This is a genomic window from Hymenobacter sp. 102 (genome assembly GCF_049949205.1).
Taxonomy (GTDB): Bacteria; Bacteroidota; Bacteroidia; order Cytophagales; family Hymenobacteraceae; genus Hymenobacter.
In genome coordinates this window covers 57,672-115,342 of sequence record NZ_CP188173.1, presented here as the reverse complement: position 1 = coordinate 115,342, position 57,671 = coordinate 57,672, and the positions used below count along the sequence as shown (strand labels likewise).

Annotated in this window: 36 protein-coding genes and 3 pseudogenes (1 of these 39 only partly in view); 17 read left to right on the top strand and 22 right to left on the bottom strand. The window is 57.3% G+C overall.

Annotation, left to right across the window (positions count from 1 at the left end; translation table 11 throughout):
- The 3 genes in view from ACN19L_RS23160 to ACN19L_RS23150 are tightly spaced (at most 14 nt apart) and all read left to right on the top strand, a layout consistent with a single transcriptional unit that may run on beyond the window.
- Positions 1-67: the 3' portion of a transposase gene (locus tag ACN19L_RS23160; protein ID WP_223831499.1), read on the top strand. 236 nt of this gene lie to the left of the window's left edge; 67 of the gene's 303 nt are visible here — the last part of the coding sequence; its start codon lies beyond the left edge, outside the window; it ends in the stop codon at positions 65-67.
- Entirely contained in the window at positions 64-945 is an 882-nt protein-coding gene (locus ACN19L_RS23155) for an IS3 family transposase (protein WP_426491298.1), read from the top strand. The genes ACN19L_RS23160 and ACN19L_RS23155 overlap by 4 nt, the downstream gene beginning before the upstream one ends.
- Positions 946-959: 14 nt before the next feature.
- Positions 960-6,146 (top strand): beta strand repeat-containing protein, encoded by a 5,187-nt coding sequence (locus tag ACN19L_RS23150; RefSeq protein ID WP_426491297.1) that lies wholly within the window; start codon positions 960-962, stop codon positions 6,144-6,146.
- A gap of 709 nt (positions 6,147-6,855) precedes the next feature.
- Here the strand turns inward: ACN19L_RS23150 and ACN19L_RS23145 are convergent.
- The 3 genes from ACN19L_RS23145 to ACN19L_RS23135 form a co-directional block, all read right to left on the bottom strand.
- Positions 6,856-7,383, bottom strand: coding sequence for a hypothetical protein (locus ACN19L_RS23145; RefSeq protein ID WP_426491296.1), 528 nt, complete (start codon positions 7,381-7,383; stop codon positions 6,856-6,858).
- 375 nt (positions 7,384-7,758) lie between these two features.
- On the bottom strand, positions 7,759-8,364 hold the full coding sequence (locus ACN19L_RS23140; RefSeq protein WP_426491295.1) for a GrpB family protein: 606 nt from the start codon (positions 8,362-8,364) through the stop codon (positions 7,759-7,761).
- 45 nt (positions 8,365-8,409) lie between these two features.
- Positions 8,410-8,661 (bottom strand): hypothetical protein, encoded by a 252-nt coding sequence (locus tag ACN19L_RS23135; RefSeq protein WP_426491294.1) that lies wholly within the window; start codon positions 8,659-8,661, stop codon positions 8,410-8,412.
- Positions 8,662-8,886: 225 nt separating this feature from the next.
- Here ACN19L_RS23135 and ACN19L_RS23130 point away from each other — a divergent pair, with 225 nt between their 5' ends.
- From ACN19L_RS23130 to ACN19L_RS23100, 7 genes are all read left to right on the top strand, one after another.
- The gene (locus ACN19L_RS23130; protein ID WP_426491293.1) at positions 8,887-11,751 is read left to right on the top strand and encodes a T9SS type A sorting domain-containing protein; all 2,865 of its coding nucleotides are present in this window, start codon (positions 8,887-8,889) and stop codon (positions 11,749-11,751) included.
- Positions 11,752-12,114: 363 nt separating this feature from the next.
- Positions 12,115-12,507 carry a (deoxy)nucleoside triphosphate pyrophosphohydrolase gene (locus ACN19L_RS23125; protein ID WP_426491292.1) on the top strand — a complete coding sequence of 131 codons (393 nt, stop codon included), beginning with the start codon at positions 12,115-12,117 and terminating at the stop codon, positions 12,505-12,507.
- Between the two features lies 1 nt (position 12,508).
- Entirely contained in the window at positions 12,509-15,415 is a 2,907-nt protein-coding gene (locus tag ACN19L_RS23120; protein ID WP_426491291.1) for a DUF3427 domain-containing protein, read from the top strand.
- 88 nt (positions 15,416-15,503) lie between these two features.
- Positions 15,504-16,670: an HNH endonuclease domain-containing protein gene (locus ACN19L_RS23115; protein WP_426491290.1), complete on the top strand. Its 1,167-nt coding sequence runs from the start codon at positions 15,504-15,506 to the stop codon at positions 16,668-16,670.
- 3 nt (positions 16,671-16,673) lie between these two features.
- On the top strand, positions 16,674-17,012 hold the full coding sequence (locus ACN19L_RS23110; protein ID WP_426491289.1) for a nucleoside triphosphate pyrophosphohydrolase: 339 nt from the start codon (positions 16,674-16,676) through the stop codon (positions 17,010-17,012).
- Between the two features lie 127 nt (positions 17,013-17,139).
- On the top strand, positions 17,140-17,952 hold the full coding sequence (locus ACN19L_RS23105; protein ID WP_426491288.1) for an endonuclease NucS domain-containing protein: 813 nt from the start codon (positions 17,140-17,142) through the stop codon (positions 17,950-17,952).
- A gap of 46 nt (positions 17,953-17,998) precedes the next feature.
- Positions 17,999-20,059, top strand: coding sequence for a hypothetical protein (locus tag ACN19L_RS23100; RefSeq protein ID WP_426491287.1), 2,061 nt, complete (start codon positions 17,999-18,001; stop codon positions 20,057-20,059).
- 262 nt (positions 20,060-20,321) lie between these two features.
- On the opposite strand, the gene ACN19L_RS23095 is transcribed toward ACN19L_RS23100, so the two are convergent.
- Positions 20,322-21,941 (bottom strand): hypothetical protein, encoded by a 1,620-nt coding sequence (locus tag ACN19L_RS23095; RefSeq protein ID WP_426491286.1) that lies wholly within the window; start codon positions 21,939-21,941, stop codon positions 20,322-20,324.
- 103 nt (positions 21,942-22,044) lie between these two features.
- Positions 22,045-22,758 (bottom strand): hypothetical protein, encoded by a 714-nt coding sequence (locus ACN19L_RS23090; RefSeq protein ID WP_426491285.1) that lies wholly within the window; start codon positions 22,756-22,758, stop codon positions 22,045-22,047.
- Positions 22,759-23,295: 537 nt separating this feature from the next.
- On the opposite strand from ACN19L_RS23090, the pseudogene ACN19L_RS23085 reads away from it, so the two are divergent.
- Both ACN19L_RS23085 and ACN19L_RS23080 read left to right on the top strand, forming a co-directional pair.
- A pseudogene (locus ACN19L_RS23085) lies at positions 23,296-23,868 on the top strand (DNA translocase FtsK); the annotation flags it as partial.
- A gap of 762 nt (positions 23,869-24,630) precedes the next feature.
- Positions 24,631-25,008: a hypothetical protein gene (locus ACN19L_RS23080; RefSeq protein WP_426493622.1), complete on the top strand. Its 378-nt coding sequence runs from the start codon at positions 24,631-24,633 to the stop codon at positions 25,006-25,008.
- A gap of 12 nt (positions 25,009-25,020) precedes the next feature.
- On the opposite strand, the gene ACN19L_RS23075 is transcribed toward ACN19L_RS23080, so the two are convergent.
- From ACN19L_RS23075 to ACN19L_RS23020, 12 genes and pseudogenes are all read right to left on the bottom strand, one after another.
- Positions 25,021-25,275 carry an SH3 domain-containing protein gene (locus ACN19L_RS23075; protein WP_426493609.1) on the bottom strand — a complete coding sequence of 85 codons (255 nt, stop codon included), beginning with the start codon at positions 25,273-25,275 and terminating at the stop codon, positions 25,021-25,023.
- 408 nt (positions 25,276-25,683) lie between these two features.
- A pseudogene (locus ACN19L_RS23070) lies at positions 25,684-25,848 on the bottom strand (DnaJ domain-containing protein); the annotation flags it as partial.
- 37 nt (positions 25,849-25,885) lie between these two features.
- A complete protein-coding gene (locus ACN19L_RS23065; RefSeq protein ID WP_426491284.1) occupies positions 25,886-29,581 on the bottom strand; it encodes a hypothetical protein in 3,696 nt (1,231 codons plus the stop codon).
- A 69-nt stretch (positions 29,582-29,650) separates the two neighbouring features.
- Complete coding sequence (locus ACN19L_RS23060) at positions 29,651-31,201, bottom strand: hypothetical protein (protein WP_426491283.1); 1,551 nt, start codon at positions 31,199-31,201, stop codon at positions 29,651-29,653.
- A gap of 85 nt (positions 31,202-31,286) precedes the next feature.
- Positions 31,287-31,745 carry a hypothetical protein gene (locus ACN19L_RS23055; protein ID WP_426491282.1) on the bottom strand — a complete coding sequence of 153 codons (459 nt, stop codon included), beginning with the start codon at positions 31,743-31,745 and terminating at the stop codon, positions 31,287-31,289.
- A 50-nt stretch (positions 31,746-31,795) separates the two neighbouring features.
- Positions 31,796-33,076: a hypothetical protein gene (locus ACN19L_RS23050; protein ID WP_426491281.1), complete on the bottom strand. Its 1,281-nt coding sequence runs from the start codon at positions 33,074-33,076 to the stop codon at positions 31,796-31,798.
- A 344-nt stretch (positions 33,077-33,420) separates the two neighbouring features.
- Positions 33,421-34,551 carry a hypothetical protein gene (locus ACN19L_RS23045; RefSeq protein ID WP_426491280.1) on the bottom strand — a complete coding sequence of 377 codons (1,131 nt, stop codon included), beginning with the start codon at positions 34,549-34,551 and terminating at the stop codon, positions 33,421-33,423.
- A 225-nt stretch (positions 34,552-34,776) separates the two neighbouring features.
- On the bottom strand, positions 34,777-35,322 hold the full coding sequence (locus ACN19L_RS23040; protein ID WP_426491279.1) for a PsbP-related protein: 546 nt from the start codon (positions 35,320-35,322) through the stop codon (positions 34,777-34,779).
- 402 nt (positions 35,323-35,724) lie between these two features.
- On the bottom strand, positions 35,725-36,438 hold the full coding sequence (locus ACN19L_RS23035) for a hypothetical protein (RefSeq protein ID WP_426491278.1): 714 nt from the start codon (positions 36,436-36,438) through the stop codon (positions 35,725-35,727).
- A 58-nt stretch (positions 36,439-36,496) separates the two neighbouring features.
- Positions 36,497-40,369 (bottom strand): UvrD-helicase domain-containing protein, encoded by a 3,873-nt coding sequence (locus ACN19L_RS23030; protein WP_426491277.1) that lies wholly within the window; start codon positions 40,367-40,369, stop codon positions 36,497-36,499.
- Positions 40,366-44,541: a DEAD/DEAH box helicase gene (locus tag ACN19L_RS23025; protein WP_426491276.1), complete on the bottom strand. Its 4,176-nt coding sequence runs from the start codon at positions 44,539-44,541 to the stop codon at positions 40,366-40,368. The genes ACN19L_RS23030 and ACN19L_RS23025 overlap by 4 nt, the downstream gene beginning before the upstream one ends.
- A 191-nt stretch (positions 44,542-44,732) precedes the next feature.
- Positions 44,733-45,413: a hypothetical protein gene (locus ACN19L_RS23020; protein WP_426491275.1), complete on the bottom strand. Its 681-nt coding sequence runs from the start codon at positions 45,411-45,413 to the stop codon at positions 44,733-44,735.
- Positions 45,414-45,459: 46 nt separating this feature from the next.
- Here ACN19L_RS23020 and ACN19L_RS23015 point away from each other — a divergent pair, with 46 nt between their 5' ends.
- Positions 45,460-45,690, top strand: coding sequence for a hypothetical protein (locus ACN19L_RS23015; RefSeq protein ID WP_426491274.1), 231 nt, complete (start codon positions 45,460-45,462; stop codon positions 45,688-45,690).
- Positions 45,691-46,307: 617 nt separating this feature from the next.
- On the opposite strand, the gene ACN19L_RS23010 is transcribed toward ACN19L_RS23015, so the two are convergent.
- The 5 genes from ACN19L_RS23010 to ACN19L_RS22990 form a co-directional block, all read right to left on the bottom strand.
- The gene (locus tag ACN19L_RS23010; RefSeq protein WP_426491273.1) at positions 46,308-46,856 is read right to left on the bottom strand and encodes a hypothetical protein; all 549 of its coding nucleotides are present in this window, start codon (positions 46,854-46,856) and stop codon (positions 46,308-46,310) included.
- Between the two features lie 3 nt (positions 46,857-46,859).
- Positions 46,860-48,314, bottom strand: a complete 1,455-nt coding sequence (locus ACN19L_RS23005) for a tetratricopeptide repeat protein (protein ID WP_426491272.1) — start codon at positions 48,312-48,314, stop codon at positions 46,860-46,862.
- Between the two features lie 965 nt (positions 48,315-49,279).
- The gene (locus ACN19L_RS23000) at positions 49,280-51,172 is read right to left on the bottom strand and encodes a DUF2075 domain-containing protein (RefSeq protein ID WP_426491271.1); all 1,893 of its coding nucleotides are present in this window, start codon (positions 51,170-51,172) and stop codon (positions 49,280-49,282) included.
- Positions 51,172-52,947: a DEAD/DEAH box helicase gene (locus ACN19L_RS22995; RefSeq protein ID WP_426491270.1), complete on the bottom strand. Its 1,776-nt coding sequence runs from the start codon at positions 52,945-52,947 to the stop codon at positions 51,172-51,174. Before ACN19L_RS22995 ends, ACN19L_RS23000 begins: the two co-directional genes overlap by 1 nt.
- The gene (locus ACN19L_RS22990) at positions 52,934-55,045 is read right to left on the bottom strand and encodes a DNA/RNA helicase domain-containing protein (RefSeq protein WP_426491269.1); all 2,112 of its coding nucleotides are present in this window, start codon (positions 55,043-55,045) and stop codon (positions 52,934-52,936) included. The genes ACN19L_RS22995 and ACN19L_RS22990 overlap by 14 nt, the downstream gene beginning before the upstream one ends.
- 224 nt (positions 55,046-55,269) lie before the next feature.
- Between ACN19L_RS22990 and ACN19L_RS22985 the strand changes: the two genes are divergently transcribed.
- The 4 genes and pseudogenes from ACN19L_RS22985 to ACN19L_RS22970 form a co-directional block, all read left to right on the top strand.
- Positions 55,270-55,794: a ComF family protein gene (locus tag ACN19L_RS22985; RefSeq protein WP_426491268.1), complete on the top strand. Its 525-nt coding sequence runs from the start codon at positions 55,270-55,272 to the stop codon at positions 55,792-55,794.
- A gap of 12 nt (positions 55,795-55,806) precedes the next feature.
- On the top strand, positions 55,807-56,862 hold the full coding sequence (locus ACN19L_RS22980; RefSeq protein ID WP_426491267.1) for a DNA-processing protein DprA: 1,056 nt from the start codon (positions 55,807-55,809) through the stop codon (positions 56,860-56,862).
- Between the two features lies 1 nt (position 56,863).
- Positions 56,864-57,373 (top strand): HAD family hydrolase, encoded by a 510-nt coding sequence (locus ACN19L_RS22975; protein WP_426491266.1) that lies wholly within the window; start codon positions 56,864-56,866, stop codon positions 57,371-57,373.
- 37 nt (positions 57,374-57,410) lie between these two features.
- Positions 57,411-57,608, top strand: a pseudogene (locus ACN19L_RS22970) (cold shock domain-containing protein); the annotation flags it as partial.
- Between the last annotated feature and the right edge of the window lie 63 nt (positions 57,609-57,671).

Sequence of the window (57,671 nt, the reverse complement as noted above, 5' to 3'; positions counted from 1 at the left end):
ACGGGCCGAGCAGGAGCTCGACATTTTAAAAAAAGCCTTGGTCATCTTCGGCCAGCCGACCCGGTGAGCACCTACCAGCACATCGCCCAACGCCGGGCCCACGTACCCGTGCGCCAGCTTTGCCAGGTGCTGCGCGTGGCCCCGGCCGCCTACTATGCGTGGCAGCGCCGCCGGCAGCAGCCGGTGGTCGAGCCGGCCTGGCAACTGGCCGTGCGCGAGGTATTTGCGCACCACAACCAACGCTACGGCACCCGCCGGCTGCGGGCGGAGGTACAGGCGCAAGGCCACGCGGTGGGCCGCTGGCGCATCCGCCGCGTGCTAAAGGCGCACGGCTTGTGGGCCCAGCAGCCGCGCTCGTTTGTGCCCCGCACCACCGACTCGGACCCGGCCGTGCGCGCGGCGCCTAACCGCTTGCTCGGCCAGCCGGCCCCCACCGCCCCGAACCGGGTCTGGGTGGGCGACATCACCTACCTGCCCCGCCAGGGCGGCGGCTGGCTCTACCTGGCCGTCTGGCTCGACCGCTGCTCGCGCAAAATCGTGGGCTGGGACGTACGCGACACCATGCCGGAGGACCTAGTCAGCGAGGCGCTCCGTCGCGCCCTGGTCGTGCGCCGCCCCCCGGCCGGGCTGGTCGTGCACTCCGACCAGGGCAGCCAGTACACGGCCACCCGCTTCAAGGACTTACTGGCCCGCCACGGGGCCGTGCAAAGCATGAGCCGGCGCGGCAATTGCTACGATAACGCCCACGCCGAGTCCTTTTGGAGCCGCTTCAAAGCCGAACTGCTCGACGGCGGCAGTTTCCCCGGCCTGGCCGAAGCCAAGCTCGAAATCAGCCACCACATCGCCTACTACAACGCCGAACGACGCCATTCCGCCCTCGGCTACCAAGCTCCCAACCATTTCGAACTCCACCTTCAAACAACGTCCCAACTCTGTCCAGCTTAGCTAGACCACCTCACGTGACCACTCCCTACGGGGTGAGTAACGGCTTGACATTTACGGGGGCACCCGTTATCACCTCGTTTTCGCCGGCATCGGGACCAGCGGGCACCCGGGTGACGGTGCAGGGCCTTAATTTGACGGGTACCAATCAGGTGACGTTCGGCACAGCTACCACCTCGGCAATTACCGGTAATTCAGCTACCCAGTTCTCGGTCACGGTGCCCAGCGGGGCAGGCAGCGGCCCCATTCGGGTTCGGACAACTGCCGGTACGGCCGTCAGTACCACACCCTACACTATCCCGTCCCCGGTACTCACGGCCCTGAGTCCCACCAGCGGCCCCGCAAACACCATCGTCACCATTACCGGGACAGACCTGAACGACGCGACAAGTGTAACGTTTAACGGCAAAGCCGCCAGCTACTTCTTCGCCAACTCAGCTACTTCCCTCTCGGTTTATTCGCCAACGGGAGTAACAACCGGCCCCGTAGTGGTGACCACGCCGGGTGGGCCCAGCAATGGACTGCTCTTTACGGCGGCTCCAGTGCTGAGCAGCTTTAGCCCACTTAGTGGCAGTCCCGGCACGGTAGTAACCCTGACCGGACAAAACTTGACTGGAGCTACGCAGGTTACCTTTAATGGGGTGGTGGCCATTAACTACACCGTCGTATCAGCCACCCAACTGACGGTTACCGTACCGGTTGGAGCCAGCACCGGCCTGGTCCGCGTGACTACGCCAGGAGGCACTGCCGCCAGCAGCACCTACTTCACCGTCCCGGCTCCGGTTCTGACCGCGATTGCCCCCGCTGCCGGACCGGCTGGCACTGTCGTAACGCTGACGGGCAGTAACCTGCTGGGCCTGACGGGCGTGACATTTAACGGGCTGGCAGCTCCTGATGGCATAGTTGACGCCACCGGAACCCAGATAACCGTAACGGCTCCCGTAGGAGTTACAAACGGACCGGTTGTGGCGAGCACGGGCTCAGGTCGCAGTAATGGGCTGCTCTTTAGCAGCGCCCCCAGCTTGACGGCAATTAGCCCGGCATTCGGGCCTGCCGGCACGGCGGTAACGCTCACGGGTACGGGCCTGACAGGTACCACCCAAGTAACATTTAATGGTGCGGTAGCGGCGGGCTTTGTCGTAAACGCGGCGGGTACGCAACTCACCGTAACCGCCCCAGCGGGCTTAACCACTGGCCCGGTAGTAGCTACGAACAGTTACGGGGCCGGCAATGGACTGGTCTTTACCCTGCCCCCGACTATTACCAGCGTAAACCCCAGCAGCAGCCCAGTTGGCAGCAGCGTTGTCGTAACGGGCACTGACCTTATGGGAGCTACCCGGGTAACGGTGAATGCCACAGCAGCGACCAACTACACGGTCAACTCCGCAACACAACTCACCTTTGTGGTACCTGCGGGTGCGACCAGCGGCTTGGTGCGAGTAACCACTCCTGCCGGCACAGCCAGCAGTTCCGCCAGCCTAACTATCCCGGGCCCGGTGCTTACGACGCTAAGCCCTGATGCCGGCCCCCTCGGTAGTTCGGTGGCTATTGCCGGCCGCAACCTGCACGATGCGCGTCAGGTAACATTCAATGGCGCTCCCGCTACCGGGTTTACGGTGAACGGTACCGGTACAGTGCTGACCGTGACAGTGCCCGCTGCCGCTACGACCGGCCCGGTAGTAGTAACGACTCCTAACGGGGTGAGCAACGGCCTGACGTTTACGGTTGGCCCTACGCTTACGAATGTGTCTCCGGCGTTCGGGGGGCCAGGTACCCTGGTTACGCTCACGGGCAGCAATTTTACCGGTACTACCCAGGTCAGTTTTAACGGGACAGCAGCTCCTGGCTTCACGGTGAATACGGCAGGCACCGCTTTGACGGTGGCAGCCCCAGCCGGGGTTACCACCGGGCCAGTAGTGGTAACGGCGGGCGGTACGGTCAGCAACGGGTTGCTCTACACGGCGGCTCCGATCATTGTTGCCTTTACGCCCACCAGTGGGCTGATTGGCTCAAGCGTAACCCTTACCGGCACCGACTTGCACCAACCTACTCAGGTGCTGTTTAACGGCGTGTCCGCCCCGTTTGTGGCAGGCTCAGCTACCCAGTTGACGGCAACCGTTCCCGTAGGCGCGAGCACGGGACCCGTGCAAGTTGTAACTGCGCATGGCAGTGGTAGCAGCGCTGTTAACTTCACCATACCGGCCCCGGTGCTAACGAGTGTAGCCCCCGCGGCCGCTCCGGTGGGCGCCACGATTACGCTGGCTGGGACGAATCTACAAGGAACTACCGGGCTTACGTTCGGCAACGTCACCGCTACCGGGTTCACGGTAAACGCGGCAGGCACACTTCTGACGGTGGGCGTACCTGCCGGCGCAACCGGTGGCCCGCTGGTTGTTACAGCCCCCCATGGCAGCAGCAATGACCTCGCCTTCGCGGTGCTCCCAGCTATCATAGCCGTGACACCCGCCACGGCGGTTGTGGGCACGCCCGTGACAATCACGGGTACCACATTTGCCGGTACTACCCAAGTGAGCTTTAATGGGGTAGCGGCCCCGTTTACCTTCGGGTCAGCCACCCAGCTAATGGCCGTCGTGCCGGCTGGAGCCAGCAGTGGGGCACTACGGGTAACTACGGCAGCTGGCTCAAGCGCCCCGTTCGCCTTTGCCGTATCGCCCACTGTGGTGCAGGTAACGCCAACTGGCAATAGCCTGAATGTGTTGCCCGGCACCAGCATTACCGCCAGTTTCTCCCGGGCGGTGAATGCGGCAACAGCCGGCCCGGCGGGATTGCGTCTGTTTGGCAGCCAGTCCTTCGGGGTATTGCCGGGCTCCTATAGTGGTGGCGGTACGAATACAATCTCCTTTACCCCCAGTAAGGCGCTGCGGGCCGGCGAAACCGTTCAGGTGATTGTTCGATCAGCCGCCGCTGCTGCCGATAATACGCCGGTGGACCGGCCCAATGTTACCCAGTTCACGATGGCTACTGGTCCGGCCCCCGGTACTTTTGCGGCCGGGCATCAGTATCTGCCCACCACGGGTAGCACTTTTGGGGTTGCAGTGGGGGACTTTAACCGCGATGGCTACCCCGATGTGGCTGCTTCCAGCGCCCGCACCAGTCCCACGGCCTTCCTGACGATCTACTACGGCGACGCGAATGCTAATTTTGCCAGCAGTTCCAGTACGATGCTGGGCGCAGCCACCTACCTGACCAGCGTCGACGTGGACAATGACGGTGACCTGGATTTGGTAGCCACACTGCCCTTGGGTAACCTGGAGGTGTGGCGCAACGACGGTTTGGCGGGGTTTCAGCTTCATAGTACTGTGGCCACGCCCAATGCGCGCATGACTGTAGCGACTGACCTGAATGGGGATGGTAACCAGGACCTGCTGATCAGCTGTAATTACGGTGGGGCCTACAGCTGTCTGGGTCGGGGGGATGGTACCTTCGGCGTAGCCACCTCGATCATTACCGGCCGGGTGATGGGACTCACCGCGGGGGATGTGGACAATGACGGTGATGTGGACGTAATCACCGTTAATGCGACGGGCAACAATGTCGCCGTGCGCCTTAACGATGGTGCTGGCAACTTGGCTACGCCCGTGCTGATACCAGTACTCAACACCCCGAGTGCCGTCGCTTTCGGCGACGTAACCGGTGACGGGGCTCCGGACCTGCTCGTGGCTCAGTACGACTATGGTCCGACTGCAGGGCAAAGCTCAGTAGTGCTGCTGACCAACAGCGGGACCGGCACATTTACGGTGGGCACGCCGGTGGCAGTCGGCGGTCATCCCCTCGATCTGAAACTGGGGGATGTGGATGGGGACGGGGACCTAGATGCGATAACCGTGAATGAATCCTCCGCCAGCGCATCCATTTGTCTTAACCAAGGCCAGGGTAGATTTGTCCTTACGACCACGGTGCCGGTTGGTAGTGGCCCCACCAGCTTGGTGTTGGCCGACCTTGATGGTAACCGCACGCTGGATTTAGTGACGGCCAACTCGACCAGCATGGCCCATGAGGGCGCGCTTATCGTGTATAATAAGCCGGCCCGTTACGTATGGACTGGAGCCGCCGGGAGTGATTGGAATACACCCGGAAACTGGCAGAGTGGCCTTGTACCGACGGCTGCCGTCGATGCAACTATCCCGGCCGGTTTAACTACGTACCCCATTCTCAGCCCTGGTCCACAGGCGGTTAGCACGCTCACTGTTGCGGCAGGAGCCACCTTGACGCTCCCGGCTACCGCTACCCTGCGCGTAAGCGGTGATTGGCAGCACAACGGTAGCAGCCAGCTGTCCGGTACCGTTGTGTTTACAGGCTCGGGCACCCAACTGCTAATGGGCTCAACTATGCCCAGCTTTACGTCACTCGAGGTGGACAAGCCAGTTGGAGTACTGGCTTTGCAACGGGCCGCTACTGTCACCGGCGCAGTTCGCCTGCGCTCTGGCCGGCTGCTGACCGGTGCAACTGAGCTGATCACCAGTGGAGCCACGCTTAGTGAAACGGAAACCAGTTATGTGGAAGGTACCGTAACAAGTACGGCAGACATACAGGCTACCGGCACCAACTACCCTTTTGGCAATCTGGGGCTAGTCCTTACGTCCAGTGGGTCTGGCTTGCCCGGCAGCACAACCGTACGAAGGATCACGGGTCAGTCCGTTCTCCTACCGGCTGGCACCAGCATCCAGCGCTACTTCAGCATCCAAGCGGCCAACTCTACGGGCCTTTATATGAAGCTAGAGACTACCTACTGGAATCATGAGCTGGCGGGGCTTCACAAATCCCGGTTGGGAGCATTTAGCGCTGAAACTACCACTGGTCCCTGGCGGCCCCTGGCCAGCATGAATGACTCAACGGTGAATAAAGTTATCAGTACCGGTCTCACCCAACTCAACGGGGTATGGACGCTAGGTAGGACAAGTACAATACTGGCTCTCCAGCCCAGCGGTAAGCACCAGCCGGCACCAGCATTCTTTGTGTACCCCACTGAGTTAACTGACAACGAGTTTCACTATCAATTCACGGGCAGGCTGACGGCTGATGCTACCCTTAGCATCTACAACGCCATGGGACAACTGGTCGTAAGCCCACTTCCCATACGGTCGACCATTGACCGCGTGATGCTGCCAACTCTGGCAACGGGATGGTACAGCGTCCGTTTGCTGACACAAGGCCACGTCTACATAGCTCGCTTTTACCGCTAGTAAGGGGAGCAGGGTGGGAGCACTCCATTGCAGGCTGACAAATTAGAAGCATTGTCGATTGCCAGCATTTTAAAGTCAGTTCTTCAGACACAGCTGCATCTGTTAAGCGACATAGCCCCGGCCGTCAGTCGGGGCTATGTCAACTATTCCTTGCCCCTTGCCTGGTGGATAACCCTGCAGCGACGCTCCCGTATGGTCGAGCTAACTACTCTGTGCGAACAGACTATTATAGCGACTACTTACGGTATGGCCTTGGCCGACCCATCCGTGCCCTGCGTCATTACGCGCTGGCTTGGGTTGGCCAATCAGACCGAATTCATTGCCTTGCAAGGAGCCGTCCTGCAGTATTACGAGCAGCATTCCACCCCGGCCGCGCCCTGGGGCTGGGTCGGTGATGTGCGCCGGACTGTGCTATGCCCTGATGCGTGGCTACCGCTTAGCATAGCAGTACGTCCCGGTACTATAAGACCCTGACCTCACATTGTTCCAAGACCTGCCCGGCCCCTGCACCGAAAGCTTGTACGCGGGGTGAGTTTCCGCCTGAAGCCGACTCTTGGCAGAGCGACCAGTCAAGCATGCACCGGTACTGCCGGTTAAAGCTCGGGACCTTACTCGGGTGGTGAGGACTTTTCAGCTGCAAGTGGTAATCATCACCGTGGCTTAGCCAAGCTGCCTGGTGGTTCTGGGGGCTGCGGGCTTGTAGTTTAGCTTATTGGAGTCCGGCCAGTAGCAAAACCCGTACCCCCGTGCCCGGAGCGTCGGTATAGCCCCAGCCCAGGGCTATGACTGACTCCTCTACCCCGCACTGGGCACCGATCATAGCCAGCAGCTGTTCCAGCTCCTGCAGTTGCACCAGCGCATCGGCCTGCTGGACAATGCCCACCAGCACCCGGCCCGGCCGCAGGCCCTGCGCTGCACCCAGCGTCCAGGTTCCCGACCAGAGCTGGGTGGCGGCTTGATGCTGCCAGTCGTCAGCCGTGGCCTGCACCTGCCCCCCGCGTAGCGCCCGCGCCCCGCCCAGCAGCTCCCGCACATGGTAGGCTTGCAGGTTGGTACTTATCGTCCGGCTGGTTAGATCCAGAAGCAGGGAAAGCAACCCGGACCCGGCGGCCGACAGCTGCTGCCGGACCAGCCCGGACGCCTCCTGCCCGGCCCACTGCGAAACAATGTGTTCCAGCTCAGCCCGCTCCCGGGCCAGGTAGGTAGTCGGGGGGGATGAGAGTAAAGCGTGCTCCATACGGTCTTAAAAAGAGGAGTGTAATTCTGAGATAAATCCACAACCCACTGCCGGCAAGGTAATTGGGCGAGTAAAGAGTAGTGGATTTCGACCGAGCACGCTAGCAATAATCGACTGACGGGGTCCTAGAGTATACCAACGAAAGGATAGGGCAGTGTACCAGATAGCGTTGCTGAGCTGAGTAGAATTGGCTGGCCCCTAGCGGACCCACCGCCATGGCAGTATTACTGGCTTTCTGGCGCGGATCTAAGCTACGGGCCCTCGCTACTCCGACAACCCGTATGGATATTATCCTGAATATGGTTACAGTCATAAGATCCGTAAGGCACTTAAGCCCCAGCTCTGGCAACACCTGTGTTTATCTGGAGGTCCGCCTTATCGGGCATCCCCCGGCAGCTCCCAGCCCGTCTGCTCCGCCCAGCGGGTCGCGGCCTGATAGAGCAGATAAAACCCGGGCTCCTTCAGGTAAAGATATCCCGCGATGCTGGCCGGAAACAGCGCGGCCGCCCGCTCTTTCAGCTGGGCGTAGACCCGACTTGCTGCGGGCTCGGCGCGCAGGTAGTCCCGCAGCAACAGGGCAAAGCGGGTGTTAAAACGCCCGGCCTCTCGCACGTGCAGGTGCAGGCGTCGCTGCCCGGCGGGCTCGCGCAGGTAGACCTTGCGCAAGTCCAGGGAGTCCGCGGGCAGGTCGGCAAACTCATCGTACTGAAACCCGGGCCGGAGCTGGTAGCCGGCCCCGGTCAAGGCCTGCAGCAGGGGGGGAATCTGCGTCAGGTCGGCGACCGTAAGCTGCACGTCCAGGACGTCCTTGGCGGCCAGGCCCGGCACAGCGGTCGAGCCGATGTGATCCAGGCGCTGAAACCAGGGTTCCGCCAGCGCGTGCAGCCGCCCGGCCAGGGCCGTAAACTCCTCGGCCCAGCGCGGCTGGTAGGGCAGCAGCACCACTGGCCGGGAGGAAGCAAACGCGGGACTTTGCAACATAGAACGGTGGGGGAAAGAACATGTAAGCTTAGGGGGTTACCCAGCTTACCCCTCCGGCAACGGCAGATAGGGTAGGTAGGCAGTCAGCTCCCCGGCACTGGTAAAGGGCCGGCCCGGGCTTAGTTCCAGCGTGTCCTGCTGCACCCGGAGCTCGCAGAAAAAGGAGTGCAGCCAGTACAGGTTGATGCCGTAGCCCGCCTGCCGCCGCGAGGTCAAATACTGTCCGTACTCCAGAATATATTCGCTCTGTTGCTGCGGGGGCAGGGCCATAAACTCCGGCAGGCTAAGCGTCATCATCGGACTAATAGAGTGGGAAACCGGGCAAATAACCGGGCGAATAAGCAGGTGGGCAGCGGTAACTACATGGCCAGGGGGCGGCCCTGAAGGTAGCTCCTGGCCCGGGCAAACGCAAGCGGGCCGCCGGAGCGCCGAATAGCCGGGGCCGACCAATAGCAAGCCCGACGCGCAGGCGCTATCTTTAGCAGTTGCCTTCCCCCACGTTTTCCCTTTTTGCCTCTCTGCATGCTGCTTTCTACCCGCTTCGGGCGCCTGAGCCTGGCGCTGCCCCTGAGCCTGCTCACCACCGCGGCCCTGGCCCAGACCCCGGCCCTGCTCGATGACTTCAACCGCCCGGACAACGCCACCGTCGGCAGCGGCTGGGTGGAAACCGAGACGGCCGCCCCCACCAGTGTCTCGGTCACCGGTAACCAGCTGCGGCTGAGCAGCCGCTTTCTGGGCCGCGACTTTGCCGTGCGCGACATGAGCGGGCGCTACACCACCACCCTGCAGAGCAACGCGGGCGCGCTGAGCTGGTCCTGGAACATGCAGCAGTCACGACCCAACCCTTCGGGCTTTTTGAACAACAACTACGCCGTGGGCTTTGTCATCGCCGGCAGCTCCCCGGACCTGCTCACGGGTACGGGCTACGCCGTCGTGTACGGCAACAGCGGGGCCAGCGACAGCCTGCGCCTGGTGCGCTTCCAGAACGGGCTCTCCGGCTCGACCGTGCTCAAAACCCTGGCCGCCGTGGCCGTGGCCCCGTTGCCCTCCACCGGGCCGTACTTCACGGTGCGGGTCACCTACTCCCCGGAGGAAAGCACCTGGACCCTGGAGCAGACCCAGAACAACCAGAGCTTTGATGACCCGGCCACCGCTTCCTTCGTGCGGGTGGGCACCCGCTCGGACTCCGTGTACACGAAGACGCCCTTGCCCTACCTGGGCGGGCTCTGGAACCACGTAACCACGGAAACCGAGTACGCCGTTTTCGACAACATCTACACCTCCACGCCCTGCGCGCCCGGTCCGGAACCGACCACCAACGCCGTGGTCACCGGGGTGACGACCACCAGCACGGGCGCCACGTTCACCATCACCCCCGGCAACGGCAGCGGCCATCTGCTAGTGCTGCGCCCGGCCAGCACGACGGGACCCTCACGCCCGGTCGACGGGACGGAGTATCCGGCCAACAGCGTCTACGGGACGGGGGCGGCGCTCAGCCCGGCCGGCTACAGCGTGTACGCTGGTCCCGCCGCGACGGCCACGGTGACCGGCTTGCAGCCCAATACCCGCTACCTCTACGAACTCTTCGAGTACCAGGGTAGGGGCTGCACCATCAACTACCTGCAGAGCGTGAGTATGGCCGGGGCCCTGCAAACCGACCCCTGCCAGCTGGCCACCGCGCCCGCCACCCCGGCAACGGCCGCGACGGCCACGCTTAGCGGCACCAACGGGGCCGTCCTGAGCTGGCAGCCGGGCAGCGGCACGGGCCGGCTGGTCGTCGTGCGCATGGGCCAGGCCCCGACCGCCCTGCCGGTCAGCGGCACGAGCTACGCCGCCAGCGCCTCCTTCGGCAGCGGAGCCGCCCTGGGCCCGGGCGAGTACGTGGTCTCGGCCGGCAGCGGCAATTCAGTTACCGTTACGGGCCTGCCCACCGGGCAGACCCTGTACGCGGCCGTGTACGAGTTTAACGGCACGGGCTGCGCGACGGCCTACCGCACCAGCGGCCCGGCCACGGCCAGCCTCGCAGTGCCCACGCCCCCGGCCGGGACCCGCAACTTCTACTTCGGCAACCTGCACGCCCACTCGGCCTACTCCGACGGCAACCAGGATGCCGGCTCCTCCGGGGCCTCCACGCCTTTGCAGGATTTCACCTTTGCCGATGCGAGTCTGCACTCGGATTTTCTGGGCATTTCCGAGCACAACCACGCCCAGGCGGGCATGAGCCTCGCCAACTACGCCCGGGGCCTGCAGCAGGCCGACCAGGCCACCAACAGCCAGTTCGTGGCCCTCTACGGGATGGAGTGGGGCGTGATTTCGGGCGGGGGCCACGTGCTCGTGTACGGGGTCAACCAGCTGCTGGGCTGGGAATCGGGCAACTACGACGTGTACGTGCCCAAAAGCGACTACCAGGCCCTGTTCCGGCAGATCAACAAGCGCCCCGGAGCCTTTGCCACCCTGGCCCACCCCCAGAGCGGGGACTACAACGGGCTGGCCTCGGGCAGCTTCAATACCCGGGCCGACTCGGCCGTGGTAGGCTCGGTGCTGCGTTCCGGTCCGGCCACGTCCACGAACGTGACCTACTCCAACCCCTCCACCGGCAGCTACGAGAGCACCTACACCACCCTGCTGAGCAAGGGCTACCACGTGGGCATCAGCTACGACCACGACAACCACAATACGACCTTTAACCGCACCACCCCCGGCCGCCTGGTCATCGTGGCCCCCAGCCTGACCAGGGCGGACCTGCTCACGGCTATGCGCCAGCGCAGCTTCTACGCCTCCGACGACTGGAACGCGGAAGTCACGTTTTCCCTGAACCAGCAGCCGATGGGCAGCATTTTGTCCGGGGCGAGCTCTCCGGCCGTGACGCTCGCGGTTACTGACTTGGACGGGGAGGCTATCCGCTCCGTCACCCTGCTGCGGGGCACGCCCGGCAGCGGGCAGCTGGCCCAGAGCGTGGCCACCGTTTCGGGCCCCACGGCCCTGAGCTTTACCGATGCCGGCCTGGCCGTGGGCAGTACGGCCTACTATTACGCCGTTATCCTGGAGCAGGATGGGGACCGGATCGTGACTTCCCCGATCTGGTACACCCGCACCACGGCGACGCCGACCCATGCGGCCCGGCCGGAGCTGGCCTTGGAGCTGTTCCCCAACCCGGCCTCGGGCTCGGCCACGCTTTCCTATTACCTGCCCACGGCCGCTTCGGTAACTGCCGAGGTACTGGATCTGGCCGGGCGCACGGTCACCGTGCTGACCTCCCGGCAGCGGCAGAGCGCCGGCCCGCAGACGCTGCCGGTGCCGACCAGCACGTTGCCGGCCGGGGTGTACCTGGTGCGGGTGCAGCACGAGGGCAATACCAGCGTGCTGCGCCTGCTTGTGCAGCCGTAAGGAGATCACCAGGAATAAAACGAAAGACGCCTGCTATGTAGGGGGGCTTATTACAAAGGGGCGGATTTACACGCTCAACCCGATTATCAGAACGGGTAACCGAAAAACAGCCCGAAAAAGATCGATTCCAAAGTGTACACTGGGTATGACCAGCCTATCAAAAAGGATTTCCTACTTGATAGATATTTTGCATAATCAGCGCTGGTACAGCCAAAATGAGGATTTTGCCCCTTTCCGTATAAATCCGCCCCGTTGCAATAAGAACCCAATAAGGGTATGTTGGTATGCATATCCGATACTTCTTTGCAAAAAGATTCGAACTGCCCACCCTTCTACCCCAGTGGCGCATTCATACCCGATTCCATGAAACATCACGAAGTTGTCGCCGCTATCATCATCAATGGTACGGAAATCCTCTGCCTGCAGCGCGGGCCCAGTAAGTATGATTACATCTCCCACAAGTACGAGTTCCCAGGGGGCAAAGTAGAAGCTGGGGAAACCCGCGAAGAGGCTTTGGTTCGTGAGATTAAGGAAGAGCTGGAACTCGATATTCAAGTGCAGGAGTTGTTTCTGACAGTCGAGCACGAGTACCCGGACTTTAAAATTACCATGCACGGTTTTTTGTGCCGCGCAGGGCAAACCCAGCTTACCCTGCACGAGCACGTTGCCTACCAATGGTTGCCCGCTCACCAACTGCCAAGCTTAGATTGGGCGGCGGCCGATATTCCCTTCGTGTCTAAACTCGTTGCCCAGTAGTATGCTCGCTGCGTCATCCGCTGATTTTTCGGCCTTCTCCACCGAATTACTAGCTAGTCTAACTAAGGGCTTCGTTGACGGGACAGCCACCGCACTTGATGACCATCTTCCCCAACTGCTGGTAAACGATAAAGCTCGGGGTAGGACGGTGCTGAGCACGGTGGACCAGCAGCTCAATCAATGTGATGAATTCTGGTTTTCGGTCGCCTTCGCCACGTCCAGCGGGGTCACCGTTATTTTAAACACCTTAGATGCTCTCCAGCAAAAAGGTGTTCGCGGTCGCGTTCTGGTTTCCCAGTACAACGATTTCACGCAACCCGAAGCCCTGCGGAAGCTGTTGCAGTTTGAAAATATTTGCCTAAGAATAGCGACTACTGGTAATTTTCACGCCAAAGGCTACCTATTCAAAAAACCGTTTGGCTATAATCTACTAATTGGCAGTAGTAACCTTACCTCCAGTGCTCTTCAGCTCAATAAGGAGTGGAATTTGAAGGTGTCGGCCACTGCTAGTAGCCATCTGATGGCGGACGTTCTCGAAACGTTTCAGCAGGCTTTCGATACGGCCACCGTTGTGGACGAAGCATTCATTACCAGCTATGAGCAGATTTACCGAGCGCAAGCAACACTACGGAAGAAGCTCACCAAAAAAATAGCCTTATTGGCTGGCCCGGCCGTGGTGCCCAATACCATGCAACAGGAAGCCCTGGCTAACCTGGCGGCCCTCCGTGACCAGGGTAAGGAAAAGGCCCTGCTGATTTCAGCTACTGGCACGGGCAAAACCTATCTCTCCGCTTTCGATGTACGGAAAGTAAATCCGGCCAAGTTCTTATTTGTCGTCCACCGGACCAACATCGCCAAGGCGGCCATGAAGACCTTTCAACAGGTATTTGGTAACGCTCGGACCATGGGCCTCTACTCGGGAGCTACCCGAGAACGGGAAGCGGATTTCCTGTTCTGCACCGTACAAACTATGGCGCAGGCGCAGGACTTGGCAGAATTCGCGTCGGATCATTTTGAGTACATCGTCATCGACGAAACGCATCGTTCCGGTGCGGCAAGCTACCAAACCATTCTGGACCACTTCAAGCCAAAGTTCCTCTTGGGCATGACGGCCACGCCCGAGCGAACGGATGGCTTTGATATTTTCCAGCAGTTTGACTACAACATTGCCTACGAAATCCGCTTGCAGCGCGCGCTAGAAGAACGCATGCTTTGTCCATTTCATTACTTTGGCGTCACGGATGTTTCGGTCGATAACCAACTAATTGAGGAGGATGCGGCCTTTTCGCTGCTCGTAGCAGATGAGCGGGTGAATCATATCGTGGACAGAGCGGCCCACTATGGTAGTGACTCCGGGTGCACACGGGGACTGGTCTTTTGCCGAACGGTCAACGAATGTGAATTTTTGTCCGAAGCATTCAACCAGCGAGGCTTACGCACTGTCTTTCTAAGCGGCGCCAGTAGCGAAGACGATCGCGCGGCGGCCATTACGCGGCTTGAAAGCGACGAGGAATCCACCCGGTTAGATTACATCTTCACCGTCGATATCTTCAATGAAGGAATTGACATTCCCCGGCTCAATCAGGTCATTATGCTGCGGCCCACGCAGTCGGCCATTGTATTCGTGCAGCAGCTGGGCCGTGGCCTGCGCAAAGCTGAAGGCAAGGAATATCTCACGGTCATTGACTTCATCGGCAATTACCGCAACAACTATCTAGTGCCCATCGCCCTATTCGGGGATACTTCTTATAACCGTGACACGCTTCGCAAACTCATGGCTGCCGGCAGCAGCATGGTGCCCGGCGAGTCCACCGTAAACTTCGACCCCATTGCCAGGCAGAAAATCTACGATGCCATCGACTCGGCGAGCATCAATGGCCGTCGGGATTTGCTCAAGGATTACGACCTGCTGAAGTTTCGGTTAGGTCGTCCACCCAGGATGATGGACTTCCTAGCTCAAGGGGCCCGTGATCCCTTCCAGTACGTCTCACGCTTTGGTTCCTTCTTTAACTGCGCGGCCTTACAGGAAGGTTCTTTGCAAGGGGCTATTCAGGCGGATGGCGTGCGGTTGTTGGAAATGATTTCCGAAAATCTGGCCAACGCCAAGCGGATTGAGGAGGTCGTGATTCTACACTTATTACTGGAGCAGCCGTCCGTAACTTACGACCAAGTGCGCCAATACGTAGCGCACCAGTTCAGTCCCACTACCAGCACGGCCACTTTAGCCTCGTGCCTGAGCAACCTGAATTTTAATTTCCGCCGCAAGCACGAGGACGTGGTATTTGAAAATGCGGGCCGCCTCCAGTTTACCCCGGCGTTTGAGGCGCTACTCGCTAATCCAGTTTTTAAAACATTCTTAGTCGATACGCTGCAGTTTGCCCAGACGCGATACGCCCAATACTGCGAGCAAAGCTTATTTGTGGAGGGGTTCTTCCTCTACCAGAAGTATTCACGGCGCGATGTCTGCCGCATCTTGAATTGGGAGAAAGACGAAAGTGCCACGGTGTATGGCTATAAGGTCAAGGATGGAACGTGCCCGCTTTTCGTCAACTATCACAAGGCCGATGGGATTGCGATGAGCACGAACTACGATGATAGTTTTCTCAGCAACCTAGAATTCAAGTGGATGTCGAAGTCTAATCGTCGCGCAACCAGCCCAGATGTCCAGGCTATTTTGCAATACCAGGCGGGCCTACGGCTCCCCTTATTCATTAAAAAGCACGACGGCGAAGGAGATGATCATTATTACATGGGGGAGGTAATTCCTCAGCTTGATTCGGTTGCTGAAACGGAAATGCGAAATGATGCCGGCGAGCTAAAACCGGTCGTCAAGATGCGCTTTACAATGGTGCAGCCAGTGGAGGAAAGTATCTACACCTACCTTACTGCTCCTCAGACCAGCGAATAGGCGTTGGTGCTACTGATTGCCAGCTTACTCACGTAATAGTCAACCTGTTGTCCAGGCGTGCTGCTTAATTCTTTTCAGCAATCGTTTTATGTCCGCTATTCCCGGTGAGCAAGCCATCGCCACTATTCTCAAGCACGATAAAAAAACCAACAGCTATAAAATAGCCCTGCTGCGGGCCATCAACGACCTTGCGCTCCTTTACCCGGATCTAGCCCGCGCCAACCAGCCGGTGGCCGTGCCCTTGTCGCGCTTAGCGGAACTCTGGACAGCTTATTACTGGCCTTTCGCTGACGATGCCCAGCCCATCTACCAAGGGGCCCGTGCGGTTGTTGACGGCCGGCTGCGCAACGACGTGTCCTTTCGGCCCGCCCTTACCCAGTTGCGGCAGCAGTGGCAGGCGACGGTGCAGCTGCCCGCGCAAGTCGCCGATGGTTTCTTCCTGCTCACGGAGATGCGCACCCCGCGCCGTCGCGCGGGGTATGATTCGGCCCTGCAGCAGGCGTACGCCCAAGCCGTAGCGGCGGCCGCCAAGGCCCTGCTAATGCCCATCCGCTACGCCGGCCCCGGAGAGTGGACGATGTTTGATAAGCCCGCCCGCCTCGACCAGCTGCCCCCGTCAACGCCGGCTCTACCCGGCACCCGTCCCCAGGATACTTGTCTTGTTGTTCCTGCCGGGTTGTGGGAGGCCTTCCACCGCCTCTCGCTCTACGTGGAGGCCCTTTGCCTGCACGAGTGGAGCCTGTTTACCGAAACTGTTACGCAGGATGCTGGTCAACTCGTCACCCGCGGTCAAGTATACACCCTGCTCACCGCTCGCCCCGACAACCGCCGCCCGCTCACCTGGGAGCGTAACCAAGTGGATATCCTCCTCCACGAAAAGGTCCACTTTGTCTGCCCTTGGACGCAAAAGCCCCTCACGCAGCCCGAGCAATACGACCTGGACCACTTGCTGCCCCTTACCGTTTACCCCGTCAACGAGCTCTGGAATTTGCTGCCCGTAGACCGCCACTTCAACCAGCACGTCAAGCGCGACCGGGTGCCGGACGCCCAGCGCCTAGCCGCGGCCGAACCTTTACTGGCGCAAGCGTACGCCCAGTATCAACAGTCGGCTACGCTCCACCGGGTCATGCACGAGGATGCCACTCTGCGCTTCACGGGACTGCTGCCCGGCCCCACGTTTGCTACTCAGCTAGCCACCCGTACCACCCGGTTTATCAACGACATAGCCGCCGCTCGCTATGTCCAGCGCTTTTAACCCATGTTCTACAACAAGCTCATCCGCGATCATATCCCGGCCATTATTACTCAGTCCGGCCGGCAATGCCGCACCGCAACGATGCCGGCAGATGAGTACAACCAAGCCCTGCGCGCTAAACTGGTAGAGGAAGCCCTGGAAGTGCAAGCGGCCCGCCCTGAGGAATTGCTGCAGGAACTAGCCGACGTGCTCGAAGTGGTGCAGGCCCTGGCAGCTACGCACGGTCTTGCGCTCACGACGGTAGAAGCAATGCGCCAGCAGCGGCACCAGGAACGCGGGGGATTTACTCAGCGCCTTAAGCTACTCGAGATATTGCCTGCCGATTCCCGGTCGGACGCTTGAGCCGAAGATTTGACGAAGATTTGGCTAATTCTAGCAGTAGGTTTTACCTTACAGACCCACTAACTCTTGCGCAACCACCCTGCACTGGTATTTGGTGGTGCCCTATTTACCCACAACTATTCATTTTATGGCCGATACGTCTACCCCGTCGCCTCCTGCTGCCCGTCCTGCTAAGCCCAAACGCTCCGTAAAAGTAACGCCCGCCGCCAAGCGGTCCGCCGTGCTTGATGAGCTAGCCAAGTCCGCTCACCAGAACGGGTACAAGGGATTGAAAGTAGCTAGCTTGCTGGGATATTTCGGCTACCAGAAACGCAGCGAGGCGAATCTGCGCCTCATCACCGAAACGCTGGCTGCTCGCAATCTGACGGTCTATCCGGCCTTGAGCATGTCGCTCAAACTCAGTCAGAGTGTCCGGCTCTACTGCTTTCCGGTGGAATGCCTAGGCGACTTGTTCGACGAGGGAGAAGCTGCCCCCACTTCTGCCCGTAAACAGTTGGAACGGGGACTGGAATCCTACATCGAGCAGCAGAATCTATTTGGGAAACTCGGGCTCAGCAAGCCGCAACGGCAGTTTAGCCCCGCCTTTACCCACGACCGGTTTGATTACCTATGTCAGGATGGGCAGGGTAATCCCGTAGTGCTGGAACTCAAGCACGCTGGCGGCGGAAAATCAGCAGTGGAGCAAGTACTGCGTTATATCGGCATGCTTAAGCAGGCCAACCGGGACTGCTGCGCCCGTGGTATTCTGGTTACTGGGATTCGGGACGTGGATACGGCCAAAGCGCTGCACGGGATGACCAAGGCCCAGCAGGCCGAGCTGCAATGGTACTTGTATCGATTTGATAAGAATACCGGCGCGTTGGATTTTGAGCTGGTCAGCTACGACTTTATTGAAGAACAGCTTTGTCAAGACCGGCAGCCCTCTATTGTCATTGGCTAAGGGACGTTATACCAGTAAAGCCTGCTTATCCCAAACCATCCATTCAGTGTCCGCATCATTCACTTCCCTGCGTATCTGCGCAAGCATAACGGGCTTGTGCCTATTGCTACAGCAACCTGTCTCAGCTCAAGGAGTAAAAACGTATCAAGGTGCCTTTAGAACCAAGCATCTAATGGGTACGGCAACCTACTCCTACGTCCCGGCGGCGGATGGGTCCCGCACGTTTCAGGGGCCTTTCCGCTTTACGGCGGCTGATAAGCAATCCACGATCACCGGAGGCTTCGCCAGCAATGTCAAGTCAGGCCCTTGGCGCATTCAACTCGTTAATCAACCGGTGGCGTCAATGGTCGTGGATTACCGGATTTCATGCGTTGCAACGGGCTCCTTTCTGAAGGGACAACTGACGGGTCCTTGGAGCATTACCCGAACCATAACCGCCAGTGCCGCCGATAATATCTATAGTCGTCAGGTGCAAGCGCAGGTAAACAATGCGTCCCTGCTTACTGGAAGCAAGCCGGTTTCACTCAGCGGAAAGCAGCGCACCTTCACGCACAATACTAAAGCCGAATTCACTCACAATCAGTTTACGGGCACGTTCTCGGACACTCGCCCGCAGGACCATACAACGCTAACGGGCCATTTCTCTACTCAGGGATATTGCCATGGCTCCTGGCTGTACGGGTATACGGAAAAGGGGATTGCTTTTCAGACTACGTACGTATTTGACCAGGGCATTCTCACGCGTGTCGTTACCAGAAATACATCCACTGGTGAGACCACGGTAGTGCAGGACGAGAGCAAGCTAGCGGCAGCGTTCTTGCAAAAGCTTCCGGCTGATTCGAGCGGTGTCCTGGTGGATGAGAAGTACTACCGAGTTGAAGAGCTAGATCCTCATCATACCGGTGGACCAGTAGCGAAAGCACTGCGGGGATGGTTTGGGGCCGGCAATGTGGTAGAGGCTTCCCTAGCCAATGAAGTTATGCAGGGCACGCTGCCTATCCGCCTGCCATTACGGCGCTTAGTTGTCGATGAGCAGCGTTCCAGCCAAGCAGCTTCGCTTCGCAGGGCCCAACCGACGCAGGCAACTCTAGACGCGGACCAGCAGCAAGAAGAACAGGCTAGCGGGCAACTAGCGGCGGAAAGTGCGTTGGAAAGTCGGCAGCAAGCGCGGAAGGACTCGGTAGATGCCCAAAATCGGCAACGTGAGCTACTATTAGCAACTGATTACGGTCAGCTCGGTTCCAGTATTCGGGATGCGTACAAGCAGTGGGCAGAGAAACAGGAATTCGAAACGAGTGATCAGGTGCGGGTGCGGGTGCAACAAAAGGGGGAAGCGGAGTTCGCCAATCTCGTGACCTCGCTCACGGCGGCGGCAAAAACGCGGTATCTAACCCGTTACCAGGGAACTACCGCCAACCTGAGCCGCTACGACGCGGATAAGCAACAGTTCATTGTGTTGCTGGAGCAATCTGACTACGCGCCGCGCAGTGGATTGAACGATACCATCCGTATTGATATGTCGGTAGAAACGGCAAAGAAGTTAAGAGGCGCGTTAGCTGGCACAAATCAGCCCGGGCAAATATTTCATTCTACCCCCATCTTTCAGCCAACTGAAGCGGCGATAGTCAATAATACCTGGACGGTCACAAAAGGTGTTCTCTTGTTCGGCTTTTCACCAGCTGCCATGCGCTGCCTCAAGGATCTAAAAGCTGATGATGAACGAGCAACGCAAGTACAGTCAACGGATGGAGTTACCTATCAACTAAACTGTGCTTCCTGCGCCTGCGTGAACCCAATTCAGGTGAAAAGCTTACGGGATGACTTCCTAGGCGCGGACTTGACCGGCAGCATCATTGCCGAGCCGTCACCGCAGCGCCCCGTTGTCGCTCCTGTCCGGCCCAGTGTTGGGGCAATCGGAGTCGGTGTGCTAAGCGCGGCAGTACTTGGATCAAACCACGCGATTGTACCTTCGAGCAAAAAGAAAGCTGCTCCGGTCGCCCCAGCCCACCTTCCTACGGTCGAACTATTTCAAGCGGAATGGCGGTCTCCTAATATTTCAGGAGAAATGATTCCCTTCACCCCAGCTAATGTGGGCGTAAATCAATAACTCGACTTCTCTAACTAGAGTTGCCGGGCTGCTATCAGCACCTGCCGCGCACTTGCCTCGGCCCCCCCCCTGCGCTACGTAGGGAGCTAACTCCTGAGAAGACCTTTACATACACCCGCTCACGTGCACCAGAACTGGGCTGGTGGCCTACGTGCTTGCCCCGTTGAAGTCAACATGCCTCATTCTTTCATTTTCACTACGAGTGGGCTATAATACCAGGCTAAGCCCTGAAGCGAAGTAAAAGACTGTTCAGTTGCAGACGTTACGTAAGCGGGATCTGCAGATAGCTAAGGGGCAGTTTGTACGTAACTTCTAACTTCTTCAGATACTCTTCTACTTCTGGGGTAGTGGGGTGAAAGGAAACGATTACTAATTCACGCGACAGGTCATTTGACGTCCAATGGGCATATTCCAAAAGTTGACCTAGTGCTTCCCGAACGCATGCTTTGATGTGTGGATACACCTTCACCTCGTAAAAAACCAAACTCCCGTCTGGGCGCTTTCGCACGACATCAATCCGAGTGCCATATGGTTCGATAAAGGCTTCACTGCTGATAGTCTGTCCTGCATATTTTTGTTTAAGCCACGTAAATAGTTGATCCTGCACTTTATCGTGCAGGCCGGCCAACTCTATCTGTTTTCCTTGAGTCTGGCGTTGGCGGGTAGCCTTCCGCTTTTCAGGTTTATCCTTGAAAATGACGTGTGCGCCTTTTTCTTCTTTTGATTTCGATTTGACAGGCGGCTTCCTGTAATCGTTGAACAATTTGTAGCGGACACTGGCGGTCCATTCACTGATATCATCAATCAGCTCCAATCCATCGGCGGTGTCCGGGCGCTCTACATCTTCTGGCCGAAACCTTACATTGAATGGCCCCGGTGCATAGCTGCCCATTTCAATATTGCCAGTCCCACCGGCCTCGACAATCTCCTGCTGCATATCATCCCGCCACCCGTTCCGGAGATAGACTCTCTCCGCCTTCTCTCGCTCCTGCTTTGTAAGGACATGAGCATTCATGAGGCGTCCTACATAGTAATACTCTTTCGTTGCATCGTTTCTGGTGAACAAGCGAATATTGAAGCTTCGTCCTGCATGCGTAGCTTCTTCGTTGACGCTATTTAAGGCTTGTAGGAATCCGTAGTGATAGCCATCAATCAGCCGTTCGTAATCAAATAGCCATTCCTCCGCGCCAAACCCCGCAACATGGCCACTTTCGTGACTGGTAGCGGTGGTACTTTTGCCAACCGGTCCGGAAGGACGCTGCCAGCCCAACGTGTTCCAGCATACGCGGGCGAGCTTGTTTTTACCCGGCTCCTGCCCGTGCCATACATGGGCAATTGCCTGCTCGTAAGTAGCGGCATGTTTTGCCATGAATTGTTTAGTCGCCTTAACTAGCCGCTTCCAGTCCCACTCCTCTAGATCCGCCATCGTTACGCCAACCCATTTAGATTGGGGCGCAAGTTTCTGCTGGTAGTCATCAAAGCGAGCAATCTGTTCCTCGTTTAGGGCGCCAGTGCCAGCTCGTCGACAATCCAGCTTCCAGCCTAGCTCTTTCGAATGCCCATCCACGCCAACGGTAAAGAACACGCCGTACTGGTCGTGGTCAGGACGTAGCAGGCGTGCCCACGTGTAGAAGCGATAGACCTTCCGCATTCGCTGGCGGCCATCGGCTCCACGTTTAGTCTTCCCGGCCTGTTTGGTTACGGAGCGCCGGCTGATCATTTTTAACTCGTCGGTAGCCAGCAACTCTCCCCAGTGCTTGGTTTTGGCCCAAACGGTATCCTTTAGCTCACTCTCAATCTGCTTGTCCCGTTGAGAACCTTTGTACTCCTTATCCGCATAGGAATGTAATAATTCAAGGTCTGATTCCGTAAAGAATTCCATACTTTAGATTAGTGGGAGGTAAGCTGCAAGCCAGCTGCTACTAGTGCCCTGTTCCAGGCCAACGAGCCCCTAGCCAACAGAATATCTGTTCTTAATTAGAAAACTATTGCTCGCATAGGGACATTCTGAATGATCGTCCGTCGGTGTTGTTCATTTTACCTAAGTAGCACTTTTCTGCTGCTGCCTTAGTCAAGACACAGGATGCCGTTTGCTCCCCATCCGTGTACTCAATAAGCCTCATTGTACCATCCTGCTCCAGTTGCCCTTCTAAACGATATACTTTAGATGGGCGACTAAGGTAAAAGTAAGAGCCAGAGATTTCGTTATTGCTTATTTTAATGTCATAAGCAGTAGTAAGTTTGCCAACGTTGCCTGTATATCTAGTGGTTAACGCAATTTCTTTATCTTCAGTATATTCTAAGGTGTCATCTGCATTTCGGTTCTGAGAAGGATCAGAAAGTGGAATATCAGCAGTCATTGTACTAGATGTCGATGGCTCTGATACGTAAGAGTTATCAGCTGTATTAGATTCATAGTTGTTGCTTGATGAGTAAGAATAATCTGATTTCCTCCTCCAGTTGAATCCTTTTCCGCTACACGAAGCACAGGGGTTTCCTTTAGTATTAGGAATAAGAGCTAAATCGCGCAAGTAGCGGCCTGTTCCTTCGCAGGTTGAGCAGGTTAATCCCCTTTCATAACCTTCAGGAGCTGATTCTTCCGTAGATGTCGACGTGGAGGACGAGCTATCATTGGAGCAGCCATCAATGAGGAAAGCAAAGACAACAAATGAAATAGTGGTCTTGAGTAATGTTTTCATATTGGTAAAGATAGTTGCTAAACCTTACAGATAATCACTAAAGACATGTATATTTTTTTATCTTTAATACATTGACAAATGAGATGATAATTTATTTTATGGGGCTATTTTTGTAATCAGATTCGATAATTAAATATCAGATATATGTCAAAACAGTCCAATCATTCATTGGTGATTGAACTTCATGTTTGATTATTAAATTGACTATTATTAGGCTGGTATTTGCTGATAAAGCATGTTTTTATCTATCTACTCAGTAACATAGTGTTTGAAAAAACAGTTATTATTGTGATAAATCAAGCGAATTGCGATATTTGTGGATATGTTTAAATGACTTGGGAGCTAAAAAAATACTTAATGGGGTAGTTTTATATAGAGAGAATAAGTAACTCATTCTCGGGTCGAATATCTGATTTACTGAGCTTCATTCTAAAACCTGTGCAATAGGCTGCAGTTATCGAGGTGCACGCTAACTTGTGACATATTCTAGCGTTCTACTTGCCTGCTTCCTCTAGCTGTTACTGTTAGTCTTTCCTGATGCCAGATAACCCTCTATTTGAGCTTGATTTTGCTTTACAACGCGCTGCCCGATTAGTGCTGGCCAAGAAACAGGCTGTAACTACGCTGCTGGAGTGGGAGTTGGGTATTTCGCGTCAGGAAGCCGCCTTACTAATGCAGGCGCTAGAGAATGCAGGAATCATTGGGGCGCCAAACTCACTTGGAGCGCAGCACGTCTTGGTAAGCAGCGAAGCCGAATTAGAACAGTTGCTGGCCACTCCTCACGCCGCTAGGAAGAACCGGGATGCACCAGATGCTACAGCGGATGATTTCTCGGTGCGCGAGTTATTGGCGTACTTCCACCCGGTAGCAACGACAGAGTCCCGGCAGGCTCGTGCGAACGAGGAAAGGCCGCCAACCGGATTTGTTGTCCCCCCCACACGAGATCCATTGTACGGCGAAGCTGTGCAGCTCGTCGTAGCTGCAGGCAAGGCGTCCCCCACGCTGCTTCGGCAGCAGTTACGCGTTGGCGATCCCCGCGCTCGACGGATTTTAGCGCAGCTAGAGTTTGCACAAGTTATCTCGCCTGCGGCTACGACCGGTATTCGCCAGGTACTTATGACCCCTGGTGCGCTTGCGCACTACCTCAGTCAGTTGCTGCCACTTGCCGCGGCTGAAGCTAACCCCGTATACAGTCAGATTGATTCCCCAGCCGGTAGTTCTGAGCCGACGGTCGCTCCGTCTGTTTTACCTGCTGCTGCTGCTGTCATTCCGACACTAACCGCATCGCCGGCGTATTCCCAATCTGCTGATTCTCCATCGCAGGCGGCCCAACGACCATCTAAGACAGTAACTGAGCAACCTATTGCTGCGCAGCCAGAGCCGAACATCCGAATGGGATTTGTGCTGCTGGGTCTGGGCCTAGTTTTGATTCTGGGAGTAGCGTGGGGTGGATACCGAATGGTTAAAAGTGTATTCACCAGCCAGCCGGCTGCGATGGCAGTCGTAGCAGTCGGTACGCGTCCATCCACGACCGCATCAGCGACAGCAGCCGAACCAGTGCGCCAGCGTACGCCCGTGTCTATCGTGGAAGACACTCTGTCGGCTGCCCCAGTAGTTCAGGACAGTGCAGCACAGGTGCTGGCCACGCAGCCCGCGGCGCAGCAAGATACCGTTGCAACCAGTTTGCCATCGCGTCCGGTCCCTAGTCGGGCACGGGTAGAAACAGTGCGCCGGCCGGTAGTAGCGTCTAGGGCGGCTAACGCAGCTGCTAGCCCCGCGGCGCGACCCGGCGGGGATGGGCCGCAGCCACTGCAACTTTCTGCAGTAGTAGTCGCGGCTCCGGAGCCCGGCGATTCACCCGCTAAGCAGAAAGTGCGGCAGGTACTGGCCGCCTTGTACGCCGACCTGCAGGCCCCGCCTTTCGCGGCCGAGAACCATTTCGCGTCGCAGGTGCAGCGGTACAAGAATTTAACCAACACCACGCCCGCCGCCATCCACGTTTACTTGCAGGAAGGACATTTCTCGGAACGCCGCGATGCCGTTTTGCAAGTTGAACCGGGTTCGCTGCGAGTTTCTGAGCCAGTACGCGATGGGTCCCGCCACCTGCAGTACGTCGAGGTGAGTCGGGCGTACTTGGTGCACGGGCGCCGCTACCAACGCACGCGCACCAGTATCCGGGCTACCATGGATGCTCAATTTCACCTGATCCTGCTCAAGCCCGAGCAACTGCTGGAAGAAACCCTAGAGTAATGGGTCGAGTGCCTACAGCTTCTTTACATGCTTGGCTGAGACCCAACCGAAGGAGCCATCGTAGTTTACTTCGTACCAGCGCTCCATTGGACCAGCATCCGTTTGTACGGTACTGTCAGTTATAACCTTAATGGTCTCAAAGTAGGGAATCTTGGCCGCTACCTCCGCCGAAGTAGCCGGCTCTTCACGCATGTTTAGCCCGGTTTTAGAAGTGACGCGCACGGAGTAGAGGGTGGGCCGGGAATGCAGGGCTATCCAAGCAGCCATTGCCCCGAACACGTAGCTACCGCCCCACCATAGCACGCCCAGTACCGCCAGCCATTTCAGCGGGCGCTTGAATCGGGCGACAAAGTAACCGAGTCGGAATGCTGAGCCGGGGGGGGATTGCGGCGGCCGCACGGGCGCTTTCGGCGCCGCCGGCCGCGCGGTGACGGGGGCTGCCGGTCGGCTCGCTACAGCCGCTGGCTTGCTGGTGGCTGCCGGCCGGGCAGTTGGGGTTGTTTTTGCGGGGGGCGGTACGGCGGCGGGCGCGGTAGCCCGCGGCGCGGCTGGACGAGGAGTGGGCGGAGGGACTGGCCGGGCGGGCGGGGGAGCCGGGCGGGAAACGGGGGCCGGGCGTGGTGGAGCTGGCCGCGGTGGGGCGGGAGTGGGTTCCAGCGAGGCGTCGTATTGCGCTCGCCGAGTTGGATCTAGCAGCACGTCGTACGCTTCTTCCACCTCATCGGGCAAGCGAAATGCCAATGGATTCGCCTGCGAAGCCGCGATCTGCTGGTACGCTTCATGAATTTGCTCCCGGGTGGCTGAGCGAGCTACCCCGAGTAGGTCGTAGTGCGTTTTCACAACAAAGTCAGTTCAAGGCGCTCTTCCGCACCAGCTCTTACTTGGTTAAATTGGTGCAGAGCTGCGTCAGCGCATCTCGGATGGGGAGAAAGAACAGGGGCTGCGTGAGTTTGCGTTGATTCTCACTTTTGCCAGCCAAATCCTTCGCCAGGCGTTCAATGCCCGCATCGAAACTGTCCTCCAGACGCTGGTGCATAAAATCATACACCACGACGGGGTCGTACTGGATTCGCATCTTTTCGATGATATCCGTAACCTCTTCGTTACGCAGCATAAACTGCAGGAACGTGTGCACGTTATCGAGCACGCCCTGGCGCAGGCTTGTCGCCTCACTGAGCAGGGTACGCTTGGGCAGCTCTTTGCCGTCCTGCGGACGATAGCCAGCAAAGTACCCGCCTTCCTGCTGATCGGCAGGGTCAGGCTTGTTCTCCGCCATCCACAAGGCCGCCCCGTAGGCCGTGATTTCCTTTGGTTCGGGAGCCAGCTTGAGCAATTCGTACGGGTTGCTAGTTTCCGGCATCTTGGCGCCCGAGGAGAATTCCAGGATGCGCCGCGTGAGCTGGGTGAGCTGCTGCAGGCGAACATCTGGGTCAAGCATGCGCAGGTATAAGCTACCCTTACCGCTAAAGGCCAGGTAACGCGGTAGGGCTAGGTTATAGACCTTGCAGGCCTGGCCGATATAGTAGATAATAGCCGCGTAGTGCAGCAGCAGCACGATGCGCAGGTTGTGGGCGCCGGCGATGGTTTCGGTAAACTTCAGCTTATCGTACGTGAACAGCAAGCTGATGATTTCCGTGGACGGGACGGGCGAGGTCGTATTCGAGCGCGAAGCCGCCGACTCAATGACAGCCCAGGCCGCCTTAGTGGCTTCCTGCCGACCAAATCGCTGCCCCAATACCTGCTTCATGTAATAGCGCAGGAAGCCATTTTCGAGCTGCCCGGCCCCCGTGGTTTTGTCGCCCCACAGCACGTCGCCGGCAAACTGGAAGGAAAGCGCAGCCTTCGTTACCGGACTCTTACCGGGCGCCGTGCCCTCCAGCAGCAGGATGTCGGTGGTGCCGCCGCCAATATCAACGGTTACCACGTTTTTGGTGTCCGAGGGCACGATGCGCTTATCATCACCGGGTAGATTCGCGTACTCTGAGCTGAGGTACTCGAACGGTGCCCAGGACTCGCTCAACGAGCGTATCCGGGTTGCCGCTTCATAAGGGCTCGAGGCGAATACGCGGCTAAATTCTTCTAGCCAGATCCCGTTGAAGGCGGCTTCGTCCATTAAGCTCAGCGGCCGCGACCATACCAAGCGCGTTTTGTGCACGTCACCACGGTTCAAGGCCACCTCATGCTTAATTAGCATTAGTAGCTCGCGGAAAAAGGCGCGCAGCCGTTTGTTGCCCAGCGAACTTGCCCCGCTAGTCTCCCATTTAAGATTCGTCTTATAGGTGCGGATAGCCTGGTTTTGGTCGGTTTCCTGGTCATAGGCGTGGTAGAAACCGACGTTGATGTCACCAAATAGCATCCAATCGCCCCCGTCCAGGAAGGACGGAGCTTCGCAGCTGACCGTCCGCAGCGGAAAGGAGGCGATGGCTCCTTTGGAATTAATCAGCCCCGGAACAAACTCCCGGTGCAGCACGGTTTGCAGCGCGGCCAAGAAAGCGGCAACGGCAGTCTTGGTAGAAGCTTCTTCGCCCTCGGGCGTTATCTCGCGCAGGGATTTGCTGAGCGTGACGCTCTGCCGGTCGGTTTCCTCCACCCGCAACGGCACTGGTACACGGTCCTGGTCGGTGACGTAGGCTACGTGCGTGCTGGTCGTACCGAAATCCACACCGAACGTAAATTCACGCCCACCGCCCAGGGTCGTAGGTGTTCCATCTGCCTTGGCGTACCCCTGCCACCGGGGCACGAGCAGTGAGGTGGCGGCCGGGGCCTCGGGGCGCACCGGGGCGTGCTCCAACTGAATATAATCGAAAGCGGTGTTTTCGATCTGGTAATACACCGTCGTGGGCAGAGCCTCGGTTTGCTTGGCCGGATCGGAAGACGTAGTGGAATTGGACGGTTCCACGCGGCGCGTCCGCAGCTGACGCCAGTATCCGGGCTCCTCGCTGGGCTCCGCTAGCGCCGCGCCCCGGTCTTCCACGGGCGTAGTACCGTTATAGAAGGATAAGCGAGCCGGCTCGTGCGGGGCATTATCCGCCACCTGCACAAAATACAGGTTATTCAGGCTGCGGTCGTCCTCGCCGGTGAAACGCAGGAAGGGAAACAGGGCCGCGCCTAGCTCGGCATATACTTTACCCCCTTTATCCTCTTTCTCGCCCGGACCCACGGCAATGGCCGGCTGCAGATCGCGCAATCTTGGGGCGCTGGCGGAGCGGACGGTATACTCGCGGGTGTAGGTCGTGAGCCGGTCGCGCTGCCGCGGGTTGCGGCCCACGGGAATCGAGAGGGTCACTACTACCCGGGTAGGGTAGATAGTAAAGCTCAGGTACTGATCGAGGTCCGCGGGCAAAAAGTACGTAAACCAGCGCTTGCGAAGTGGTAACAAGAACCGGAACGGGTGCTGCTCGGGCGTTGCGCCGCCGGCCCACTGCACCTTGCCGTAGTAGAAGCGCTCGGTGTCAGCCTCGTACGGCAATTCAACCAAATACTCTTCCAGGAAGTCGTTAACTGTCAGGAATGGATACTTTGTACCAATCGTCTCCAGTACGCGCTCCTCCAGATTATCCTGGGCGTAACCCCAGGCAATTTTGGTGCGGTCGTCCGCCGATGTACCGTTAAAGTAGTTGGTGGTGCGCAACTCATCGTGCCCTGGCTTGAGCACGAGCGGGGGGCGCCCCGTCTGCGGCAGGGAGGGATTCGCCACCAAAAACCAGTCACTGGTATCGCGCTGATCCGCGAGCCGCTGCAGGAACACGCCGGTTACGGCTTCGACCCGGGAGGCCGCCGTGTCTTCCAGTTCCTTGAACTGGTTTTCCAGGTGATTGAGTTTGTCCGTGTCGTTTTCCAGATCGTTGTAGACCTGCTGGTTCAGCGAGTCGTACATGGCTTTGCAACGGGTACGCAGGGACGCGTTGCGGATAAAGAGCCAATAAATGTATTCCTGAAAAGCTTGCGGGCGGCGGCTAAGCGAGATAATCTCCGCGTCAAAGTAGAAGCCCTGGTTGCCTCCTGAGCTGCGCCGCTGCACTTGCAGGGTGCGCAGCTTCGCTACGTCTGGCTGCACGAACACGAGCGTCAGCGGGGAGGTAGCCCCCAGCAGCAAGCGCTCGTTGGTGGCCGTATTGACGGCCCAGATAAGGTAAATCGTTCGCAGATCCGCAAACTGACTGTCTTGCAGAAATAATCCCAGGGTATCCCCCAACAGACGGGAGCGGGCATTGAGTCCCTTATCGGTGAGCGCGGTGAGCTGTTCGTCCCGGCGCCACGAAGTGAAGTCAATGCGGTAGGCATCAGTGGGGCGGCTGAAGAACAGCAGCTGTAACAGGTCCCAGCACTGGGAAACTAGCGCGTGCGAGTGCGTATTGCCCTCCGGATTGTTCTTGACGAATCGGAAAGCAGCTTCCAGCAAGTGTAGTCGGCCAAAAGGCGTCGGAATGGCCGTGGAGGAGCGCTTAGGAGCACCTTGGATATCTTCCGGCAGACCATTTTCCAACTGGACAGAGTTGATTTCACCCGTGCGGCGCCAGCCAGTAAATTCGTCGCGTTGACGGTTAACGACAGTTAATATAGTTCTAGGCATACAGTAAGAAAGGGAGGAGCGCAGGCCGCCACGTGAAGATCAAGAAGGGGATGAGGCTGGACGAGGCCGTTAGTTAAGCCAGGGCAGGGCCCGGCTATGTTCTTTGCTTAGCAACTCCTGGGAAGTGTCATGAAATGCTTTCAGGAACACGCGCGGCCCGTCGTTGTCAGCCACTTGCTGGCGGATGGCCGCGTCTAGTTTGGCCCGCACGTGCTTGCGCCCGATTTGATCCGTGTTGAGAAAACCCTTCTTCAGTTCGTGGCCGGTGATGAACTTATCAAAGTCATTCTGGTCGATGTTGAAGGGCGAGAAGCTGCGGCTGTTGCGGGCCAGCTCCCGCAGCCAGGCAACAAAGCCGCCATCCTGCGGGCGTTCACCCACGTTACCGGGTCGATCCAGGTCAAAATCGTACAAAAAGCGCCGCAGCTCTTTAAAGAAGACGCTCTGGTTCCACGCCCGGGATGCACCCGTGAACTTGGCGTAATCGGCCGATTGGGTATCCTCAAAGTGATGGGCCAACCACATGGACAGAAACTGAAACCGGGCCAGCGGACCGCCAACCTGCGAAAGGGTCTGGGAGGCATCCAACGAGCTAAAGGTCATCTGAGCCTCGTCCTCGGCACTGAATTCAAAGAAGTTGTCGTTGCGTTGCAGTTCCTCCTCGGTGAGCTGGGTAAAATTGACAACGGCCAGGGCGCCAATGAGCTCGACGAAGTGGGCGTCGTTGCGCTGCGTAGCTCCGCCCTCACTGTTGCGGGTGAGGTGAGTGCTGCGGTCGCCCAGGTAGTACAACGCGTTGAGCTGGTGCTGTCCATTGGGACTCTTTAGGCCTTGCTCGTAGTAGGAGAGGGCCGCTTTCGTCTTGGTGTTGAACAAGGACGAGTCAATGGCACTTTCCTCGCTGGGCTCTAGCTTAAAGTAAGGCAGGAGCGTCAGTGCACCGATCTTGGCCTGGGTCAAGCGTTCGCCGGCCCCGGCGAACACGCTGGGACTCGTGCGCATGTTCTTGAGCAGAATAGGGAAACCGGCAGCTCCCGTGCCCCCGAAAATGGACGTGGCAAAGAAGATGCGGTCACCGGGCTGAAAACGGGCGGCAAAGTGCTGCAGCTCCGGGGCGTTCTTGAGCTGATTCAGCACAATGCTGCCCACGTTTGGACTGCCTTTGAAGCCGACTTCTAACGACTCCGACAAGCTAGCCGGGTCAAACAACAGATCCACCAAGGCCCGGCTCTCGGCGGGGAGCGTATTCTGCCCAAGCCAGTCGCGCAGCTGCAACTCCATGTCCGTGAAGGCAAATTCGTAGGAGTTGTTGATGGCCGGGTTGGGCTGACCATCGGCATTCACGCCCAACGTGACGATTTCGGTGCCGAAGAACTGCCCTTCGCCTGGGCCTTTTTGTTCCGTGCTTTTCTCGGCGATTTCGCGCCGAATTGCCTGGTAGGTTTCCAGCAGACGGATCGTGCGCCGTTTGTCGGCATTAGCCGCGTCCGGATCGATCACGAACGGGACCACCTTGTTAAACCCGTGGCCGAGCTTGACGCCGGCCGCCAGCAGCATGGTCAAGGAACGAATAATGCGCGAGCCGGAGCCGCCAATTCCAAATAAGTACAGAGTAGCCATCTACAAACTGAGTAGGCGATAGAATAGCAGTTAAGCCCCAGCCAGGGGCTTAACCACAGGAAGTAGTCAACAGCAAACGGGCGTATTAGCTAAGCCAGCGTACAGGCGTTGTGCGCGCGCTCACGGACGCCCATTTAATGGCGAACGACCACAACACAAAGAAAAAAGCGCCTACTAGGGCATTGACAAACACGAAGCCCCAGCCGTAACGATTGTAAGCGGCCTGATCCAAGCTGCTGAGAATTAAGTCTTGCTCGCTCATGGCCTGAAATACGACCGATTTAGCTTGCGTGTAGGCAAACACACTGGACGCTACGGCGGCTAGTCCCATGACGAGCAGCCAGTGTTTGGTTTTAAAGAAAGAGGTGACCAGCAGCCGATTCAATACTAGATAGAACAGCAGGGCAAGGCCCAGACCAGCCACAAACGCGGTAAATAGACCTACACTCGGAAAAACACCTTGGCGGTAAGTTGGAATAAGCGAAGCGGGCGTAGCACTACCCAGAATGGCTTCGTAAAGCGAGGTGAAGAACTTTTGAAACATAGGAAGAAAGGGGAAAAATAGAACACGACGCATTGTTGCGCGTACGGACTCTAGTCCAAACGCAGTGCGACTGGCGCCTGCCACACGGGCGCGGTGGCATTAGTTTTTCGGGTGAAGGCATCTTGAGCACCTTGTAGCACCTCCGTTAACCGGAAGGTTTTGCCACCCTGCTGCGCAATATTATCGTCGTTAAGGGTCGAATAGGCAGCCACCCAGCCAGGGAGAGCGGTGCCAGTGTTAGGCAGCCGCAGGGTGATGATGGCGGCAGCCTCGCTGCTGGGTACTTTGGAGACGCTAACTTGCGCAAAGTGCGTGTAGCCCTGGCGGCTGGCCGCCGCCGGCAGCTTCGGTGCGCCTGCCTCGCCTGCTTCCCAGGTGCGCTGCAGTTGGGCATTGGTGGTGGCGGGGTCCAGCTCGAGAGCGGTGGCCGTGAATTGCTCGCGGACGGCTTTAGGCAGCGCGTGCAAATCCAAGCCAACCACGAAGCGAGCTGGCTCCTGCTTGGATAGGTCCGAGAAGACCACACCAGGTGTGCCGGGGCTTGTGTTGGGTTCCACAAACCAGCTGCCCTGCGCCTCGTAATTGGTGAGCACCCCGTGCGGTGGAGTCTGGGCGGCGTGATTAAAGTGAACTTGCGGCCGGTCGGCCAACGAGGCTAGTAGCTGCGCGTTAGCCTGCGCTACTAGCGCTGGCTCACCCAAAACCCACACGTAGTAGGGGATCTTGCTGCCGCGCAGCGCCTGCGCTTTGTGGCGGGTTCCCGGGTAGAAGTTACCGCGAAATTCAGAGGTACCAGCGTATACCGATAAGGCCAGGGGAGCCGACGAGGTTAGCGCCTCCTTGACGTCAGTGCGCACGCGCCAAACCTGTTGCTGGTCCTGCGGACCGTAAATGAAATCCGACACGATGATATTCACGGTGCCCGGCGCGGCGGCCTGCATCTTGACGGCCTGGCGCAACATCTCCGGCATCTCGGTGCCGGCGGCATATTGCGGCGCCCCCTGGCTTACCACCTTACTCAGGTCAGCATAGGTGGTTTGGCGCAGTACATTGCCACCCGCTGTTTTGGCCTGCTCAACGAAGTAGTAAGCGGAAGGCGTTTGGGCCTGCACGTCCGAGAGCAGAGCCGTAATGGTTTGCTGGAAATCGCTACCCGACTCACCGGGAGCGTTGGGATGCACGAATCCGGCCATCCCTCCGGAGAGGTCAACCAGCACATTTACGTGGCGAATCTTGTCGGCCGTAACGGCCTTCGTGGCCCGCGGTTTTTGCTCAGTGGTGGCTGTCGGTTGGCTCGGCGCGAGGTCCCCGCAACTCGAGGCTAGGAACAATACCCCAGAAACGAATAAGGCACCGTTCGTGCGTAGAATAGAAGTGGTCAATATACTAAGCGTTGGGATGAATCGCGCGGTAAATCAAGCTGCGCCAACCAAACTTACATGCAGTTTGGCAAATACCCAAATAGAATTATTCTTCACTGAAGTAGGGATGCAGCGTAATGCCAGAGTAGTATTTCTAATTATGTTATAATCAAAGAAATGCCTGCGGGGAAGTGCTGAAGCAATAGGCCCGGCACTTCCCCGCAGGCACTAACAAAGCCGCAATAAATCGAAACTGCGTTTTCAAAAGCGGAGGCTTTAGCGGCCAAGAAGCAGGCACTATTAGCAGCAGAAGGCTATTTGCATAGCTTCATTGGCAGCGTACGACCGTCGGTATTGTCCATGGTGCCGGAATAGCAGTCATCGGCAAGCGTGAGGTGGCAGGTGGCGCTTTCTTGCTCCCCAGTATACTCGGTCAACTCAAGCTCACCCTCGGCGGTTTCACGACCCGTCAGGCTGTAGACTTGGTCCGGGTGATTGGTATAAAAGTAAGATCCTTGTACTGTTCCATCACTTTGCCAGCGGAGACTGAAAGTCGCCGGCGCCTGACCGACGTTACCGCGCAAAACGGATGGCTGAGCCTGAGTTTCGTCCGGGGTGGTCTCCTCGGTAGTAACTGCAGTTTCGGCCATTGGCACTGAATCATCACCCTCGGCCTGCACCCCAGGCGACGGCTGTTCCGAGGGACGCAGATCGCTGCGACGTAACCAGCCGGCGGTGGTCTGACCGCTGGGGTTTGTGAACTGCGTGAACACGAAATCACCCGCTGCCTGGGTTGCCAAGAGCTGATCGCCTTTCACCAAGTACTCGCTCCGAGGGGTTGTACTCTGGGGCGTGGTGTAAAAAAACGCACGCCGGCTACTTACTTCGAACGTTTCGTTTACTGGTTGAGATGGCAGTTCAGTGCTGGTAATTGGGGCGGCCATTTCCGTCACGTAAGCCTCGCTACTAGCGCTGGCCTCCGTCTTTTCGCCGGTTAGCTTGGTAAACAGTAAATACCCGGCTAGAGCAGTGACAAGCACCAGCGCAATTTTAGTGGCCTGGTATTTAGCTGGAGGTACCGTTGGGGCTGGCTCCACGTAAGCACTGGGAGCCGCCGGCAAGGGCGCTGGGGCCTGAGCAGGGTGCTCTTCTTGCCAAGCTGCCTCAAAGTCCGGATCCTCGTCCTGCTCCTCGGGCAGCGGCGCACTTGTGGAGGAGCGACTAGTAGCGTACGGGTCGAAGTCGGGTAGACCTTGGTTGCGACGGTAAATGTTGATGCAGGTAGTGGAACAAAAGCCAAAATACTCGGGCCACATTTCACTGGTTCTGGGCATATACAACTCTTTGCACACCAAACACGGTTTGCCAAAGCCCAGATCAATCATTCCTCGATCAAGGGAACGCATTGAGCGTAACAAATCCCGGTGGGTATCTCCAATGCTCATAATGGAAGAGGTAGGGGTTAAATGGAAGGGCAGCCGTTGAGAAAACAGCCGTTGTAGTCGTCGAGCACGGCGGTAACCTGAGGCTTACAATAAATCAGGCTGCGAAGTAGAAGAGCACAGAGGAGGGCTAGTATTGAGAAGTTTAGTCAAACCCGTTATTGACGCGGAGCGACAGCTGCTAATCCTACGCTTGGACATCTGAGCAGTAAGTGCTGGAATGCTGCATCAGCCCAAGTAGCGGAACGACTTAAAGAATCGCATGAACTTCGACCCTAGTAAGTCAATGTCTTTGGGCGGACAACTAGCATGCAGTAAATACAAGCGGTCATGACTCACGTAGACGTACATCATATGATACAGGGCGACGTTGTCGTACAAGCCTGTGCCGATATAGTGAATATAGTAGGGCGTACCCGGCAGCGTTGTGCTTACGCCGCGTTTAAGCAGGCGCGCAGTACCGGAGGACTCAGCAAAGGACTGTTCAATGTCCTCGTTGGACATACTATTCATCTCGCGGGCTAAAGAGGCCGGCGTGCTACCCGCCGGTAAGACCTTGATGTTGACCAGCACGGAATTACCCAGCTTGTCTACCGCCTTGATATCAACGGTCTGGAAGGTTGCTCCTACCTTAGTAAAGCCGGCTGGCAGTTCCACACCGTATCGGTATCGGCTGCTTTGATAAGGCGTCTGACCACGGAGCAGGCCGGAAGTAAGCAGTAGCAAAGCCAGCGGGGCGAAAAAGAAACTTCTCATAGTTTGGCCGGCTTCCATTTGCGGAGGAGAAAATATGCGGACCAGAAAGCAATAAGTGTAATACCGAAAAATGCGCCAAGGGTCGGGACCGCATCATTGCTTAAGCCTTTATAGCGGAATAGTCTCACGACTCCAACCAAGATGAGGAAGGATGCAAAGACGGCTATCATACAGATAAGTTTGACTGATATAGATAGTAAGAGAATAGTGCAAACTAATATTTTCAATTTAATAGCGATTGCCTGCGCTTTCTAATAATCTGTACTGCTTGACTGTTAGTTACATTAGTTGAAATATTGGAGAAAAGTCTCTCAACAAGTCAGCCTTGTTAGGAAGGAATAACACGAATCAGCGGGTAGTCTAGCGGCACTTTTACGACTGTAAGTCTTCTTACCCTTAGTCCAGGAAGTGGTCCCTGTTTCACCGCCTTCTCCTTCTTCCAAATAAGGAACTTATCCCGTAGCGAGCTTCTGCCTTGTCAAGCGCCTCCTCTGCCTTGGACGACTCAGAAGGCGGTGGATAGCGCTCGCGTAACAAGTCGTCCAGCAAATAGTCCGGCGCATGAAAAAAGACGTCCAAACCAATGGTATCATCAAAACGGGCGCGCGCTTTAAGGGAATGCTGATACGCATTATAATACCCGGGCTTAAGGTAAACGAGCACTAAGTAGCGGCCGTCACTGAAATCATGAATGATGTTCTCCACATAGAACATAGACTCTCCAGTCACGGCTCGCAGAAAGTCCAGCTGCAGCTGTTCCCCGATTCGAGGTGTGATGGGCAGGCGGCAGCTGAGGGTCTGCGAGGCCCGCCGACCAGTCAAAATGAGTTGATGTTCTACCTGTTGCAAGACTATGGTATCCGCATCGCTTTCCAGCAGGTGCAGGTAGGCTGAATAGAATGCGTCCAGCCAGCGGCGGTACTTGGCAGGGGAAAGGCCAAGGTCTTGCTGTAATTTTTTGCCCGTGGGAATCTTTGCGTCACCCTCAAGACTGAGCAGTATTTCCGCCAGGGGCTGCCACTCCGTCTGTTGCTCAGCAAGACGGCGCAGCACCTTGGGTACTGCTAGCAAGTCACGCATCATCTCTTCCGACTTCATCGGAGGCGTTTCTACCGCCTGATAGAATTTAGGCATGGTAAAGCAGAGTTACTAGAGGGTAAAGTAGCAGGTCGCCAGGTAATTCCGCTTTGCTTTACTCCTTGTAGTAACCCGCGAAGTCAACCAGATAGATATGCCCTCGGGTAGCGGCATTCTGCCGCCAATTCTTCAGCGTGTAATCGGTGTTGTGTTTCTCATCATACTGTTGCGAATCCTGGTAGGTGTAATAGCTAACGCCGGCGACCGCCAGCCCCAGCAGCTCGTCTACCCGCGGCTCCTGCTTGAATGCCCCCGTTCGTAATTGTCCAACTTGCCAACCGTTGCACCATAGCTGCCATTCCGCCCAGGATTTTCCGGCGTAGGCCTTCTGAATCTTGACCAGCTTGACGGGGTCGCCAATCTTGATCTTGTGACGAATGAACTCATACGTTCGATCTTCCCGAGCACCCCAGGAGATAAAGAGCTTGTCCAGGCCGGGCTTGACAATCCGGCCCAAGCGTTGCTCTTTATTGGCCAGTTGGTAGGCCCGTCCTTCCAGCACGGCCGCTTCCCGGTCGTATTGAATGACGGCTAGGCGGTACCGGGCCCGGGTATAGGCCACGTACAGCAGCCGCCGCTCTTCCTCCACCACTTGGCGCAGGTTAGGTACTGGACTACCGTCCAAATTGGTGGCGAAATCGTGAAAGGATGGGGGAATGAGGACAGCGTCAAACTCCAAGCCTTTCACCTTGTGCATGGTCGTGAGCACTACTTCCCGCCGCGAGTAGCCCGGCACCAGCTCCGGCATGTGCTTCTCGTAGAGCTTCATAAAATGGCCATCATCGCTTCGGGCCATACCATCAATGAAGTCCAACAGATCTTGGTTGGTAGCGTCATCTTCCTGCTCCACCCGAAACTCCCGCACCAAGCAATGCACCAAATGAATCAGGTACTCGTCCCACGCGCCGGCAAAGCTTTGCAACGTGTCTTGTTTAGCGCGGGCAAACTCCTGCAGGTAGTTTGGGCTCAGGGGCGCTTGCGGGTTTTGCTGGTAGGGTAGTAGCAAGTGCTGGAACTCGCGCGAGGTAACCGGTGAACTGGACGCGCCTTGGATGCGCAGGGCCACATCGGGCGGAAGCGTTCGGGACTGCAGCTCGTTGAAAGCGCGGAACACTTCATCGTTGGAGCGCAGCATGATGGCCACCTGTTGGTAGCGCTTACCCGGCTCATACTCGGGTTCCAATAGTAACTCGTCGAGTTTCTTCTTCCAGTCGGCTTTGGTTTCCCGGAAGGACAGCAGCTCGCAATAGGTCGTCTCACGCGTGGGCTTTCGAATGGGCTGCAGGGGCGGAATTGAAAACCGGTCCGGGTTATTGGCCAGCAGCCGGGCCGCCGCCTGCAGGATGCCGGGATAGGAGCGGTAGTTATTACTTAAGTAATGCTTTTGGGGATGGTACAGCTCCTCAAATTCCGCGTAATAAGGATACGGGTCCACCTCTCCGCCTTCCGCTACGCGCTCGTACCCATAAATGCTTTGGTTGGGATCGCCAATAACGCAGAGCTTGGCCGAGTCAGCGGGAGCAATGGTTTTAAGCATGGCCAGGCGCTCGCCCGTGATGTCCTGAAACTCGTCCACGAACACGTATTCAATCGGCCCTAGCTGCTGGCGGATCAGGCGCGGATTGTGAGCCAGTGCCTGGGCCAACTGGGGTACCCACTGCTTGAACTCGACTCCCTCCAACTCCCCCTGCAGGCAACGGCGGCACAATCCATGGAAAGTGTACACGTGCAAGCGCTTAATCAGCTGCCCGTACCCCAACGCCCGAAACAGCGTGCTCAACCGGTCTTTGAGCTCAACCACCACGGCCCGGTTGTAGGCCAGGACCAAGATCTGATCCGGCGGGATATTATTCTTCTGGATCAGGCGAGCGACGCGTAGCGTCAGGGTGTGGGTCTTGCCGCTGCCGGGCCCAGCAATAACTTGCAGGTTATCGCTGAGTGGGGCATCATAGACCTGCCGCTGCTCCGCGCTAAGCTTTTCTTCTGCCTCCTTGAGTGCCTCCTGCCGAAAGGCTCGGAGCATGGCATGGTCAGCGCCGAGGTGATCTGCCAGCAACCCTACCAGGTCGGCACTACCCTCACAGGCAAAGTACTGCTTGATAAAGGCGTCCTGTTTCTGGTGGGGCATTGCGGCCAGGCATTCCAAAGCCAGCAGCCGGAGCTTCTTCAGTTCCGCTCCTTCCAAAAACTGCTGATGGATCTGATAGTCCCGCGAGGACTGATCTTCATAGTCCGGGACGGCTTGATCCAGCAGGTACAACTCAATACCCATGGGAATAAAGCTGCCGCTTCCTTTAAGGTAGCCCAGCGCCCGCGCCAGAAACAGTAGGTTGTCCAAATACTCTACCCCCGCTTCTTCCAGCTCTAGGGCCACCACCAGGTCGGCGTAATTGAAGGTGTGCTCTCCCGTGAGCGCCTGAGCGGTCACGTATTGCAACAGTGCCAGGAGGTGTTTTTTTAAGTCGGCCAGGGGTTTACGCCAGAAGGAGTCGTGGCGATTACCGTTATAAATCAGCTGCGTCACGCCCGGTTCGCTGCGCTCACGCCCGTTCATGACGGATTGCAGCCGGGTATTGGGCAGCAGCCGCACTAGCTTCAGGGCGAACTTAGCCCGCTTTTCCTGCCAGTCCGCGGCCAGATCCAGGGCGGTTGTCTTCTTGTCAACCGGTTTGCCTTTTTTGAGTGGGGTCCAGTAGACGTGCTTCGGCTGAAGATGCTCAGTCGCTACTTCTGCCACTAGCCGGTCCAGCTCATTGCCGTCCAAGCGGCGCTGCGTTTGCGGGGCGATGGGGGCCAACAGACGCTCCGCCAGCAGAAATACTGCCTCGACCAGTGGCAAATCCCGCTGGTTCCAGCGGGATTCCTGCCAAGCTTTGAGCTCCGCTTCCCGCAGCTGCGTCAGCTCCAAATGCAGTTTCCGGTCAATGGATATGGCCTTGATTTTCTGGGCCAGAAACAAAAACCGGAACAGCTCGGAATGCCGGCTTTTACCCGATAACGCTTTGAGCTCTTCCATGGGCATACTCACCGCGGTGGCTTCCCGGTACGTCGAGGCATGCAGCTGGGCAATAAATTGCCGCATCTGCGCCCGCTCCGATTCATCTTTTATTTTCAGGTAGTTGGGCTTCTCCAGCAAAAGCAGTGGTAGAAACGACGGGGTATAGAGGCCAAGACGAATCCGGCCCAGCAGTTCCAGCCAGTGTAGCGCTAGGCGGAACCGAACATCGTCTTCTTCTTTTTCCCCGGCATCCCGCTGCCACAAATCCAGCGGCAGCGCCAAGGGCTCGTGCACCAGGGTAGTCAGCTCCCGGTACTTCTGCGCATACTGGTGAATCAGCTGTTGCGACTTGAGCACGTACTCCCAGCTCAGGGCGGATTTGTGCTGCAGGTCGCGCAGCACCTGAAAATCCCGGCTGGCCATGACGCAAACGGCCTGAATCGGATGAGCTTCGGAGAATCCGGCTGCCTCTAGCGCCGCCCGGTTACGGCCCGCCCGGCCTACCTCCTGCAGGAAGTCCTCAAAGGCGGAAGAGGGACCCAGGTGATAGACGTAATGGATGTTGCGGATATCCATGCCCATACCGAAGGCCTTGGTTGCCACCAACACCACCGTTTCACCCGTCTGATAGGCAGCATACTTACGCTCCCGATCGAAGCCATCCAGCCCGGCGTGGAAATAGTCAATCTGTTCGGCCCAGGGCAGCTTTGCGGCGGCGGCTAGTTCGCTAAGCTGCTGAACTGCTTCTTCGGCCCGGCGCCGGGTCCGCACGAAAATAAGTACCCGGCTCACGCTTGGATCGAAGGACTGCTCCTGCAAGTTCCGCACGACGGTTTCCGCCTGCTGAGCTTCTTCCTTGACCCGCTCAAAGCTCATGCGGATGTGCTCCCGCACCGGATTGTAGGCTAATTCTCCTGGGCGCTCTATCATACAAATAGCTGCGTAAACTCCTGATAGATTTTTTCTGAGACGGTGGCCGAAAACAAGAGCACCGGAAATCGGCGGGGGCTTGCTTCCCGGAAGCGCTGAACAGCCTTCCCGGAATACAGGTAGTCAGGCCGGAACTCGTGCCCCCATTGCGAAATGCAATGGGCTTCATCGTACACGGCGTACTCCAAGCCTTGATCGTTGTTAAAGCGCTGCAGGAAGGCTTTGGTGAACGCTCCGCTGCGGAAGCGCTCCGGAGTGATAAACAACAGGGAAATCTCCCCGCCCGCCAGCCGGCGATAAATCTGCGGCAGCTCATCCCGCTTATCCTGGTTGATGTACTCTACGCTGCTGTAAAAGCCAAGCTTCCACAAAGCATTTACCTGGTCTTCCATCAAGGCCTTAAGGGGCGTGACAACAATGGTCAACCGGTTGGTAAAGGCGCTGCGGTACAGGGCCGGGGCCTGGAACAGCAGGGACTTGCCCCCGCCCGTGGGCAGGGAGACCAGTAAGTCCGTCTGGGCGGGCAGGATTTTATTGAGATAGGGCTGCTGATGATCATACCAGGAATGACCATTTAAAAAGACGTTACTCAACAAGGTTTTGGCAGCTTCCAGATCCAGCGAAAACTCCTGTTCCGGCCGAGCACTCAGCAGTACCTGGTCGATCGTCTGCGCGGCAGCGAGGTATTCCTCCTCGGTGGCCCAGGGAGCGTCCGTGAAGTACTTCTGCATCTGCCAGGACTGCTCCAGGGCGGGAAAGTCACCGAGGCGAGGGTCCAGCAGCCAGAGGTGGTTGTCCGCGTGGTTGTCCAGGAGCTGGGAGCGCAGCTGCTGCACTAGGGGCTGCTGCAGCTTCAACAGGAAAAACAGGTCCCGCTCGAGTACATCCTCCACGCCGCTGCTTTCTGCGGAACTGCTTCCTGCGGAACTGTGCTCCGAAGAGCCAGCGGATTCGCTTGTCTCCACGTCCCGGGATTGCAGCCGTGCTCGGTCGAACAATTGGGACCCCCGGGCCAGAAAATAGTTTTCAAGTAGGTTGAAGCTTTCTAGTACAAGCTGAACCGGTCCCAGGTAATTAGCTTCCACCACGGCTGCTGCCTGGTTGACCGGCACAATCAGGAGCCGCCGGCCCGAGCCGTACTGGTGCAGCAGCTCCAGGCGACGACCCAGCGCGGCTTCCCGCCGCGGGATAAAAAATCCTTGCCCGCGGAAATACGCCTCCAAGGGCTCTACTTCCTCGGCCCGTTGCAGCAGCAAGATCAGGGGGGAGAAGCTGCTGCGCTCCAGGACTTCCTTCACCAGAATGGCTTGGAGTAGCCAATAGCGAGAACGGTAGATGGTTTCCGGGTTGAAGGGCGTAATGCCTAGCCGTCGCTGCAGCGGCAGCTGGGCCAGCCCCAGCCACGTTACCTGCTGACGAGCAAATAAGCGCTCCGCTCCGCTCACTACGTGCCTGCGCGACGGGGCCAGGGAAGAAAGGAGCGCTTCCCAGTCAAAGCTGCCCCAGATACGAAACTGGCCGTACAGGTGCTTTTCCAGCCACAGATTGGTGTAGGCATCAGGGACCTGCGCCCCAAGCTCCGCCGCCTGATCAGGGCGCAGGGCTACGAAGCTCTGGCCCCCGGAAAATTTAATCCATGCCGGCCGGGTGGCCGGGCTGGCCAGCACATCGGCGGTGGCCAGCTCCCGCAACAATCGCTTGCGGCCCAGCGTGATAAGGTCAGGCTCCAGGACGATCACTGCCAGGTCTGACTGACTCTGTAGCTCGGGCAGGTGCGCCAGCAGCTGTTCGGCACTCAGGCAGATTCGCAGGCCATCCTGCCACAACGGTGTTGCCGGGGCGTGATAACACTGGTTAAAGTCCACGATTGCCTGCAGGCGGTGCCGGAGGGCCGGCGCCATATTAGCCGGCCGGGGGGGGATCTGGGCTTGCCGACAATGCCGGAAGAAGCGTTCCGCAATAACGCGCTCAGCGGGGTGGTGCACCAGCTGTGCGGTGACTAACTCCTGCATCACCGGCCGATAAGAAGCTGGTGTGGCGTCTGACTCCCAAAAGTGCATGCTGGGCTCGGTTCGCACCTCGTGCCAAAGCGCGGTGGGAGCCAGCACGAGTGTGCGGGGGGAGGGATTTTGTTGTAACTGCTCCTGCAGCAACCGCTGTCGCGTGGAGGGCTGTGGCTGTGGTCGCAAGTAGCTCGCCGCTTCCTCCCGCAAATCAGCCGGGGATTGCCACGCTTCCTGCGGCAGTTGCCGCAACTGAGTCAGGGTACTCATTACTACCGCGCTGAATAGGGGGGATAGCTCCTCCCATTCTGCTGGGGAAAGCAACAGCACCCGTCTTACCTGGGTTAGGAAAAGCTTCAGGGCAATTTCCGCGTCCGCTTGCGCCTGGTGAGCAGTGCGCAGAGCCAGCACCTGCCAGTCCACGTTCAGCGCCAGCTCGACGATGAGCGTGTCCCACAGGTAGTCTGCTTGCAGCTCCACGTCGTGCTCCGCCAGTACGGGGGCGTCGAAATCAGCAAGGTTATGGCCGACGAGCAGGTACGGAGCGCTGTCGGCCACTCGGGTGCGCAGCTGCTGCACTTGTTCTTCCACGGCGGCATCTCCCCGGCCCGTGTGCCACGCACCCGGCCGGCCCCAGGCAATTTCGTGGATGACTTCCCGGTCGCTCTCCAGATCAAGGCCCAACGCGGAGAAAGCCGTGAGCAGTTGCTCGTCCCGACCGGCCCGTACTCTATTGAGCAGCAGCGGGCTGTTGGCCGGCGTTAGCCACTGACTTACCGTCAGCAGCTCTTCGTCCGTGAGTTGGGCCGCTACCATATCCTGAGCCGGTGGCGGCAGCACGTTGAACTGCGCAAGGGCGGCCGCCCGCGGAAACGGACAATATTGTTGCTCTTCCAACCACACGGCCAAATGCGCGGAGGCGGGAAGCGCCGCAAAAAGCTGTTGCTCGAGCTCCGAGGCAGTCTCCCCCGTGGCCGTGCGAGCCATGCGGCGACGCTGATGGAATACCTCCACGTCGGTGGTGGTACCGGCTCGTTGCAGCCACTGGGCGATGACTTCGTTGTATATCTCAGGGTGCGTGTTGGACAGGAGATCCTTAAGCTTGGCCAGGTCGGCGGCCAGCTTTTCCCCGTCCTGCTGGGGCAGACAGGCCAAGCATAGCCCGACCAGGGTGTGGTGCGACGTACTGGTCCACCACGTTGCAGCGGCTTCGGACGCGGCCAGCAGGTCAGCTAAGGGAGTTGCTACGGCCAGGTGGTTAGCCAAGGGCGACTGGTAGTACAGCCAGAGTTGCCAGGCATATACTGGCGTCGCTCGATGCAGAATCGTTTGCACCGCCTGGGCAAGTAAGGCCGGCAGCTGCTGGCCGATTTCGGTCAGTGCCTGGATGGCCGGATCCCACGATTCAATATCCGTGACCGGGCGAATGCGGCTTAGCAGCTCCAGCACAGTTTCGGCCCGGGCCTCTTCGGGCAGCACGCGTAGCAGCGTGAGAAGAGTATCCACGTCCACGTGCTGCTGCACCCGGTGCAGCAACGCCAGGTTATGGCTGAGGGGACGCGCCCAACGAACTTCCAGGGTGCCCGGCTTCTTTCGGCTGGGGCCTTCCGCATACAGCACCCACTCCTTTTCCGTGGGCAGGGTGCCGAAGGCGGAGAAATGCCAAAACAGCTTTTCGCTCGCTCCGTTTCTTCGCAGAAAACCAAAGCCCCGCTCTTCGATCACGTCAACTACCTGCCCCAGATACAGCTCATCATCCGCCGGTTGCTTGGCCGCGGCATTCTTCGGTTTAGTACCACGATTCTGACTTGCTGCTTTAAGTGGTTGGGTGGCCTGGGTGGTGTGGGCGGTCTGGGTGACCTCTTTTTCGCCGGCCGCCGGTGTGGGACTTAACAGGCTTTGCGTCTCGGCAAGCAGCTCCAAGTTGATCGTGAGCTTGCTGGAAGGAGCGGGAGACTCATTTGAGGTCAGCTCCGTCACGATGGCATTATCCGGTAGGGTACTAGTATCCGGATGGGAAATGCCGAGCTCATCACTCAATAGGGTTAGCCAGGCCGGCGGAGCCGTCTTGACAAACTTTAGCTGCGCTTTTATTCCGTGCTTGCCCAGAATATCTTCCAGCTGCTTGGGGCTGATTTTATAGTACTGATAGACTTTTGCAAGCTGCATAATAAGATTGACCGGGTAGAAATGCGCGTAGTGCCAAAGAGAGCCAAGTTAGGGCGCTTTTTCGTCCAATTTTCGTCAGCATAGAAATTATATCGTAGGCTCAAAGGTCTTCTGGCCAGCCCTAGCCTGATTTTCAGTACAATCGGTTTACATCGCGGCATGAGCGCGGATTACGAGGATCAGCCGGATAATTATCTATTCTTGCGAGAACGGCGGGCCGCTACATCCGGAACTGGCGCGGACGCTTTGGTTACTCCGTAGGCGGAATGCAACCAGGCACGCAGCGACTCCTCGTCCAACTGCCGCTCCAGGGAGTGGGTGAGCTTGTTCTCGAAGCGGGCCCGGGCTAGCAGTAGCTGGTAGTAGGGATCGTATCGGCCGGCGGCCAGCTGCAGGTACACGGTAATCTTTCCTTCCTGGTATTCGGAGGTAATGTTCTCCACGAAGTAGGTGTCGCGCCCGGTGACAGCCCAGAGAAAATCAAGTTCCACATTCTCGCCCACCTGTGGAACGCGGGCCAGCTGACACCAGACCAGCTGGTTCTGGTGCTGACCCGGGATGATAAAGCAGTGCGTGACTTCTGGGCAGCGGATAACCGTTTTCTCGGCCGCTAAAGCATCCAGAAAAGCCTGATACAGCAGTTCCAGGGTTGGCCGGAAGCGAGCCGGCTTGAGGTGGGCTCGCTGCTGCAGCAGCGCAATAGTAGGAGGTTGATCGGGATTTTCCCAAGTTAGGAGCGCGGCCAGCAACGAGTCATACGGTTGCGGGTGCCCCTTCAAGCCCACTAGGGCCAGCGGGGCGCGCAGCAAATCCCGCAACAGGTCCCGGCTGGGCAGAGATGCTATCTCCCGCTGATCATAGTACTTTGGCATGGGTTTACGTGCTTGAAATGACCTTTTACTATCGTTTAAAGTCCAGATGAACTATCCCAGCCTGTTGCGACCGACATCACAGGAGAACTTTACCTTGTCCAGCGGACCACTAGCAGTTCCTAAAGTTGAGCTGGCCTTGCGCCGCTGGGCTGGAGCACCGGTAGCTAGCACGTTTGGCGGCAAGGCGCTTATCGACTTTGCCGGCTGGCTCCTCTTCGCGGAACTGTGCGTCTACGAGTTGCTGCGGCTATCCGGCTGGGAGGCCCAGTGGGTGTAAACGTACGGAGCCCCGGCCGTGAAGCCACACCACTGCACAGCGTGGGCGGATGAGCAGGTGGGAATGCAACAGCACGATCCAATCACCCAGCCGTGGGTCATTGATACGTTGGGGAGCATAGCTGCGGCGAATGCAAATAGCTATGCCGGCTGCTGGGATGTGGTCGGCTGGAACGGAGTAGACCTCCTATTTGCTGAGCTCAAGCGCCGCAAAAAGGACCGGGTGCGATCCACGCAGCACCGTTGGTTAGAGGCGGGCCTTCAAGCGGGCCTGAAGCCCTAGAACTTCTTGCCGGTGGAATGGACTTCGCTGATTGAGCGTGTTACGCTCGCCATTGCCGGATGGCCGTGTCCAGGCTCTGCACGGATTGACCGTTAGCAAGCGGCTGGCTGAGGGTGCGCACCTGATAGGATCGTACGTAAGCGGTTCCTGACCCAGCAGTCGGCAGAAAGTGACGATATTCGTCTTGGCTAATGTGCTCCAAACAGCCATCCGTGCTCCGTAAGAAACTCGCGGTAAGAAACAGGTCGAGGTGGCGCGCATAGCTTCGTTTGCGGACAACACTGAATCGGTTGAGTAGGGACGAAGAAGGCATATTGATTGAACCAGGAAGAAACTTACTGGCAAAAATTGAGGCCTTGCATAACAAAGCAAATTGCACGATACTGAAATGGCGGCTTGCCTAAGTTCTCTGGCTTAAGATTGACTATGACAGCGTTCATGCTGCTTTGCTCAGCATAGTAGCGATCTACATCAGCGTTCGCCGATTTCTCGGGTATGTAGCCCATTAAGAAAGCGTATAGCATTCCAAAGCTTGTGATCTCGATCTTGGAGGACGAGAAAACATAGAAGTTGGTCAAGTGCTTAACCCGAGGATTAAATTCTAGGCCGATATACATCTTGTTGTAATTAAACCAGAGAATACTATCCCCAGAAACTCCTGAGACTGGATCTGGAAGGTATCTGAGGTTTGATGCGCGCTCATCTGCCAACAGCTGATTACGAATGGCTAGGAAGCCCTTAGGATTGCAGTAGTTTTCCAGAATATATATCGGACAAAACACTTCAAACTCCTCAATCAAAGCTTTATCAGATGACGAGGAGCTCTGGGCATGTGTTTGACCGCAAGCCAGCAGCAGACAAAGCAGCAGTACAATTTTTTTCATCGGTTAGCGGCACAGTATTTTAACTCGGTCACAGGCTGTGTGACCATCCATTGAACAGGCTTTGTTGAAATCAGCATAGGCCTCCACCTCGCTACCAAGGCTAAGCTGACAAGTGCCTCGGTAAAAGTAGAGGTAGGCATCCGGCGACGATTGGATAGCTTCGTTATAGTGCTTAATGGCCTGCGCATAGTTTTTAAGACCTTGGTATACACGTCCTTTGAAGTAGGCGATTTGTGAATAATTGAATGCCAATTGGCCTGTTTTGGCGGTAGTTGTCTGATAGCTTGCATAAGCATTATCAAGCTTATTCACGTAAGTCAGCCCTTCATCCCAGCTGGTCAGGCGAATGCTGACCAGAGTTAAATTGGTGAGCGAAGTCAAGTAGTTAAGGGTTCTATTGCTGTAGAGAAGCTCATGAAAATCAGTGGGTACGATCGGCTGCTCGAAGTACTCGGAAGCCGATAAGAAGTGCTGTTTGGCGCGTTGAAAGTCATTTACCCGCAAGGCCAACAGTCCGAGTGTGTTTTGGGTCTCAGCAATTAACCGGGCACGCGTGTCCGTTCGGGGAAGGGAAGTTGCTCGAGTCAGGATAGCTTCTAGTGTTTGCTTGAGTGGCGGCAGCCATATTGCTTCTTCATTGGGAACTGCCTCCAGCCGAGCTAAATGATACTTAGCGAAAGCAAGCGCGCTTTGATCATCCAGTGACCCAACCAACTCCGGCTGCATCAGCCTATGCTGGTACTTATGCATGATGCTGGCAGCCGTAGGATTTCTCGACGAGCTATAGTAGTTGGCAAGCTCTAATACGTAGGCAATGTCTTTGGTGAGCGAATATGCGTACTCAATTGCCTGAGCATATCTGTCTCCGTATCCGTCGGCCAGGAACATAGCTCCCAACTCGTACGCCAGCATAGAGTCAGATGAAAATCGGATGGCTTGTTGATAAAAGCTAACGGCTTGATCTAGCTCTCGCTTGTCATGGGTGACAAGAAAGCGATCAAACTTACTGCGTGCCATTGAAACGAGGTAAGGCACGCTGGTCAAATTCAGCTTAACGTCTTTTGTTAGATTCTCTAAAAGCTGATTTCCTTCATCATTTTTGGAAGACTCTACCCCGGAGCAAACGGCTTTGATGCGTTGGACCTTTTTAGGATGGGTAGAATTAGGATCCTTATCGTCCGGAAAGTCGCGTAAAACTGCTTCTACTTGCGCACTGGCCAGCCCGTAGGTGCCCAGCACATAGCCAGCAAATCGATCGGCTGCTAACTCGACCTCACGCTGCTCTGCTGGCTGTCGGGCAGGGCCGTTGGTGTGGCCCAATAAATGATGCCCTACTTCATGAGCAATTACTAAGAGATGAAGCCAGTCACTGCTACCAACTTTCATGCTTTCAATCCACTCAACATCGAGTAAGACGTAAGGCACGCCCGCTTGCTTTAAAGCAATAGCATTGTTCAAGCCGTAACAGGTCTTCACTACGAACTGACGGGTAGGCGCCTTTACCCGGGCGAGCATATGCTGCACGACCATATTGGCGTTGATATTATTCTCGTAGTGCGTATAGCCCTGCAGGCAGTCCGTTATGTCAGTCTCCTGCGAGTTGAGAGCACAGACACTCTGTGCCGTTACTAGTCTTGAGCTGAACAGGCATAGAACGCCTAAAAGCCACTTAGCTGCTCTGTGCAAAATTGATTGTGCGTATGTAAAACCCTAAATTCACGTATCACTCAAATGGGATCGAACAAAGCCCATTGCATCGAGGCTATCCTTGCAAAGCTATTGCACCCTGGGCTCATAATAGGCAGCCATAGGGAATTTTTGTCAGCTATGGTTAGCGGAGATAAACCTCAGCATCGATCCCGTTTAATTTTAATGTCAAGCATACAGGCAAAGCTTATGAGAGAGTGCAGCTGGCTGCGAGAGTGAGCGCGTATGCTGTAACCAAATTAGCAGCTGCCGAATTGCTGTGGTGTCCAGGTCACGCAACGGATAATGCCGCTGCTCATTCCTCCCCACCGGCGTAGCGGCTAATGTTGGGACAGCGCCCGGCCACGGGAGCTTCCCCGACCAGATTTGTGTACAAGTCCGCCAATAAAGTATCGATGGCTTGAGGGGTACGGGGGAGCTGCAAATGCGCAAAAGCGTGCCCCAACTCTTGCCATGCATAAGGGCTGCCCTAAAGCCCCCACTACCCGAGTGCTGGATAGAATACACGTTTAGGTCAAGAAAATCTATAAACAAAATATGAAAAAAGGATAGCGCAATAGGTCGGATGTAGTCCACCGTAAGCGGCATTGCAATTCGCGTTCAGGACAGTGTTCCGGTGGGTAAACGGACAAGACCTGGCGCAAGAACGCAGCGAGTAGTATCTGCGCGTTGACTGCGGCGAATGGTCCTAGAAAGTCGAACTCCGAAAACCTCGCTCAAGACTCCATGCGGCTGCGAAAGAACTGGCTCGTCTCTTCATCTTCAAAGTACACGTAGCATCCTTTCATACCGCGGGTCATCAATACCTTGTAGGTATTGCGGAAGAACTCCACCCGCTCCTGATCGGTGAGCCGGCTCTGTTTCAGCGAGCTGTCGTGCGTCGCCTGGCTGTTGGCTACCCAGGACTGCTGGGCAAACCGGTAGGTCAGGTCACGGCCCACGATGACGCCCACGTAGTCAAACTCGAAGCCCTGAGCGGTAAAGACGCACCCCACCTGCTCAAAGCCGCCCGGCTCGGTGGCCCAAAGTGAGGATTTGGGAATTCCGGGAGCCAGGCGCTTCTTGGTTGACTTGGCATTCCACGGTCGTCGGTAGCTGATGCCCGGCTGCTCAATTACCACATCCTCCACCAGGTAGCCTTCATCAGTTGGCTCGGACCAAGGCCAGCAGAAGCCAGCGACCATGCGCGCCGTGTGTCCCTGCTGCAGCTGCACCTGCAGCAACTCCTCCACCGCCATGGGCGTGGGCAGGATCCGGAAATCATAGCCCTCACCCGTGCCCCAGAGTACGTTGGCGGTCCGCTTGATGCCCAACGTGTTATCGAGCCAGTTGATAAAGCCCGAGGAGCCACTGCAGCGAAACTGAGCCTCCAACTCGTGCTCCTTCACCACGGCCCCCGCTTGCTCGGCTTGCTGGCGCAGCATGGCGTAGGAGCCGATCTCGCCGGGGCGCACCCGCTGGAAGTCGTCGAGAAAAAACACCGTGACCAGGGTCGCGCGCAGCAGCTCCTGCACTTGGCTCAGCCCGCTGCGCTTATCCGTCGCCGTATACCGGTCCACGCTGGTGGAGCGGATGCGGTGGGCCTCGTCGCAGAGCAGTACGTCCAGCGCGTTCTCCGGGGCGGTGGCGTAGGCATTAAAGTAGGTGAAGAAGGAGCGACCCCGCCAGCCGAATTTGTCGCGCAGCGTCTCAGTAAAGGCCTTAGAACCGGTAGCATAATGGGCTTTGTAGCCCTGACTCATCAGATCGGCCAGCAGGTTGAGGGCCACGACCGACTTGCCCGTACCGGGGCCACCCTTGACCAGGATGGCCGTTTTCTGGCCCGACTCGCGCGCGGCCAGCACGGCGGCAAACACCTGGTCGTAGACGAGCATCTGCTCATCCAGGAGCACGTAGGTCGCGTCCGTATCGATGAGGCTGACCACGTGATCCAGCAGCTTCTTGCTGGGTGCGTAGCGTCCCTGCTCAATGCGCCGCAGGGGCTCCAGGCCCTGCCCACCGCCCAAGCGCCGCTGCAAAAAGTTGCCCAGCTCGGCGCGCTGCTGCTGGCCAAACACCGGGAAAGATTCCAGCAGGCGATCAAACTTAGGCGCCAGCACCGCGTCAGCGGCTCCGAAGTGGTAGTTGTGCAGGTAGGAGCAGGCGTGCAGCTTGATGCGGTCGGACTCGCCGTTGAAGGCCGTGTGCACTTCGCGCAGGTAGCTGCGGTACTGGCCCACCTGCGCCGAGGGGTGCAGCACATCCTTTTTGGCGCCGTCCAGCCAGGTAACCACCTCGTGCTGGCCCGCCGACGGCTCCGTGCGCGACCACTGTTTGAGCTCAATGATAACGGCCCGCGGCTCCTGGCGGCTGTCCGTGCCGCAGATCAGGCAATCCAGTCGCTTGGAGGTCAGGGGCAGCTGGTATTCTAGCAGCACGCCGTGGTCTAGCAGGCCGGCCTGCTGGAATACCTCACTGACGGCCTGCAGGCTGTTCTGCCAGGACAGGATCTCACCTTCTCGGGCCTGGTCGCGGTACTGCTCAAAGTAGGCCTGCTTGAGCAGGCCCACGATAGCCTGGTGGGCGGTGGCCGTGATAAAATCGGCGGAGCTGCCGGCGTACAGTCGCATTAGGTAGGATCGGGTAGGTTGTGTAATTCAGAAAGGGGCAGGTACTCATCGCTCGACTCCCGTAGGTAGGCCAGCTGGCTGCGCAGCGCGTCGGCGGGCGGCAGCTCCAGCAGCGCATCGCTGACGAAAAAGACTGATTTGGCGCGGGCCCGGCTCAAAGCCACGTTCAGGCGGTTGGGCAGCAGCAGAAAGCGGCGGACCAGGCGCAGGTACTCGGGGCTGTTGGCGGCGAAGGAAACCAGAATCAGCTCTACACTGGCTCCCTGCACCCGCTCGACGGTATCGACAATGAGCTCTTTGGGTACAGTGTCCAGGCGTAGGCGCAACGCTTGCCGGATAGCCAGGACCTGCCGGCGGAAGGGCGCCACCACCGCGATCTCCCGGGCCGGCAGTCCGGCCGCCAGGCTGGTGGCCACTAATTCCGCAACGGCCTGCGCTTCGGGTAGGTTTTCCTGCGCACAAGCTTCCTCGGTGGCATTGTTTACCCAGACCAGGGAGGCATCCGGGCGGAGTACCCGAACGATGGGGGCGGGAGTTGTCGCTGGCAGCGCCAAACGCAGCCGGTGGCCCTGGGCGGCGGGCGCCGATTTAAGAAAGGAGGTCGGCGTGTCGGCGTTCCGGTAGTAGAGCGTCCCGATAAGGCTGCTCAGCGGCGCATTCAGCCGATAGGTGGTGTCGAGGGCTACTACCGCTTCGGGCTGCAGCTGCCGGACCTGCTCAAACAGGGAGCGGGACAGTGGGTCGCTGACTAGGTCGGGGTGGTAGATGGGCGGCATCTGGGCGTCATCCCCGAAGAGCAGGACCGAGCCCGCCCCGAGTGAGCCCACTGCCAGCCCGTAGGTAAGCGGAATCTGGCCGGCCTCGTCCACGAGCACGACCGTGGGCGCAAAGCCCGTCGCCCGCAGCCCCAGATGCACCAGGGCGGCGTAGTAGGACATGCCAATCACGCAGAACTCCGGGCGCTTCTTTTGCTTGTAGAGCCGCTGAAACTCGGCGTACGGCAAGCTGGGAATGGACTCGTCCAGGCCTTCGGCTTTGAGCACTTCGCCAATTTTGAATACACTCAGCTGCGAATCCAGGGCGCGGATGGCGTTCAGGCAGTTGTTGACGGCCTGGTGGGTGTGGGCCAGCACTACGATGCGCTGCTTTTTGCGGGCCAGCTGTTGGGCCGTGAGTGCCAGCACGTGGGTTTTACCCGTGCCGGGCGGACCCTGCACGGCCAGCAGGGAGGGCCGGCGCACGCCCCGACGTACTACCCCTCGCTGCGACTCGTTGAGCTGGCCGGCCACGGCCGCCAGTTGCGCCTCACTGAGCTCCAAGCCCCCGAACTGCTGGGGGTTGATCTTACGAACGCCCCAGAGCAGATCCAAAAAAGCCGCGCCGGGCGCGCCCGGTTCCAGCCGGCGCACCGCCTGAATGATGGGATCCAGCAGCTGGCTCTTGTTGGACTGCAGCACGATCTGCGTATCCGGCCGCACGTCGAAGTAGGTGTGCAGTAGCACCAGGATCTCGCTGAAGCCGTTTTCGGCAATGGTGGCCGTACTCCAGTGCCCGTCTAGGCTGATTTCCACCCAGTCGCCGGGCTTCCAGCGCGTGAGGTTTTCCTCGCAGGCCAGCAATACCTCCACGCCCTCCTGGCGCAGCACCCGCAGGTTCACGACGGCCAGGCCGCGCTGCACCCGCTCGGGAAGGCCCAGGGCGTCGATTTGCCGAATATCAGCCTCCACCAACGCCTTTTCCCGCTCCAGATAAGTTAGTAGCTCAGTGGTCTGCATCGGAGAGTAGCTGCTGCAGGTGAGCGCGGGTGGGCTCGTCCTGCACGTACAGGTAGACGCCCTTGGTGGCGCGGGTCAGTAGAATGCGGTAGCCTTTGAGCACGGCCAGTAGCAACTTGTCTAGGCCATCGGCTTGCTTCAACGCTTTCTTGGACTTGGTGCTGGCAAATGCCGTTTCGTGCACGTGCTCCGGATCAACCATCCAGCGATCCTGTCGCCACACTAGGTCTTTTAGCCAAAGCAGGCCGATGTAGTCGAAATCAAAGCCCCGTACCACGTACGGGCAGCCCACTTCCGCGAGCGGGTTTTCGTGCATTTTGGAGCCTTCTGGGGCCTGCACGTACAGCGTATAGTCTTCGGCGGGGGCGTAGTTCCACGGGCGGGTCCAGAGGTGACCTTTTCCCGTTTTATCCCTGTATAGTAAGCGAAAGTCTTGGCTGAATTTCGACAGGGTATGCACATCCGCGGCCTTTTTGGTTTTCCACTCCACTGAGTAGCTAGATAGTAGCCGCACCAAATGGCCCTGCTGGTGATGAGCAGTTAGTACCTGATCTAGTTCATGGGGGGTATCGATCAACTGCAGTCCGAAGGGTGCATCCGGCCTGGTGGGTGTCTTGCGCCAGTCCAGGGTAGTCGGTTCGTCGTGAATACCGAACAAGCCTTCCATCCACGCCACGTACTCGGTGGAGCCGCCGCAGCGGTACTGGGCCCCACTTAAATCCACGGTGTGCACCTGCGCCCCGAAGTCTTGGGCAAAGCGCTCCAGGTCGGCTGGGGTGGTGGTTTCGTTGTCGCGGTAGCTCTGCTTGGCATCCAGCAGGAACACGCTGACTTGGGAGCAGCGCATGATGTGCCAGGCCTGGGGGCCGGCTTGCAAACACCAGCCGGCGGAGAAGCCGATGTCGTGCCCCTCGGGGTTGATGAGGGCGTGCGCTTCGTCGACCACCGAGAGGAAGTTCATGTTATCGGGTGTCTTGAAGTCCCCGATCTGTTGCGCGAGCACTTCCAGATTCTGCCGCCACGAAGCCGGCTTCATCGTGTAGCCTTCCCCTTGCAGCTGCTTAACTAGCTTACCGTAGAGGCCGGGGTTGAACTGGTTGGCGGGCAGCACGTGGTACTGGGCCCCGGTGATGTTGCTGGCGGCGTCGAACACGTGCTTCATGTTCGTTTTCTGCGAGCTAGAGGTGGTCACAAAGGCCACGTTGCCGCGCGCGTTGTGGCGCAGGGCGGCCTCCACCCACAGGTTGGTGGCCAGGGCCGACTTGCCCGAACCGGGCGGACCCAGCACCAGCACCACGTGCTTCTGCTCCGGCTGCTGGCTGGCCTGCTCGATGGTTTGAAGGGCCAACTCGTAGCCCAGGCGCTGCTTGTCCAGCAGCTCAAAGGGCCGGGAAGATGTATTGCGCAAAGAGCTGGCGACCTGCCGCAGCATGTTGCGGTCCTGCTTGTAGGTGCCGCGCTCGAAGTCGAGGGCAAACTGCTCGTCGGCTGCCTGCAGCAGGCCCGCCAGGTGGCCAGCGAGCGTGCCCACGTCCTTGCCGGCACTGAATACTGGGTAGGTGCTGGTCAGGGTGGTGTGGGGCGGCTGGGTGTAGGCCGCCACGCTAGTGGTGGTCGTGAAGTACACGCAGCCATTTACCTGGGCCTGGTAGGCGTGCACGGCCGAGTGGAAGCGCTGGCAGTAGAGGGTATAGCCGCGCACCTGATCGGAGGGGTGCAGGCGATCCTGGCCGTGGTGGCGAATCAGGGCCTCACTGGCGCCCGGCTCGTCATCCTTGGTGTCCCAGTCCTTGAGCTCGACGATGACGACTTGTGCCTGGCCCTGGGCATTGCGCCCGAGCAGCACGACGTCGCACCAGGCCGAAGCCGCGGGCAGCTTGTATTCCAGCGTAACGCTACCCAAATACAGGTGGGCGCCTTTAATTTTTTGATTGAGCTGTTGGGCTTGAGCCAGCACCACGGACATGCGAGGTAAGGACTTTTGCCAGGCTTGCCGTTCGGCAGGCGTGTCGCGGCCCGTAGTATACATGAGCTCGTCAATCAACCCATTCATGTCGGACTCTACGCGGTCGCAGAAAGTATCAATAGTAAATATCACGTCAACTGTAATGCAAGAGAATGGGCGTTTAAGTTAGGCAAAGAATCTCCTTGTTAACCATTACCGAATGGGTCTAGGCTTTATTGATTGTAGAAATGCTCCTAGCTTTCACACTATCTGACCACACCAATAAAAAAATGCATCTCACGAAAGACTGTAAGTACATATCTTGTTAACCCAATTAACAGCACACTACCTACGAAACACTTTTACCTTCTCAATCCATGGTCTTTATTACCCCCCCAAACCCACCCTCTGACATCATTGCTTTAGGCGTTTATCACCCATACCGCGGTGGGAGCAATCCAGCGTTTGATAAGTTTAGCAGCCTTATATTAAGCTTGAAAAACCAGAATTCAGAGGGTCTGATTCATTTCCTAGACCAACTAGCTCCGCTTTTCCGGACTGACATTGCTATTGCGGTGGTTCCTTCACACGATCCAGCCAAGACCACTTCAGGCATGAAAATCCTAGCTAAAGCTCTGGTGAATAATACAACGCGAATTGACGCGGTGGACTGTTTGCGGCGTGTGGTTAAAGTTGAAAAGCTGGCCACTGGCGGCAACCGCAGCGTACAAAAGCACTTAGACTCCATTCAAGTACAGCAACCTGAACTAATCGAGGGACGAGCGGTATTACTACTAGATGATGTGACCACCACTCATAACTCGCTCATAGCTTGCCGCACCCTACTCCTGAATGCAGGGGCTGCGTCTGTGCAGGCATATGCTCTGGCTCAAACCCAATGAGAATCCTACGCCATGAAAACTGAATATATCTTAACCCTACTTAAAACGCCTAGAATCGGCCGTAAAACAGCGGAGTCAATCCTAGCCAGTTGCCCTGATAATCCTTATCGTATTGCAGAACTGTTAGACTGTTTTCACGCTGCTCGCAAGCAAAAGCCAAGTATTCCAATCCCTACTCTTGAGGACTTACACATAGCCCACGAGAAGGCATTAACAGTGCTGAGTAAGTGCGACCAGTATGGCGTGGAAGTGCTCTCAGTGGATGACAAGCATTATCCAAGCCGGTACCGTAATATGCCGGATAGGCCTTTATTGGTCTACGCCAAAGGCAATGTACAGTCGCTAAACGCGGAGCATTCAGTTGCCATCATTGGAACCAGGGAGCCCAGTGCTTTTGGCAACAAAGCTGGCTACCGGCTAGCTCAGCTGTTTGCTGAGCAAAACTTTACGGTTATCAGTGGCCTGGCCACTGGGTGTGATACCATTGCTCACCGGGCCTGTTTAGACGCCGGTGGACAAACCGTGGCTGTGCTCGCAAGTGGAGTAGATTACATTTATCCCAAAGAAAACAGGAGATTAGCCCAAGAGATCCTTGAAACTAATGGGTGTTTAATTTCTGAATACGAGGTCGGGACGAAACCCCAACCCGTCTTTTTTGTCGATCGTGACCGTTTGCAAAGTGGTCTCAGCGATGCAGTTATCGTTATTGAAACTGATATCAAAGGCGGTACCATGCACACGGTTAAGTTTTCTCAGCAGCAAGACCGTTATTTAGCGTGCCTCTCACACCCGGCCCAATACCGCAACCACAACAAGGCGCAGGGTAACAACATGCTTATCGAAGAAAAGAAAGCATTCCCATTAGGCAGTAGCGAAGAAATCAGTCGATTTAGAAACCTCCTAATGCATGGTCGTTACGAGGAATCCAATGCAATACCGGCAGTTGGCAACGACACTACGTCTACTAAAGTATCTGCAAGTTCAAATCCCTCACAGCTCCCTGCAGCTCGCGCTGGGGGCGAGTACGAGTATCATCCGGCACCAGGCACCCAGTTCAAGATTTTTTAAGATGTATCTGATTTTTGACCTCGACCAAACCCTACTTGATTCAAGTATCGCAGAAGTACATCGCAAAAACCGGCAGTGGGGGAATGTATATCCATTAATCCCCCAGATGGAAGTGTATGACGGCATTGAAGAAATCTTCGCGCACATTCGCCAGTCCGACACGAAAGTCGCCATTGTTACATCATCGCCTGGCACGTACTGCAGTCGTGTTATTCAGCATCACAAATGGCCTGTCCCTGTGACGGTATGCTTTCATGATACGGCCTTACGCAAACCCCACCCGGCTCCAATTCAGCTGGCCTTACAGCGTCTAGGCAACCCCCCACCCGACCAAGTTTACTCGTTTGGTGACATGGCTACGGACATTACTGCCTCCAATGCAGCAGGTGTACATAGTGCAGCGTGCCTATGGGGTAGCAACGACCCTGCAGCCCTGGCAGCAGCGCGTCCAGAATTCACTTTCAATACTCCACATGAAGTAGTGGCTTTCTTGGATAATCTACGCGCTTAGCGCCATTACATTAGGCAGCCAATATCACAAGTGGTCAATGAAGCAAATAGGGAAGGTTAAGTTCTTTGCTGAAGATAAAGGGTTCGGGTTCATTACCTGTGAAGGTATAGATGTCTTTATACATCAGTCTGTTTCTAAACAGCTAAGGCTTAAAGAAGGGGACTGGGTTGTCTGTTCCTACGAACCTTCTCGCAAACATGTAGGGAAGTATACCGCTGTTAGTGTGGCAACCTTGAATGAGGAAAAGGAATTCCTAAAACAGAGTTTCCAATCACTGCCAGAAGCGCAGCGCAAAATG

What these genes read in the sequence shown, in the direction of transcription:
- ACN19L_RS23145 (WP_426491296.1), bottom strand. Translation starts at nt 7,383, where the DNA reads ATGGAGCACGCTTTACTCTCATCCCCCCCGACTACCTACCTGGCCCGG.
- ACN19L_RS23140 (WP_426491295.1), bottom strand. Translation starts at nt 8,364, where the DNA reads ATGTTGCAAAGTCCCGCGTTTGCTTCCTCCCGGCCAGTGGTGCTGCTG.
- ACN19L_RS23135 (WP_426491294.1), bottom strand. Translation starts at nt 8,661, where the DNA reads ATGATGACGCTTAGCCTGCCGGAGTTTATGGCCCTGCCCCCGCAGCAA.
- ACN19L_RS23130 (WP_426491293.1), top strand. Translation starts at nt 8,887, where the DNA reads ATGCTGCTTTCTACCCGCTTCGGGCGCCTGAGCCTGGCGCTGCCCCTG.
- ACN19L_RS23125 (WP_426491292.1), top strand. Translation starts at nt 12,115, where the DNA reads ATGAAACATCACGAAGTTGTCGCCGCTATCATCATCAATGGTACGGAA.
- ACN19L_RS23120 (WP_426491291.1), top strand. Translation starts at nt 12,509, where the DNA reads ATGCTCGCTGCGTCATCCGCTGATTTTTCGGCCTTCTCCACCGAATTA.
- ACN19L_RS23115 (WP_426491290.1), top strand. Translation starts at nt 15,504, where the DNA reads ATGTCCGCTATTCCCGGTGAGCAAGCCATCGCCACTATTCTCAAGCAC.
- ACN19L_RS23110 (WP_426491289.1), top strand. Translation starts at nt 16,674, where the DNA reads ATGTTCTACAACAAGCTCATCCGCGATCATATCCCGGCCATTATTACT.
- ACN19L_RS23105 (WP_426491288.1), top strand. Translation starts at nt 17,140, where the DNA reads ATGGCCGATACGTCTACCCCGTCGCCTCCTGCTGCCCGTCCTGCTAAG.
- ACN19L_RS23095 (WP_426491286.1), bottom strand. Translation starts at nt 21,941, where the DNA reads ATGGAATTCTTTACGGAATCAGACCTTGAATTATTACATTCCTATGCG.
- ACN19L_RS23090 (WP_426491285.1), bottom strand. Translation starts at nt 22,758, where the DNA reads ATGAAAACATTACTCAAGACCACTATTTCATTTGTTGTCTTTGCTTTC.
- ACN19L_RS23075 (WP_426493609.1), bottom strand. Translation starts at nt 25,275, where the DNA reads ATGGCTGCTTGGATAGCCCTGCATTCCCGGCCCACCCTCTACTCCGTG.
- ACN19L_RS23065 (WP_426491284.1), bottom strand. Translation starts at nt 29,581, where the DNA reads ATGCCTAGAACTATATTAACTGTCGTTAACCGTCAACGCGACGAATTT.
- ACN19L_RS23060 (WP_426491283.1), bottom strand. Translation starts at nt 31,201, where the DNA reads ATGGCTACTCTGTACTTATTTGGAATTGGCGGCTCCGGCTCGCGCATT.
- ACN19L_RS23055 (WP_426491282.1), bottom strand. Translation starts at nt 31,745, where the DNA reads ATGTTTCAAAAGTTCTTCACCTCGCTTTACGAAGCCATTCTGGGTAGT.
- ACN19L_RS23045 (WP_426491280.1), bottom strand. Translation starts at nt 34,551, where the DNA reads ATGAGCATTGGAGATACCCACCGGGATTTGTTACGCTCAATGCGTTCC.
- ACN19L_RS23040 (WP_426491279.1), bottom strand. Translation starts at nt 35,322, where the DNA reads ATGGAAGCCGGCCAAACTATGAGAAGTTTCTTTTTCGCCCCGCTGGCT.
- ACN19L_RS23035 (WP_426491278.1), bottom strand. Translation starts at nt 36,438, where the DNA reads ATGCCTAAATTCTATCAGGCGGTAGAAACGCCTCCGATGAAGTCGGAA.
- ACN19L_RS23030 (WP_426491277.1), bottom strand. Translation starts at nt 40,369, where the DNA reads ATGATAGAGCGCCCAGGAGAATTAGCCTACAATCCGGTGCGGGAGCAC.
- ACN19L_RS23025 (WP_426491276.1), bottom strand. Translation starts at nt 44,541, where the DNA reads ATGCAGCTTGCAAAAGTCTATCAGTACTATAAAATCAGCCCCAAGCAG.
- ACN19L_RS23020 (WP_426491275.1), bottom strand. Translation starts at nt 45,413, where the DNA reads ATGCCAAAGTACTATGATCAGCGGGAGATAGCATCTCTGCCCAGCCGG.
- ACN19L_RS23015 (WP_426491274.1), top strand. Translation starts at nt 45,460, where the DNA reads ATGAACTATCCCAGCCTGTTGCGACCGACATCACAGGAGAACTTTACC.
- ACN19L_RS23010 (WP_426491273.1), bottom strand. Translation starts at nt 46,856, where the DNA reads ATGAAAAAAATTGTACTGCTGCTTTGTCTGCTGCTGGCTTGCGGTCAA.
- ACN19L_RS23000 (WP_426491271.1), bottom strand. Translation starts at nt 51,172, where the DNA reads ATGCGACTGTACGCCGGCAGCTCCGCCGATTTTATCACGGCCACCGCC.
- ACN19L_RS22995 (WP_426491270.1), bottom strand. Translation starts at nt 52,947, where the DNA reads ATGCAGACCACTGAGCTACTAACTTATCTGGAGCGGGAAAAGGCGTTG.
- ACN19L_RS22985 (WP_426491268.1), top strand. Translation starts at nt 55,270, where the DNA reads ATGGTCTTTATTACCCCCCCAAACCCACCCTCTGACATCATTGCTTTA.
- ACN19L_RS22980 (WP_426491267.1), top strand. Translation starts at nt 55,807, where the DNA reads ATGAAAACTGAATATATCTTAACCCTACTTAAAACGCCTAGAATCGGC.
- ACN19L_RS22975 (WP_426491266.1), top strand. Translation starts at nt 56,864, where the DNA reads ATGTATCTGATTTTTGACCTCGACCAAACCCTACTTGATTCAAGTATC.